Source organism: Haladaptatus pallidirubidus (genome assembly GCF_020700235.1).
GTDB lineage: Archaea > Halobacteriota > Halobacteria > Halobacteriales > Haladaptataceae > Haladaptatus > Haladaptatus pallidirubidus.
Genome location: NZ_CP085301.1, coordinates 106738 through 161211 on the forward strand (window position 1 = coordinate 106738; position 54474 = coordinate 161211).

General features: G+C 58.6%; 61 protein-coding genes, 1 tRNA gene and 1 pseudogene (1 of these 63 only partly in view). 42 read left to right on the forward strand and 21 right to left on the reverse strand.

Annotated elements, in window-relative coordinates:
- Nucleotides 1-10 precede the first annotated feature (10 nt).
- The gene (locus LIX15_RS00660) at nt 11-565 is read right to left on the reverse strand and encodes an NUDIX hydrolase (RefSeq protein ID WP_227775592.1); all 555 of its coding nucleotides are present in this window, start codon (nt 563-565) and stop codon (nt 11-13) included.
- A gap of 177 nt (nt 566-742) precedes the next feature.
- Between LIX15_RS00660 and LIX15_RS00665 the strand changes: the two genes are divergently transcribed.
- The 3 genes from LIX15_RS00665 (at nt 743) to LIX15_RS00675 (ending at nt 1686) form a co-directional block, all read left to right on the forward strand.
- Entirely contained in the window at nt 743-931 is a 189-nt protein-coding gene (locus LIX15_RS00665) for a DUF1918 domain-containing protein (RefSeq protein ID WP_227775593.1), read from the forward strand.
- Between the two features lie 29 nt (nt 932-960).
- Nucleotides 961-1380: an RNA-binding protein gene (locus LIX15_RS00670; protein WP_227775594.1), complete on the forward strand. Its 420-nt coding sequence runs from the start codon at nt 961-963 to the stop codon at nt 1378-1380.
- Between the two features lie 150 nt (nt 1381-1530).
- A complete protein-coding gene (locus tag LIX15_RS00675; RefSeq protein ID WP_227775595.1) occupies nt 1531-1686 on the forward strand; it encodes a hypothetical protein in 156 nt (51 codons plus the stop codon).
- 118 nt (nt 1687-1804) lie between these two features.
- On the opposite strand, the gene LIX15_RS00680 is transcribed toward LIX15_RS00675, so the two are convergent.
- Nucleotides 1805-1889 (reverse strand) — tRNA-Leu (locus tag LIX15_RS00680).
- An 86-nt stretch (nt 1890-1975) separates the two neighbouring features.
- Here LIX15_RS00680 and LIX15_RS00685 point away from each other — a divergent pair.
- Nucleotides 1976-2296 (forward strand): transcription initiation factor IIB family protein, encoded by a 321-nt coding sequence (locus tag LIX15_RS00685; protein ID WP_227775596.1) that lies wholly within the window; start codon nt 1976-1978, stop codon nt 2294-2296.
- A gap of 16 nt (nt 2297-2312) precedes the next feature.
- Here the strand turns inward: LIX15_RS00685 and LIX15_RS00690 are convergent, their stop codons facing one another.
- Both LIX15_RS00690 and LIX15_RS00695 read right to left on the reverse strand, forming a co-directional pair.
- Complete coding sequence (locus LIX15_RS00690) at nt 2313-2792, reverse strand: phosphopantetheine adenylyltransferase (protein WP_227775597.1); 480 nt, start codon at nt 2790-2792, stop codon at nt 2313-2315.
- A 50-nt stretch (nt 2793-2842) separates the two neighbouring features.
- Nucleotides 2843-3607, reverse strand: a complete 765-nt coding sequence (locus tag LIX15_RS00695) for a helix-turn-helix transcriptional regulator (protein WP_227775598.1) — start codon at nt 3605-3607, stop codon at nt 2843-2845.
- Nucleotides 3608-3712: 105 nt separating this feature from the next.
- Here LIX15_RS00695 and LIX15_RS00700 point away from each other — a divergent pair, with 105 nt between their 5' ends.
- Together LIX15_RS00700 and LIX15_RS00705 are read left to right on the forward strand one after the other, a co-directional pair.
- Nucleotides 3713-4627 carry an FKBP-type peptidyl-prolyl cis-trans isomerase gene (locus LIX15_RS00700; protein WP_227775599.1) on the forward strand — a complete coding sequence of 305 codons (915 nt, stop codon included), beginning with the start codon at nt 3713-3715 and terminating at the stop codon, nt 4625-4627.
- Between the two features lie 43 nt (nt 4628-4670).
- Nucleotides 4671-5315 (forward strand): hypothetical protein, encoded by a 645-nt coding sequence (locus tag LIX15_RS00705; protein ID WP_227775600.1) that lies wholly within the window; start codon nt 4671-4673, stop codon nt 5313-5315.
- Here the strand turns inward: LIX15_RS00705 and LIX15_RS00710 are convergent.
- The 3 genes from LIX15_RS00710 to pyrB form a co-directional block, all read right to left on the reverse strand.
- Complete coding sequence (locus LIX15_RS00710; protein ID WP_227775601.1) at nt 5312-6076, reverse strand: hypothetical protein; 765 nt, start codon at nt 6074-6076, stop codon at nt 5312-5314. The two genes, LIX15_RS00705 and LIX15_RS00710, sit on opposite strands and share 4 nt — an antisense overlap.
- Before the next feature lie 75 nt (nt 6077-6151).
- Nucleotides 6152-6622 carry an aspartate carbamoyltransferase regulatory subunit gene (pyrI, locus tag LIX15_RS00715; protein ID WP_227775602.1) on the reverse strand — a complete coding sequence of 157 codons (471 nt, stop codon included), beginning with the start codon at nt 6620-6622 and terminating at the stop codon, nt 6152-6154.
- Nucleotides 6619-7530, reverse strand: coding sequence for an aspartate carbamoyltransferase (pyrB, locus tag LIX15_RS00720; RefSeq protein WP_227775603.1), 912 nt, complete (start codon nt 7528-7530; stop codon nt 6619-6621). The genes pyrI and pyrB overlap by 4 nt, the downstream gene beginning before the upstream one ends.
- 81 nt (nt 7531-7611) lie before the next feature.
- Between pyrB and LIX15_RS00725 the strand changes: the two genes are divergently transcribed.
- Complete coding sequence (locus LIX15_RS00725; RefSeq protein ID WP_227775604.1) at nt 7612-8250, forward strand: MinD/ParA family ATP-binding protein; 639 nt, start codon at nt 7612-7614, stop codon at nt 8248-8250.
- Nucleotides 8251-8273: 23 nt separating this feature from the next.
- Nucleotides 8274-8897, forward strand: a complete 624-nt coding sequence (locus tag LIX15_RS00730) for an RAD55 family ATPase (protein WP_227775605.1) — start codon at nt 8274-8276, stop codon at nt 8895-8897.
- Between the two features lie 25 nt (nt 8898-8922).
- On the opposite strand, the gene aglJ is transcribed toward LIX15_RS00730, so the two are convergent.
- Nucleotides 8923-9837: an S-layer glycoprotein N-glycosyltransferase AglJ gene (gene aglJ / locus LIX15_RS00735; RefSeq protein ID WP_227775606.1), complete on the reverse strand. Its 915-nt coding sequence runs from the start codon at nt 9835-9837 to the stop codon at nt 8923-8925.
- Between the two features lie 105 nt (nt 9838-9942).
- On the opposite strand from aglJ, the gene LIX15_RS00740 reads away from it, so the two are divergent.
- From LIX15_RS00740 to LIX15_RS00785, 10 genes are all read left to right on the forward strand, one after another.
- Complete coding sequence (locus LIX15_RS00740) at nt 9943-11085, forward strand: glycosyltransferase (protein WP_227775607.1); 1143 nt, start codon at nt 9943-9945, stop codon at nt 11083-11085.
- Between the two features lie 93 nt (nt 11086-11178).
- Entirely contained in the window at nt 11179-12312 is a 1134-nt protein-coding gene (locus tag LIX15_RS00745) for a glycosyltransferase (RefSeq protein WP_227775608.1), read from the forward strand.
- Nucleotides 12303-12980, forward strand: coding sequence for a glycosyltransferase family 2 protein (locus LIX15_RS00750; protein ID WP_227775609.1), 678 nt, complete (start codon nt 12303-12305; stop codon nt 12978-12980). Before LIX15_RS00745 ends, LIX15_RS00750 begins: the two co-directional genes overlap by 10 nt.
- A 1-nt stretch (nt 12981) precedes the next feature.
- Nucleotides 12982-14310: a sulfatase-like hydrolase/transferase gene (locus LIX15_RS00755; protein WP_227775610.1), complete on the forward strand. Its 1329-nt coding sequence runs from the start codon at nt 12982-12984 to the stop codon at nt 14308-14310.
- Nucleotides 14303-15262 carry a glycosyltransferase family 2 protein gene (locus LIX15_RS00760; protein WP_227775611.1) on the forward strand — a complete coding sequence of 320 codons (960 nt, stop codon included), beginning with the start codon at nt 14303-14305 and terminating at the stop codon, nt 15260-15262. The genes LIX15_RS00755 and LIX15_RS00760 overlap by 8 nt, the downstream gene beginning before the upstream one ends.
- A gap of 31 nt (nt 15263-15293) precedes the next feature.
- Nucleotides 15294-16763 (forward strand): oligosaccharide flippase family protein, encoded by a 1470-nt coding sequence (locus tag LIX15_RS00765; protein ID WP_227775612.1) that lies wholly within the window; start codon nt 15294-15296, stop codon nt 16761-16763.
- Nucleotides 16764-16822: 59 nt separating this feature from the next.
- Entirely contained in the window at nt 16823-19882 is a 3060-nt protein-coding gene (locus LIX15_RS00770; RefSeq protein WP_227775613.1) for an oligosaccharyl transferase, archaeosortase A system-associated, read from the forward strand.
- Nucleotides 19883-20045: 163 nt separating this feature from the next.
- Entirely contained in the window at nt 20046-20978 is a 933-nt protein-coding gene (locus LIX15_RS00775; RefSeq protein ID WP_227776946.1) for a DUF368 domain-containing protein, read from the forward strand.
- Between the two features lie 96 nt (nt 20979-21074).
- Nucleotides 21075-21191, forward strand: a complete 117-nt coding sequence (locus LIX15_RS00780; protein ID WP_227775614.1) for a rubrerythrin-like domain-containing protein — start codon at nt 21075-21077, stop codon at nt 21189-21191.
- A complete protein-coding gene (locus LIX15_RS00785; RefSeq protein WP_227775615.1) occupies nt 21188-21376 on the forward strand; it encodes a hypothetical protein in 189 nt (62 codons plus the stop codon). The genes LIX15_RS00780 and LIX15_RS00785 overlap by 4 nt, the downstream gene beginning before the upstream one ends.
- Nucleotides 21377-21538: 162 nt before the next feature.
- Here the strand turns inward: LIX15_RS00785 and LIX15_RS00790 are convergent, their stop codons facing one another.
- From LIX15_RS00790 to glpA, 4 genes are read right to left on the reverse strand one after another with little or no spacing between them, the layout of a single operon-like run.
- On the reverse strand, nt 21539-22117 hold the full coding sequence (locus tag LIX15_RS00790) for a cupredoxin domain-containing protein (protein ID WP_227775616.1): 579 nt from the start codon (nt 22115-22117) through the stop codon (nt 21539-21541).
- A 52-nt stretch (nt 22118-22169) separates the two neighbouring features.
- Nucleotides 22170-23567, reverse strand: coding sequence for an anaerobic glycerol-3-phosphate dehydrogenase subunit C (locus LIX15_RS00795; RefSeq protein ID WP_345409806.1), 1398 nt, complete (start codon nt 23565-23567; stop codon nt 22170-22172).
- Nucleotides 23564-24868: a glycerol-3-phosphate dehydrogenase subunit GlpB gene (gene glpB / locus LIX15_RS00800; protein WP_227776948.1), complete on the reverse strand. Its 1305-nt coding sequence runs from the start codon at nt 24866-24868 to the stop codon at nt 23564-23566. Before glpB ends, LIX15_RS00795 begins: the two co-directional genes overlap by 4 nt.
- Nucleotides 24858-26570, reverse strand: a complete 1713-nt coding sequence (gene glpA, locus LIX15_RS00805; RefSeq protein ID WP_227775617.1) for an anaerobic glycerol-3-phosphate dehydrogenase subunit GlpA — start codon at nt 26568-26570, stop codon at nt 24858-24860. Before glpA ends, glpB begins: the two co-directional genes overlap by 11 nt.
- A gap of 197 nt (nt 26571-26767) precedes the next feature.
- Here glpA and LIX15_RS00810 point away from each other — a divergent pair, with 197 nt between their 5' ends.
- The 5 genes from LIX15_RS00810 (at nt 26768) to LIX15_RS00830 (ending at nt 32005) form a co-directional block, all read left to right on the forward strand.
- Nucleotides 26768-27910, forward strand: coding sequence for a Cdc6/Cdc18 family protein (locus LIX15_RS00810; RefSeq protein WP_227775618.1), 1143 nt, complete (start codon nt 26768-26770; stop codon nt 27908-27910).
- 192 nt (nt 27911-28102) lie between these two features.
- Nucleotides 28103-29653: a glycerol kinase GlpK gene (glpK, locus tag LIX15_RS00815; RefSeq protein WP_227775619.1), complete on the forward strand. Its 1551-nt coding sequence runs from the start codon at nt 28103-28105 to the stop codon at nt 29651-29653.
- A 1-nt stretch (nt 29654) separates the two neighbouring features.
- Complete coding sequence (locus tag LIX15_RS00820; protein ID WP_227775620.1) at nt 29655-30800, forward strand: DUF7973 family transport facilitator; 1146 nt, start codon at nt 29655-29657, stop codon at nt 30798-30800.
- 159 nt (nt 30801-30959) lie between these two features.
- Nucleotides 30960-31190: an arsenate reductase/protein-tyrosine-phosphatase family protein gene (locus LIX15_RS33595; RefSeq protein ID WP_390184487.1), complete on the forward strand. Its 231-nt coding sequence runs from the start codon at nt 30960-30962 to the stop codon at nt 31188-31190.
- Nucleotides 31191-31324: 134 nt separating this feature from the next.
- Complete coding sequence (locus tag LIX15_RS00830) at nt 31325-32005, forward strand: HAD hydrolase family protein (protein WP_227775621.1); 681 nt, start codon at nt 31325-31327, stop codon at nt 32003-32005.
- A 546-nt stretch (nt 32006-32551) separates the two neighbouring features.
- On the opposite strand, the gene LIX15_RS00835 is transcribed toward LIX15_RS00830, so the two are convergent.
- The 3 genes from LIX15_RS00835 to LIX15_RS00845 are packed head-to-tail and all read right to left on the reverse strand — an operon-like array spanning nt 32552 to nt 33163.
- Nucleotides 32552-32695 carry a hypothetical protein gene (locus LIX15_RS00835; RefSeq protein ID WP_227775622.1) on the reverse strand — a complete coding sequence of 48 codons (144 nt, stop codon included), beginning with the start codon at nt 32693-32695 and terminating at the stop codon, nt 32552-32554.
- Nucleotides 32695-32997 (reverse strand): divalent-cation tolerance protein CutA, encoded by a 303-nt coding sequence (gene cutA / locus LIX15_RS00840; protein WP_227775623.1) that lies wholly within the window; start codon nt 32995-32997, stop codon nt 32695-32697. Before cutA ends, LIX15_RS00835 begins: the two co-directional genes overlap by 1 nt.
- 1 nt (nt 32998) lies before the next feature.
- On the reverse strand, nt 32999-33163 hold the full coding sequence (locus LIX15_RS00845) for an HEWD family protein (RefSeq protein ID WP_227775624.1): 165 nt from the start codon (nt 33161-33163) through the stop codon (nt 32999-33001).
- Between the two features lie 78 nt (nt 33164-33241).
- Between LIX15_RS00845 and LIX15_RS00850 the strand changes: the two genes are divergently transcribed.
- From LIX15_RS00850 to LIX15_RS00865, 4 genes are all read left to right on the forward strand, one after another.
- The gene (locus LIX15_RS00850; protein WP_227775625.1) at nt 33242-33835 is read left to right on the forward strand and encodes a YbhB/YbcL family Raf kinase inhibitor-like protein; all 594 of its coding nucleotides are present in this window, start codon (nt 33242-33244) and stop codon (nt 33833-33835) included.
- A gap of 300 nt (nt 33836-34135) precedes the next feature.
- On the forward strand, nt 34136-34459 hold the full coding sequence (locus LIX15_RS00855) for an EthD family reductase (RefSeq protein ID WP_227775626.1): 324 nt from the start codon (nt 34136-34138) through the stop codon (nt 34457-34459).
- A gap of 63 nt (nt 34460-34522) precedes the next feature.
- On the forward strand, nt 34523-35008 hold the full coding sequence (locus LIX15_RS00860) for a TspO/MBR family protein (RefSeq protein WP_227775627.1): 486 nt from the start codon (nt 34523-34525) through the stop codon (nt 35006-35008).
- Nucleotides 35009-35094: 86 nt separating this feature from the next.
- A complete protein-coding gene (locus LIX15_RS00865) occupies nt 35095-36066 on the forward strand; it encodes a Gfo/Idh/MocA family protein (RefSeq protein WP_227775628.1) in 972 nt (323 codons plus the stop codon).
- 37 nt (nt 36067-36103) lie between these two features.
- On the opposite strand, the gene LIX15_RS00870 is transcribed toward LIX15_RS00865, so the two are convergent.
- Nucleotides 36104-36481, reverse strand: coding sequence for a YlbF/YmcA family competence regulator (locus tag LIX15_RS00870; protein ID WP_345410672.1), 378 nt, complete (start codon nt 36479-36481; stop codon nt 36104-36106).
- Nucleotides 36482-37280: 799 nt separating this feature from the next.
- On the opposite strand from LIX15_RS00870, the gene dph2 reads away from it, so the two are divergent.
- Both dph2 and LIX15_RS00880 read left to right on the forward strand, forming a co-directional pair.
- Nucleotides 37281-38318: a diphthamide biosynthesis enzyme Dph2 gene (gene dph2, locus LIX15_RS00875; RefSeq protein ID WP_227775630.1), complete on the forward strand. Its 1038-nt coding sequence runs from the start codon at nt 37281-37283 to the stop codon at nt 38316-38318.
- Nucleotides 38319-38428: 110 nt separating this feature from the next.
- Nucleotides 38429-38578 (forward strand): annotated as a pseudogene (locus LIX15_RS00880) (hypothetical protein); the annotation flags it as partial.
- A 156-nt stretch (nt 38579-38734) separates the two neighbouring features.
- On the opposite strand, the gene LIX15_RS00885 reads toward LIX15_RS00880, so the two are convergent.
- A complete protein-coding gene (locus LIX15_RS00885) occupies nt 38735-39679 on the reverse strand; it encodes a hypothetical protein (RefSeq protein WP_227775632.1) in 945 nt (314 codons plus the stop codon).
- Nucleotides 39680-39801: 122 nt separating this feature from the next.
- Between LIX15_RS00885 and LIX15_RS00890 the strand changes: the two genes are divergently transcribed.
- Both LIX15_RS00890 and LIX15_RS00895 read left to right on the forward strand, forming a co-directional pair.
- Nucleotides 39802-40200 (forward strand): DUF7961 family protein, encoded by a 399-nt coding sequence (locus LIX15_RS00890; protein ID WP_227775633.1) that lies wholly within the window; start codon nt 39802-39804, stop codon nt 40198-40200.
- 44 nt (nt 40201-40244) lie between these two features.
- Nucleotides 40245-40931 carry an METTL5 family protein gene (locus LIX15_RS00895; protein ID WP_227775634.1) on the forward strand — a complete coding sequence of 229 codons (687 nt, stop codon included), beginning with the start codon at nt 40245-40247 and terminating at the stop codon, nt 40929-40931.
- Here the strand turns inward: LIX15_RS00895 and LIX15_RS00900 are convergent.
- Nucleotides 40928-42565, reverse strand: coding sequence for a rhomboid family intramembrane serine protease (locus LIX15_RS00900; RefSeq protein ID WP_227775635.1), 1638 nt, complete (start codon nt 42563-42565; stop codon nt 40928-40930). The genes LIX15_RS00895 and LIX15_RS00900 overlap by 4 nt on opposite strands.
- A gap of 153 nt (nt 42566-42718) precedes the next feature.
- On the opposite strand from LIX15_RS00900, the gene LIX15_RS00905 reads away from it, so the two are divergent.
- Entirely contained in the window at nt 42719-43093 is a 375-nt protein-coding gene (locus tag LIX15_RS00905) for an FAS1-like dehydratase domain-containing protein (RefSeq protein ID WP_227775636.1), read from the forward strand.
- Here LIX15_RS00905 and LIX15_RS00910 read toward each other — a convergent pair whose 3' ends face one another.
- Nucleotides 43094-43561, reverse strand: a complete 468-nt coding sequence (locus tag LIX15_RS00910) for a DUF7992 family protein (protein ID WP_227775637.1) — start codon at nt 43559-43561, stop codon at nt 43094-43096. It abuts the gene before it with no gap.
- Nucleotides 43562-43749: 188 nt separating this feature from the next.
- Between LIX15_RS00910 and LIX15_RS00915 the strand changes: the two genes are divergently transcribed.
- On the forward strand, nt 43750-45186 hold the full coding sequence (locus LIX15_RS00915) for a DUF4397 domain-containing protein (protein WP_227775638.1): 1437 nt from the start codon (nt 43750-43752) through the stop codon (nt 45184-45186).
- 39 nt (nt 45187-45225) lie between these two features.
- Entirely contained in the window at nt 45226-45723 is a 498-nt protein-coding gene (locus tag LIX15_RS00920; RefSeq protein ID WP_227775639.1) for an NUDIX domain-containing protein, read from the forward strand.
- Between the two features lie 18 nt (nt 45724-45741).
- Here the strand turns inward: LIX15_RS00920 and LIX15_RS00925 are convergent, their stop codons facing one another.
- Nucleotides 45742-46221 (reverse strand): acyl-CoA thioesterase, encoded by a 480-nt coding sequence (locus LIX15_RS00925; RefSeq protein ID WP_227775640.1) that lies wholly within the window; start codon nt 46219-46221, stop codon nt 45742-45744.
- Nucleotides 46222-46304: 83 nt separating this feature from the next.
- Here LIX15_RS00925 and LIX15_RS00930 point away from each other — a divergent pair, with 83 nt between their 5' ends.
- From LIX15_RS00930 to LIX15_RS00965, 8 genes are all read left to right on the forward strand, one after another.
- Nucleotides 46305-47909, forward strand: a complete 1605-nt coding sequence (locus LIX15_RS00930) for a bacterio-opsin activator domain-containing protein (protein WP_227775641.1) — start codon at nt 46305-46307, stop codon at nt 47907-47909.
- Between the two features lie 46 nt (nt 47910-47955).
- On the forward strand, nt 47956-48297 hold the full coding sequence (locus tag LIX15_RS00935; protein ID WP_227775642.1) for a DUF7344 domain-containing protein: 342 nt from the start codon (nt 47956-47958) through the stop codon (nt 48295-48297).
- Nucleotides 48298-48389: 92 nt separating this feature from the next.
- A complete protein-coding gene (ddfA, locus tag LIX15_RS00940) occupies nt 48390-48689 on the forward strand; it encodes a DdfA family disk-determining factor (protein WP_227776949.1) in 300 nt (99 codons plus the stop codon).
- Nucleotides 48690-49140: 451 nt separating this feature from the next.
- Nucleotides 49141-50874 carry a TraB/GumN family protein gene (locus LIX15_RS00945; protein ID WP_227775643.1) on the forward strand — a complete coding sequence of 578 codons (1734 nt, stop codon included), beginning with the start codon at nt 49141-49143 and terminating at the stop codon, nt 50872-50874.
- Complete coding sequence (locus LIX15_RS00950) at nt 50871-51509, forward strand: zinc metalloprotease (RefSeq protein ID WP_227775644.1); 639 nt, start codon at nt 50871-50873, stop codon at nt 51507-51509. Before LIX15_RS00945 ends, LIX15_RS00950 begins: the two co-directional genes overlap by 4 nt.
- 62 nt (nt 51510-51571) lie before the next feature.
- On the forward strand, nt 51572-52561 hold the full coding sequence (gene purM / locus LIX15_RS00955) for a phosphoribosylformylglycinamidine cyclo-ligase (RefSeq protein WP_227775645.1): 990 nt from the start codon (nt 51572-51574) through the stop codon (nt 52559-52561).
- Nucleotides 52562-52683: 122 nt separating this feature from the next.
- Nucleotides 52684-52884, forward strand: a complete 201-nt coding sequence (locus LIX15_RS00960; RefSeq protein ID WP_227775646.1) for a hypothetical protein — start codon at nt 52684-52686, stop codon at nt 52882-52884.
- Nucleotides 52885-52924: 40 nt separating this feature from the next.
- Entirely contained in the window at nt 52925-53509 is a 585-nt protein-coding gene (locus LIX15_RS00965) for a hypothetical protein (protein WP_227775647.1), read from the forward strand.
- A gap of 22 nt (nt 53510-53531) precedes the next feature.
- Here the strand turns inward: LIX15_RS00965 and LIX15_RS00970 are convergent, their stop codons facing one another.
- Nucleotides 53532-54474 carry the 3' portion of a low temperature requirement protein A gene (locus LIX15_RS00970; RefSeq protein ID WP_227775648.1) on the reverse strand. Its footprint extends 224 nt past the window's final position, so only the last 943 of its 1167 coding nucleotides appear in the window; its start codon lies beyond the right edge, outside the window; its stop codon occupies nt 53532-53534.

The window sequence follows — 54474 nt, forward strand, 5'->3', positions numbered from 1 at the left end:
CTCTCCTTGTTCAGAATCGGTCGTCCTGCCACGCCAGCAACTGCTCGCGGTCGCGGGTGTTTTCGGGCAATTCCGTGAACCACTTCGCGTCGGTAATCTCGCCGTCCGGGTCTTCGACCGTCAGCGCGGTCGTTTCGGCTTTCGCCTCGAACACCGGGAGGACGCCCCACGTTGAATACTCGCCGCACCGAATCGCGGTTCGGGTCGCAATCCCCAACCCCTCGTATTCCGCGTCGATTCCCGCTTCTTCGCCGAGCTCCCGCTCCGCCGTCTCGTGGTAGGATTCCCCGTCGCGGACGCCGCCGCCGGGAAGCACCCACATATCCACGCCCTCGTGCCAGACGAGGAGCAGTTCGCCCGACGGTCGATAGACCGCAGTGTGCGCGCCGTAGGGCGCACCGCTTTCGGATACCCTCCGGGCGAGGGTTCGGAACCGTCTGCGGGAGACGTCGTAGGTACGCGAGAACTCCAGAAACTGCGCGTAGTCGTCCGTCAACCTGTGGTACGCCTGCTCGGCGCGCTGTTCCGCCTCGGTGGCGAGAAACCACAGATCATCGAGCGTCATTTTTGGTCGCGTGGAGTCGTGTCCGCGGTCTCGTTGTGGAGCGCGACCGACGAGATGAACGAAGCCCAGTAACGAGTGTAATCATGTGCCACGATATTCTGGCAGTCGGAATAAGCCTTCGGTCGCCGACATTCCTGAATCGGTCGCTTTTTACCATCGGGCGGGCTATTCGGCGGTATGAGCTTCGACGAAGACGACCGCGTCATCCTGCACGACCAGCACAGCGACTACGACGGCGAAGAGGGCAAAATCACGCAGGTCATGGAAAGCATGTTCGGCGACGCCACGTACACCATCAGCTTCGAGGACGGACAGGAAACGGGCATCCCCGAGGACTCGCTCGAAGCCGTCGAAGACGAAGCGTAACTTTTCTGCCCTCGATTCGTACATTCATCATGGCCAGCGTTCCCTTCCACTACATCGACCTACGGACGTTCTGCTACGCGACCGAGGACGACCAGCGCGTCGAAACCGCCCTCGAAACGTTCCTCCCCCAGGAGGTCGAAATCGAACGAATGCAGAGCGAAGGACACCACGGCGACAGAATCATCGTGCTCTCGGCGCGCGTGGAGAACGCCGACGAGATGCGCCATATCCTCGGCAAACTCCGCGAACTCGCCGATATCGACCGAGTGCGCGACGAACTAGACCAGCGCGTGGACGACAACTGTTCGTTTTTCGTCTCACTCGATAAGCAGTCGGCCTACCGCGATGCGGTCGAACTCGGCGAGGGAATCACCCTCCGCGCCAAAGTTGAAGCGTACCCCGCGAAAAAAGAGGCCGCGGTCGAAAACGCCCGCAACGCACTCGCCTGAGAAGTGTCTGCTCCCGAGTTTTCCACTGATTTTCAATCGAGCGCGGAATGTGTCCACAGATTCCGTTTGAGCGGTTTCGTCGACACAAAGTATATCACGGTACATCGTGTGTTGACGGATGTTACCGCGTATCGAACGTGAGTGAGTATCATGCAAGAGTGCCCATACTGTAGTTCTGAACTACTCGGCGGTAGTACCTCGAAGACGACTCGCAACGGAAACCCAACCGGACACAAAAGCACCGGCACCGAGCTCGTGTCGTGCCCGGACTGCGGCGGCGTCATCGACGGTTTCACCGCGCACTGAAGCTGCTGTTGTTGAGCGACTTGCGGCGATTTTTCATATTTTCCGTGGCTACTCCATGATTTGCGAGGTTCGAATCCGTTGAACGCACTCTCCTCTCACGAACGAAGTTCGAGGAGAATGTGCGGGACCGGATTCGAACCGGCGGACTCCTACGAGACAGCGTCCTAAGCGCTGCGCCGTTGGCCTAGCTTGGCTACCCGCACGCAATACCAAATTTCGAACTCTGCGATAAGAACCTGTCGCTCTCGTCGGACGAGCGTTTATATCCCATGCCGCGCTACCTCGTGTCGTGTATCGGGCACGTGACCAAGTCGAAAACGAAGCGTGGCTCGCTGAACTCCAACAGGCTGCCGACCGTCTCGAACTCGAAACCGGCGCTCGCTCCCGCGCGGCCGACCTCTTTCTCACGACGATTTCCGACGTAGACGACCCCGAAGATCGGTCGAAACGCGCGGTCGCGGCGGCCAGCCTTTACGCCGGGTCGCTCATCGAAGGCGACCAGCGCTCACAGCAGGCGGTGGCGGATGCGGTCGGCGTCGCTCGCCTGACGATTCAGCAACGCTGGAAGACGATTTTGGAAAAAGCGGGACTGCAACCCCCGTCGTGGTGAACGAAAGCAAAAACTCTCAATCGCGTCCGCTCCGAGCGGGGGTCAGATTACCGTGTTCGTCGATTTCGCCGTTGACGATTCGCGTACTCGAGATGATGTCGCCGTCCTCGGCTTCGACGTGCGGGACGACCACGATTTCGAGCGGGTCGAACCCGCGTTCTTCGCGGAGTTCGTTGATTCGCTCGCCGCCGTGTTTCGTTTCGGGGGAAACGATGAGCACGTCGAACTTCTCCTCGGTGGCGATACCGGTTGGTTCGGTGAGTTTTCGAACGTCGAACTCGCGGTCTTTCGCCTCGGCGAACGGTCGAAGTTCGGATTCGAGGTCGGCCTTTCGCTCCGTGAACGACCGAACGTTTCGGTCTTCGTTGCGCGTTTTCGGCGCGAGGTCGTCGCTCGTCAGTCCAACGGTCACGTCTCCGAGTTCGAACGCTCGCTCGAACAACGCCCGGTGGCCATCGTGCACCGGGTCAAACGTCCCACCCAACGCCACGTCCATACACCGGCGAATGGTTCCGCGTGGTTTATCACCTTCGGAACTCTCCGCCGTCACCGAATGGGGGACGAACGATTGTGATACCGACGGTACACCGTTTCGGCCCACTCGAAAAAATCGCAGTCGTCACATTCGAGCAATGCTCGAAGTTGGCCGTCATCGTCGTACGCACCCGCGAACGCCCAGTCGTCGCCGAGCGTCAGGCCGAACTCGACCGGGCCGTCGTGTTCGTAGATGTCGATGGTGCGACTGACGAGTCGAAATTCGAGTGGATTGCTCGACCGGGCGGTTTCGATTCGTTCCGGCGGCATGACGAGTTCCGTTTCGACGCCCGATAGAACGAGTTCCGCGTGCGCGTCGTGGTACAGTCGGCTAAGGACGGGAGCGAGCATTCGAATCGTCGTGGTTTCTCGCGCGCGCAGTCGCTTCACGTAGTGGCTCACCGGTGCCTGTGGCTGGTCGGGAGAGGCAGTAACGAGCGTTGCGTCAGTCACCCACAGAGGGTTCGGGGCGTGATTTGCATCCGGCAGGTGGCGGTAGAAGGAGTCGTATTCGGAAACCGCGTCGAGCGTCTCGACGTATTCCTCGTGGATTCGTGCGACGAGTTCTCCAGTGGTTGTGAGTTCGTAGACGCCGTCGCGCTTTTCGACCCAGCCGCGGTCGGCGAACTCCGAGAGATTTCGTTGGACGCTCCGGCGGGAAACGTCAGTTGCATCGGCCACGTCCCGCGGGGAACCGGACTGCTCGCGGAGATTGCCGAGCAAGCGAAGTCGCTCCGGCGACCCGGCGAGGAACGCGGCGGCCTCTGGCGCATCCATCGGGGAAAACTACGCGAAGGGGTGATGTAAACGTCCCTCTTCGGCGGTGCGTTCCCTCGCGGGCGAAACGTGATTCTTAAGGGGCGAACGGGTGTCGTTCTGTGTATGAGTGACGAACAAGAGGCAGAAGTGACCGAGGAAGAAGAAACCGAACAGCAGGACGGACTACAAGAGGGAGACTTCATCAGTCTGGATTACACCGCACGAACCGTCGAGGACGGCGATCTCGTAGACACGACCAGCGAGGAAGTCGCTGAAGAGGAAGGCGTCGAAGCTGAAGGACGAGAGTTCGGCCCGCGCACCATCGTTCTCGGTGCGGGTCACATCTTCGAGGACGTCGAAGATGACATCTACGGCAAAGAAGCGGGCGTGGAAGGCGACGTGACAGTCGATCTCGCGTTCGGCGAGTACGACAACGAAGAGGTTCGAACCGTCAGCGCCGACAAAATTCAGGAAGACGACCGCTACCCCGGTGCGCGCGTCAACGTCGACGGCCAGCAGGGCTTCGTCGAAACTATCATCGGCGGCCGCGCGCGCGTTGACTTCAATCACCCGCTCGCGGGCGAGGATATCGAGTACGAGTACGAAGTTCTCGAAGAAGTCGAGGACGAAGACGAGAAGGCAAAAGGCCTGTTCTCGATGTACATCGATGCCGACCTCGACATGTGGATTCAGACGGACGAAGTTGAGGTAGAAGTCGAAGACGATGATGGTGAAACGGAAACCGAAACGGTCGAAAAGGAGACGCTCTACATCGAGGCGACGCCACAGCTTTCGATGAACCAGCAGTGGATGTTCCAGAAACAGCAGATTGCGCAGGACGTTATCGACCGGCTCGACCTTGACCGTGTCATCGTGCAGGAGACCATCGACGGCGCCGGCGCTGGCATGATGGGCGGAATGGGAATGGGCGGCATGGGCGGTGCCGACCTCGAAGAAGCGCTCGAAGACGCGGACATCGACGAGGACGAAATCGTTGAGGAGCTCGAAGCCGACGAAGCGGAAGAAGTCGAAGAGTAAGCCGCAACCGAATCCTTTTTTCGGATGTGAACGACTGTCGGACATGCACACCCCGACGAGACTCTTTCATCTCCACTTCAACACGCCCGACGTGAGCGGCGCGGAAAACCGACTCGCAGTCCGCGGCCTGCCGCTGTATCGGCGGTTCGGCCGCGTCGATGGCGAGTTTCGCGCGTTGGAAGCGGACGACCCCGTTCCGGACGAGTTTCGGCTCCGGCTTCAGGACGCGGAGCGAGGCTACGCGAACGTCACACTCGCACCCGGACGGCGACCGCATTTCGACCACCTGGGACTCTGTACGAGCGAGTTCGACGCGATTTGCGACCGAGCAGAGGACGCGGGGTGGTCGGTGCGCGACCGCGACGGGAGACGAACGTTCGTCATGACGCCGTGGGAGTTCCGCGTCGAACTACATCCGGACGGAAGCGAGGTTGAAATCGACCTCGGGTCGTGGGATGACGCGCATTTCGGGACGGTCGAACTCGTGATTCCGAACGATAACGAGGACGAAAATAACGAAGACGAAACCGCGGCGCACGAATTTGCGGCTGTTTTCGGAGACGTTCCGGGACTCGAAATTCGAGCAGGAGAAGACGTTTGGGTACCGCGATTCCGACTGGTTGGCAGTGCATTTTCGGATGAAATACAGATCGACGAAGTACGAATCGAAACGAAAAACCTGCTCTAATCGTCGGAGCCGTTTTCGGATGAATTCGTGGCATTTTCCTGCCCTTCGGTTCCTCTATCGACTTCATCCGCCGACCACTCCCCGGCAGTCGCGTTTCTAACGACCGCCGATTCCGCGGTTCCGTTCCGGATGACGACGTCAGGTCGCGGCGCTGACGAGGGATCCGTTACTGCGGGTGGAACAAGCGACTGGTCGGAGCGCTCCGGTACCTCGGCGTTTCGGACGGTCATGTTCTCCACAATCAGCGTGTCCAGGTTCGCACCTTCGACGACTACGTTGGCGAGGACGGTGCGCTCGATGACGCGGTCTCTAACGCCCGGGTCGAAGACGCTGCCACCCGGGACGTCGAGAATTGAGCGATTTCTGACGACGATTCTCTGTGTGGTCACGTTGTTAAGCTCCCCTTCTTCGATTTCGAGTTCGGAAACATCGACGTTGCGCAGCGTGACGTTCCGGCGAACTTCATCGTCCGTTTGCAGTCTTTGAACGCGGACGGTATCTACCGTCGCGTTCCGCACCGTGGCGTTTCGCAGTGCCCACGTTCGAATCGTCGCGTTGTCGATGGAAACTCTGTACTGGCCGAGTTGACTGAACTGCCCGAACTGGCCACCGTTCGCTCCTGAACTGCCGCTGACGATCGGCTTTACATTCGGACCCGACCCGACGCCTCCAGCGAGCGCCGTGACTCCCGAAAGTGCGAGGAGAAACGACAGAACGACAGCAGACACGACCGTCGTCCGCTGGCCAATTGGGATTCTCATACTGCCATGAGTTCGAGAGACGGCATAAACCGAACTGACCGTTTTCTTCAGTTTGGAGGGTTAAGCCGCCGTTTCTCACTTGACGCTGATATGTGCGGCGAGGTCCGTTCGGATGATGGTGTCGCAGTATTCGCATCGAACGCCGTCTTCCAACACCTCGAATTTCGATTCGACGGGTTCGTCTTTCGTCGTGATGCAGTTGCTGTTCGGACAGGAAAGGATACCGACGACTTCCGTGGGACGCTCCAATCGGTGCTTTTCTGCTACTTCGTACTCGCGTATGATGTTGATGCTCGCGTCGGGAGCGATGAGAGAGAGCACGTCCACCTCGTTCTGGCTCAGCTCTCTGCCCTCGACTTTCACGATGTCCTTCCGTCCCATTCGGTCGCTTGGGACGTTCATCCCGACGCTCACGGCTTCGCCGTCACTGCCGTCACTGCCGTCAATGCCGAGAATGGCGAGGACGTTGAGCGCCTGTCCAGCGCGAATGTGGTCGATTACGGTGCCGTTTCGAATCTTACTGACGCGAAGTTCGTGGTCGCTCATTGTTCCTCCAGCAGTGAATCGAGAATCGCCATCCGCACCGGAACGCCATTGTGCGCCTGTTCGAAGTAGGTCGCGTGCTCCGTGCTGTCCACCTCAGGCGCGATTTCATCGACGCGGGGTAGCGGGTGCATGATGGTTAACTCGTCCGTCGCGTTTTCTAGCGTCTCCATATCGATACGGTATTCGCCGGCAATTTCCCGATATTCGTTTTCGTCGGGGAAACGTTCGCGCTGGATGCGCGTCACGTAGAGAACGTCCAAATTCGGAAGTACGTCCTCGATGTCGGTGTGCTCGCGGACGCTCGCACCCGCCTCGTGGAGGTCGTATCGGACGCTCCGCGGAAGTTGCAAACTTCCGGGGCTGATGAAATGCTGGCGAACGTCGAAGTTCGTCAGCGCGTGCGCGAGCGAGTGAACCGTCCGCCCGTACTTCAAATCGCCCATGATGCCGATGGTGATGTCGTCCAATCCGGCATTCTCCCGAATCGTGTAGAGGTCAAGCAAGGTCTGGGTCGGATGGTGGCCCGCCCCGTCGCCCGCGTTGAGCAGGGGTACGTCCACGAAATCGCTCACCATCTTCGCTGCGCCCTGACTCGGGTGACGAAGCACGAGCGCGTCGGCATAACCTTCGATAACCCGAGTCGTGTCGGCGAGGCTTTCTCCTTTCTTCACGCTAGACGATTCGACGGAACCCATATCGACGATGTCTCCGCCAAGGCGCTTGATGGCGGTTTCGAAGCTCATTTTCGTTCGAGTACTCGGTTCGTAAAACAGCAACCCGAGCAGTTTTCCTGCGTGTCGGTCGACGAACGCCGACGGATCGGCGTCGATTTCGGCGGCGCGGTCGAGGACGGCCTCGATGTCCTCGTGCGCGAGTTGTTTCGTATCTATGAGGTGGTCGTCCCGCATCGTTTGAACAGGCGTCACCGCCAGTCTTGAAAGCCACGGGTCGCCCCCAACGTTAAATCGGATGACGAAACCAACCCCGGTATGATCGCCATCGCAGGGGGAAAGGGAGGCTGTGGAAAAACGACGACGACGCTCGGTCTCGCGGGTTCCCTCGGCAGAACTCGCCGGTCGGTGTTCGCGGTGGACGCCGACCTCGATATGCCGAACCTCCACCTGCTCGCCGATGTGGACAACACACCCGGACTCGCGGCGGTCGCAAACGGAGCCAGAATCGAGGACGTTGCACACCTGCCACCCGATCTTTCCGGCGTCAAAGTCGTCCCCGCCCCGCAATCCCCGGGAAGAGGGGTGCGCCTTGACTCCGCACTCGCCCGACTCGCAAACTGCGCAGACCACGTCCTCGTGGACTGCCCTGCCGGGGCAGGGCCAGACGCCGTCACGCCGCTTCGCGCCACAGACCACATCCTATTGGTAACGACGTCGAACCGCGCCTGTCTCCGCGACACTGCTAAAACCGCAGCGATGGCGCGCGCACTGGATACTCCCGTCGTGGGGTGTGTCGTGACAAGAACGAACCGTTCACCTCGCGGCGTCGAACGACTGCTCGACTGCCCCATCTTGGCGACGATTCCCGTCGCTGGCTCACCCGTACTTTCGGACGAATCGGTCGCTCGGGGGTACGACACCCTCGCGTCGGCTATCCTGTCCAAACACTTATGAAAGAGTATATAGTTGTCGAATTTATGGAAGAGCGACTTTCGACCGGCGTTCCGGTGCTCGACCGGAAACTTGACGGAGGATTGCCACCGGGGAGCACCGTTGCCCTCTGTGCACCTCCCGCCAGTCAAGCCGAACTCCTCCTATCGGAGTTTACGTCGAGTCGCCCCACGCTGTACCTCACGACCGACCGCACCGAGGAGTCCGTGAGCGCGGAATTCCGCCACAACTCCGGTCGGAGAATCCCGGAAGTACGCTACATTCCCGGCGATGCCCCGCTCGACCACGCCCGGCGACTGTTTCAGCGGTTGCCGGGTGATTCGACGCTCGTCGTAGACCCGGTTGATCTGCTCGAACGCGAAGATCCGACCCGATACCGGAACTTCCTGCACGACCTACAGAGCCACGTTCGCGGAACCGACAGCCTCGCCGTCCTCCACTGTCTCGACGGTCGGAGCGTCCCCGACCAGCGCGATATCACGGAACACGCCGTCGACGTGGTGTTCCAACTGCGCACCGATATTTCGGGCGACCGAGTCGAAAATCGGTTGGCGGTTCCGAAGTTCCGCGGCGGGAGCGCACTGCCGGAAACCATCAAGCTCGAATTCACCGAGTCGGTCGCTATCGATACGAGTCGGGACATCGCGTGAAAATCGTCGTCGGAATCCGCCGACGCTATCTGCGTTCGTCTATCCGTCGCATCTGCTCTCGGTGAAGCGTAACGATCATGTCCGAGAGCACGCCGAACATGAGCAACTGGACGCCGAAGATGATGGAGACGCCCGCGACGACGGCGAGGACTTCGTGGCTCTCGCGAGGCGTGGCGAGGAACCACTCGAACCCGACGTAGCTGCCGACGAGCAGGCCGACGAATATGGAGAAGAAACCGACGCTCCCGAAGTAAAAGAGCGGGTTGTTCGTCTTGGCCAGCTGATAGAGGGTCATGATGATGTCCCCGCCATCCCAGATGGGGTGGAGGTTCGTCTCCGATTCGTCGGGACGCTCTTCGTAGGTAATCGGCACCACGGTCGTCGGAACGCTGTGTTTTACGCATTCGACCGCCAGTTCGGTTTCGACGCCGAATCCGTCGGACGTGAGATATGCGCGCTCCGCGGATTTTCGGGAGAACGCATGGTAGCCACTGAGGATGTCGCGGAAGTCCTGTCCGTGAATGATTGAAAAGGCTCGATTGATGATGCGGTTGCCGAACCGGTTCAGCCGTGTCATCGACCCGTTTTCCAGGTTCGCGAATCGATTCCCGATGACGTGTTCGTAGCCGTCGTCGAGCGGTTCCAGCATCACGTCGGCGTCTTCCGGTTTGTACGTTCCGTCGCCGTCGAGCATCAGGATGTACTCGGATTCGGCGCTCTCGATTCCTTCGCGAACCGCCTGTCCTTTTCCGACCCCGGACTGTTCGATGACGCGGGCGTCGTGGCTCCGTGCGATTTCCTGCGTCTTGTCGTTGGAACTGCCATCCACGACAAGAACGTTCGAAAAGCCCCGCTCCTGAAAGCCGCCGATAACCTCACCGATGGTTTCGGCTTCGTTTAGCGTTGGAATGAGTACGCAGACGTCCTCGGAGTCGGGCATTGTCGGGGAGATAGACACCGGGGGCTAAAAGCCCAACCTTTTCCTCTCGGATTTCCGACCGGGACAATCCATAGATGTTTAAAACAAACCGCCCAACCACGGGATATGAACCGGCTTGCGAAGGTGTCCGCGGTCGTCGTCGCGGTCGCCGCAATCCCTTATTTCGTCTTCCTCGCGCTGTACGGGTTGATTCGCCCGGACGGCTCACCCGCAAAAAAACGAGACGTAGAACCGAGCGTGAGCATCGTCCTGCCGACGTACAACGAAGCGGATATCATCGAGAAGAAACTGGACGACCTCCTCGAACAAGACTATCCAATGGAAAAAGTCGAACTCGTCGTCGTGGATTCGAGCGACGACGAGACCCCCGACCTGATTCGGAAGTATCTCGCCGACCACGAATATCCCGAACTGACCCTCATCGAAGAAGAAGAGCGCCGGGGCCTCGCTCCCGCGCTCAACGACGCCTACGCCGCCGCGAAAAACGAGATGGTCGTGAAGACGGACTGCGATTCGTTCGTCGCAGACGACGCCCTTCGCGTTGCGGCGGCGAATCTCGCCGACCCCGGAATTTCGGCGGTCACCGGGCAGAATGCGGACGTTCTCGGGGGAAGCGAAGTCGAAGCGGGATATCGCGGCGTGCAGGCGCACGTCCAAACGCTCGAATCCCACCTCGATTCGACGCTCATCTTCCACGGTCCGTTTTCGGCGTTCGAAAACGACGCTATCGTCCCCCTCGACCCGAACTCGCTCGCGGACGACACCGAACTCGCGTTGAAGATCCGCCGAAACGGGAAGCGCGTTGTCTTCGACCCGGACATCCGGTACAGCGAGGCGTCCCACTCTGATTTCAAAAAGCGTAGATTACAGAAAGACCGGAGGGGGATGGGATTGATTCGACTTCTCTTCCAGCACCGCGACGCGCTCGGCAAGTACGGCAGCTACGGCGGGTTCGTGCTTCCGTTCAACTGGTGGTTCATGATTATCTCCCCGTGGTTGGTTGCGTTGGGCGTTGGATTGATGACCGGTGCCGCACTGCTTACAGCGGGGCCGTTCGGGTTGGTCGTACCCGGCGCGCTTGCCGTCTTTGTTCGGTTGGGTGGAAGCGATCGGTTGGGTTCGCTGCAACCGCTGTACGCTATCTTCGATACGCAGGTGTCGCTGTTTCGGGCTAGTCTAGAACTGTTACGTGGTGAGGGCGACGGGATGTGGGAGATAGATGAGGAACTGCGGGAGGCATTCGAATGAAACAAATGTCTTCCGAAGAGTACTCTCGGTACTACTTGAATAAAATGAGTGAGAAAGCTTATGTATTCTAAGGGATCTGGAAGACGATAAGGTATGTCGGACAACCTCTCTTCGGTTGCTATTCTTCACGACCGTTTTCCGCAGATAGGTGGTGGTGAGAAGTTTGCCATCGAAGCGGCTCGAACCCTGGACGCGCCGATTTACACGATGTACGTGTATCCCGGGACGGAGATTCCAAACGACGTGCGCGTCATTCCGATCAAGCAAGAGAAATACGCCCGTGGACCGTCGAAGCACCTGCTCGCGTGGAAAAACGAAGGTTCGAACCCGTTCGAAACGCTCTCCGTGGCGATGGATATGACCGACGCACACCCGGATCTGACGGAGTATGACGTAATTTTGGGAAGTGCACCTTTATCCAAACACTATGTTCCGACCGTTGACCAGACGATTATTCACTATCCACACAGTCCGCCACGGTGGCTGTACGACCTCTACCGGGACCGAATGGCCTCGTTTGATTACCCGGGTATCCGGTTCGCACTGAAAGCATATGCGAAGTGGTGGCGAGCGTTAGACAAGGAAGCGAATGATTACGTCGATACGTTCATCGCCAACAGCGAACTCATCCGCGATCGGATTCGCCGGTACTACCAGCGTGATGCCGAAGTCGTCTATCCGCCCGTTACCGGCGATTGGCGTAATGAAAGTGACGAGGGCTACTTCGTTACCTGGTCACGACTCGCGCCTGAAAAACGAATGCCCCTCCTTGCAGAGGCGTTTACGGAACTGAACGAGCGACTCATTGTTGCCGGGGATGGGGCGGATAGAGAACAGCTCGAACGGATCGCACGAGGCCACGACAATATCGAAGTACGGGGCTTTGTCGAAGATATCGAATCACTCGTCGCTTGTTCAACGGCGGTGGTTTATGCTCCCGTGCAAGAGGACTTTGGACTCGTCGGCGCTGAGGCGTTGATGGCCGGAAAACCGCTTCTTGGAGTGAACGAGGGCTTCACCAAGTATCAAGTTGAAGAAGGCGTTACCGGCGAGTTATTCGAGCCGACCGTGGAGTCGATTCGGAAGGCGGTTCGGTCGTTCGACTCCGAGGAGTACGACGAGAAAACCATCCAGAACCACGCCGAGCAATACAGCTACGAATCGTTCCAATCGGGGCTCCGAAACACCGTGGAACGGACTGCCGGGGAGAACGAGCGATGTCGATAGAACGAACGATCACCGCGCCAAACCCGACAATCTCTGTCGTCATCCCGACAATACCTACGAACAGCCACGAAGAAGTCGTCGCCCATCTCAAATCACAAACCATTGACAATTTTGAGGTTATCGTCGTAAATAACGCTAATCTTGACATTTGCGAAGCGAGAAATGCTGGGATAGAGGCTGCAGATTCCAATATCGTGGCATTGACCGATGACGATTGCCGGCCCGAAACAGATTGGCTCTCGAATGTCGTAACCGAGTTCAACTCGGATCCGAACCTCGTCTGTCTCGAAGGAAGAGTCGAGGGAGGTCGGACATACGAGGGAACTCGAAAGTACGTTGGCTGTAACCTCGCGTTTAACCGGAGCGCAGCGCTCGCCGTTGGCGGATTCAGTAGCAGGTACGCTGGCTGGCGTGACGATACCGAATTTGGTTGGCGAATGGAACGGGAAGCAAATGGCATGTGTCTTTACAGCGATAGTGTCCGGATGCATCATCCTGATTTACCGCGGGCGAATATCAATACGGAATTGGAAGCGCAGCTGAAAGCTGAATATCCCAACCGATACGAAAACGTTATTGCGCCGGACACTACGATAGGTCAAATAAACGATTGGCTGTGGCGGAAGGGGTTTTGGGACCTAGCCGACGCCATTCGTTACAGAAATTAAAATGACAAATATTGCACTAATTGTGTTGGATACCTTGCGCAAAGATGCGTTCGATAAACATTTTGATTGGCTTCCTGGGACCCGATTCGAGAATGCTTGGAGTACAAGCCACTGGACAGTACCGGCGCATGGCTCACTGTTTACGGGAAAATACGCAAGCGAAGTAGGAATTTTTGCCAGCCACCAGCAATTCAATTGTGACGATGAACTCCTCGCGGAAACACTTTCCGATGCAGGGTTTAGGACTCGGATGTTTAGCGCAAATCCAAACATCTCGCCGACTTTCAGCGCAGACAGGGGTTTCGATATGTTTCGTGGAAGTTGGCGACTAGAAGGGATAGAGCAGAACATACTCAATTGGGACAAGTTCATCGCTAAAACGCGGAGTATGGGACCAGAACGGTTCCTTCTTGCACTTAAAGAAGTCCTATTTGGTGATTATGATACGATACCCTCTCTCAAGCAAGGTGCCAAATTAAAACTTAGGAATAAAAAAATCGGTGAAAATGCTGTTGACGACGGTGCGTTGACTGCGCACAACTTAGTGAAAAACACGGCATTTGATGAAAACGAATTTCTATTCATGAACTTGATGGAGGCACATACGCCATATTATCCGCCTGACGGCTACGGCACTGGAGATAGTGTTGAACTACAAGGACTCAATGCAACCTTTGATGAGCCAGAAGATGATCCGGATGAGATTCGCCGAGCATACGACGATTGCGTTCGGTATCTCTCAGATATGTATGCAAACATATTTAACGAGCTGAAAAGTGACTTCGATGTTATCATCACAATGTCTGATCATGGAGAACTCCTAGGTGAGCACGATGCATGGGAGCACATGTATGGACTCTATCCCGAGCTGACGAATGTTCCGCTATCGGTATATTTTGGCGAAAACGAGCAAACGACTGTTCAGCAATCAGTGAGTATTCTTGATATTTATCAAACTATTCTTGGAGCTGCTGATATCGACCCACCGGAGGGAACACGCGGTCGAGATCTCACAGAAGATCTTGACGATCGTGAGTATCTTGTTGAGTATCACGGATTACACGACCGAAATTACATCGCGCTTGAAAACCGTGGTTACGAGGATATCGAGTTCCTACAGACAAAACTTAATGGAATTGCCACAGATAGTTACTATGGCTTTGAGACGTTCGACGGATTCGAAGAACATGGCACATCCCCATACAGTTCACCGCATGACCGACTCAGCGAGCTTACCGGGGAGCTTGATTACGCTGAAGTTTCGGATTCCAGAACTGACGATCTCAGTGAAGAAGTTATAGAACAACTTGAGGACTTGGGTTATGCTTGAGTCTCCACTTGTCAGCGTAATAATTCCTACGCTCAACCGTCCTCGTCTGGTTGAGAGTGCCGTTAAAAGTGTTTCTGATCAGACGTACGAGAAAATTGAAATTATTGTCGTAGATGATTCGGACTATTCGAGTACGTCTCCACCTTCATTCGAAGAAACGAACATCGATATCACCGTTCTCCAAGGTGAAACGTCAGAGGGATTACCACACGCACGCAATCGAGGAATTGAGGCCGCCTCGGGTGAACTAGTGGCTTTTCTTGACGATGACGATGAGTGGAAAACGAAGAAAACCGAAAAACAAGTTCGACGGTTCAAAACTCGCGATATCGGACTCTGTACGTCGTGGCGCTACATGGTTGGTTCAGACAACAAAGTAGAAAATGTCGCAAAAACCGACATAGAGGGAGATCTTGTTCGAAAGCTACTGTGTCAAAACGTTATCGGCCCCCCATCTGGCGTGATGGTACGACAGGACGTTATCGACTCAGTCGGAGCATTTGACGAGGAGTTCCTTCTCTGGGAAGACCGTGAATGGTATCTTCGGGTGGCACAAGTGTATGATGTCGATTGCGTTGAGGAACCACTCGTTCGGTATGCTCTTGATTCACCCGAAAAAATGAGCGGGAATCTCACGATGGCGCGAAACACAGCATATCCACAACTACTTGACAAACACGATCAGTTGATAAAAGAATATGAGAGGCGGTTCGTTCAAGGGTGGAAGTTCCGCAAGTTCGGGAAGATGGCGTATGATACCGGCTCACGTGTGACTGCTCTTCGTTATGCTGTTCAAGCGATCGCTACATATCCCAGAGCGTGGCCATTTTATCGTTTATTCATCCGTTCTCTGATAGGAGATAAAATATACGCCTTGTTGGATAAGACAACGATGCAAATCAGAAATGCGGTAAAACGATGGAAAATACGTTCAGAAGCACAAGGAAGTTAGATAGTGTATAATTAATGAATATACAATAGAAATGGTTGAAGCGACAGATGTGAGTCTCGGAGGAGAAACAGCAAAAGCCTTAGTAGCGAAGTTTACGTTAGCTGCAAGTGGATTCGTTGCAACCATACTATTTGCTCGTGAGCTTGGACCAACAGCCTTCGGTGGATATTATCTTCTGTTTGCTTTGACAAAAATAGCCGATCGCCCGCTCAATGGTTGGGCATCCGCTAGTAAAAAACGGTTCTCTGAAACGACAAAACAACGGAAAGAAGTGGTTGGTGCTCAGTGGGGTTTTACCGTCATATGGCTTTTATTCATGACAAGTGTGTCATTTTTATTCCACGAGCATTTGATCACATATACTGGTCTCGCCACAGCACCTGTACTATTTCTCCTTTTGCTCGCTACAGAGTCTAACTATGAAGCGTTCGATCGGGTGCTAAAAGCTCGAGGTCTTATTAGTGTTGCAACATGGACAGATGCTATTCGTTCATATTTGACATTACCGCTCCAGCTTCTTTTAGTTATAGCAGGATTCGGTGCCGCAGGATTGGCATATGGTCTTGCAGGTGCGACTGTCCTTACTTTTCCAATTCTTCTCTTCTATCTTAAAGTACGCCCGACGCTCCCATCATCTCGGACTGTTCGTAGCCTCTGGGAATACGCCAAGTACAGTATTCCAACTGAGTTTTTTGCAACATTGTATTCTCGGTTTGATGTGATGCTGCTCGGGTTACTGCTCACTCCTAGCGCAGCGGGCCAATACGAAGTTGCAGCAATGTTGACGCTTCCGGCGACGTTCATCGCCACACTAGCTGCGAGTGGACTCATGCCGAGAGTTAGCAAGTTAACTAGCGAGAGTAAACCAGTGGCGCAAGAGATATCGAATACACTCTCGTTTGCAAGTATCCTCGCAGTCCCAATTTTTTTCGGTGCACTGGCATTTCCAACAGCATTGGTCATAACCGTCTACGGCGGTGAATTTGAGGCGGCCGCTCCCTTACTTGTCGTGTTGGCAATCTATCGGATCATTTCAACGCAAACAACTGTGTTGAGAAAATCGATAAATGGACTTGATCATCCTAGTGTGAATATGCGAATCTCGGCCATTGCACTGTCATTCAACATTATATTAGGAATTATACTGACAATTCGATTTGGGGCAGTTGGAGTCATTATTGCAACCATTTTCGCAGAATGTCTAATATATGTAAGTACTTCTTATTTTATCAAACAAAAAATACACGGCGTTACCCTCGTATCCCGGCCTCTTCTCGAACAAATTGGTGCAGGATTGATAATGTTCGTTACCGTCTCAGGTATTCACGGATTCATCCCGGTCCAGTCGTGGGTTGACCTCTCGCTTCTGTTAACGATAGGAGCAGGAACGTACGGATTCGTCCTCCTCCTCATCAGCGACAGGCTCAGATACACTATCGGGAGCATTCTACGCGGTTCCCGACTTGAGCAGTTCGTCCCAAAGCCTGTTTTAAGGTGGTAAACCTATCACTCGTTGTGCTATCATAAGGCTTATCCCCACTTTGCCAGACCTTTCACTCGATGAGCCAAGGCACAGAACAGGTCGAGGAGTCCTCCAATCTCGCTGACTCCGTCCTCGACCAGATAGAAGACTGGTACCACATTCCTGCGCTCGCGCTCCTGCTGGGATTCATGTTGTGGGTTCGCCTGCAGTCCTACGACAGGTTCACTCTCGATGGCGAGGTGTTTTTCGCCGGTAACGACGCGTGGTACCACCTCCGACAAGTACAGTACACAGTCAACAATTGGCCCGCGACGATGCCGTTCGACCCGTGGACGTTCTACCCTCAAGGGACGAGCGTCGGCCAGTTCGGGACGCTGTACGACCAGCTCGTCGCGACCGCCGCGCTGGTCGTCGGTCTCGGCGATCCATCCCAGAAGACGGTCGCGCTGACGCTACTGGTCGCTCCCGCGGTGTTCGGAACCCTCGTCGCGGTTCCGACCTACTACATCGGGAAACGAATTGGCGGTCGTCTCGGCGGCGTGTTCGGCGTCCTCATACTCGCGTTGATTCCCGGGGAGTTCCTCCGGCGCGGATTAGTCGGGTTCGCCGACCACAACGTCGTGGAGCCGTTATTCCAGGCGTTCGCCGTGCTGGCGATGATGGTCGCCGTCTCGATTGCAGAACGGGAACGACCCGTCTTCGAGCTGCTTGCCGACCGGGACTTCGCGGCGGTTCGCCGTCCACTCGGCTACAGCGTTCTCGCGGGTGTTGCGACCGCGCTCTACCTCTGGACGTGGCCGCCGGGGATTCTCCTCATCGGTATCTTCGGCATTTTCTTCATGCTGAAACTGACCGCGGACTACGTCCGCGGCATCAGCCCAGACCACCTCGCCTTCGTCGCGTCGGTCAGCATGGGCGTGACGGGGCTGCTGCTGCTTGTTCCGCTCGGAACGATTTCGTTCAGCGCGACGAAGTTCTCCATCCTCCAACCGCTCATGGCGTTCGCAATTTCGATTGGCGCTGGATTCATGACGTGGTTGGCGCGCGAGTGGGACGACCGCGACGTGTCGCCGACGCTGTATCCGGTCGCCATCTTCGGCATTCTCGCCGTCGGTACCCTTCTCGTGTATGTCGCACTCCCGAACCTGTTCAACCTGATTCAGACCAACCTCGTCAGGTTCGTCGGTTTCAACGCTGGTGCGGCACAGCGAACCATCGGTGAAGCACAGCCGTTCCTGCAAGGGTCGCAGTCGCTTTCGTCGGCGGTTATCCCGCAGTACGGGCTGATGTTCTTCACCGCCATTCTCGGCGCACTGGTGATGGTATGGCGCTCGGTGTCGGCCGACGAACACGAGGCCGAAAAATTGCTCGTCCTCGTCTGGGCAGCCTTCATCACCGCCGCCGCGTTCACGCAGGTTCGATTTAACTATTACCTCGCAGTTCCGGTCGCGGTGCTGAACGCCTACCTCCTCGGATGGATTCTCGGGGCGGTCGGGTTCGACAGCGCGACGCGAGATACGATTCGGAACGTCGAGATGTACCAAGTGTTGGCGGTCGTCTTCGTCATCATGCTCGTCATCCCCGGACTGGTCATGCCGGTGCAGGTCGGCAACGGCCAGACGGCCACCGCGGCCCAGACGGGCAACAGCACCGCTCCCGGTGCCGTCACCCAGTGGGATGGCACGCTAGAGTGGATGCAGACGAACACGCCACAGGAAGGCAACTACGGCGGTGCCGGAAACGAAATGGAGTACTACGGCACCTACACCGAAGGTGACGGCGATTACGACTATCCGAAGGGAACCTACGGCGTGATGTCCTGGTGGGACTACGGTCACTGGATTACGGTCGAAGGTGAGCGAATCCCGAACGCCAATCCGTTCCAAGAGGGCGCGAACACGGCCGCGAACTACCTGCTCGCCGAGAACGAATCCGAGGCCAATCGAGTTCTCGACAACCTCGGTGACGAAAACGAGCAGACGCGCTACGTGATGGTCGATTGGAAGATGGTCGAAACGAACGGCCAGCAAGGGAACGTGAAATTCTTCGCGCCGACGGTGTTCAAAGACGACGCCTCGGCGGGCGACTACTACGACTCCATCTACACGCAAAACAGCCGAATCGCCCAACACAAACAGCCGTACTACGACAGCCAGATGGTTCGACTGTACCGCTATCACGGGAGCGCGGTCGAGCCGAAACCGATCGTTCTGGACTGGGAGACCACGACGCAGGGCGGCCAACAGTTCAAGGTCGCTCCGGGTGTCTCGCAGAACTCGAACGACACGGTCGTCAAGCGATTCAACAGTATGCAGGAAGCCCGTGAATACGTCAAGGAAGACGGAACCGCGCAAATCGGCGGCATCGGGCCGTACCCGAGCGAGCGCATCCCCGCGCTCGAACACTACCGCGTCGTGAAGGAGAGCAGGTCGCAATCGACGCAGGTTCCGTCACACTATCAGGTACTCAGTCAGCGACTGGGTCTGCTCCAGCAGGCGGGCGTCTCCGGACAGGACTACTTCCGCACCTCGCCATCGTGGGTGAAGGCGTTCGAGCGAGTTGACGGTGCGACGGTAGAGGGAACCGGTCCAGCGAACACCACCATCACCGCCTCGGTTCGGATGCAGACGGACACCGGAAGCACGTTTACCTACACGCAGAAGGCTCAAACCGATCAGAACGGCGAGTTCACGATGACCCTACCTTACTCCACGACCGGCTACGACCAGTGGGGAACTGACGAAGGGTACACGAACGTCAGCGTTCGCGCAGCCGGCCCGTACGAATTCCGGACGCCGCAGACCGCTGGCGAGGACGGCTTCGAGTTCATGAATGCCACGGCACAGGTCTCGGAAGGGCAAGTGCTCGGTGAGGACGACAGTCCCGTTACGGTGTCTGTGGATCAACAGCAGACGATTCCGGTGGAAGGCGCGAACAATTCGACCGGTAACAACTCTGCCGGCCCGAACGCGCCCGGCAATCAGACCGACGGTAACTCGTCCGCCGAAAACGGTTCGGTCGGAAACAATTCGACCGGAAACGAGTCGAATTCGCTTCCCGACCCCGCGTCGCCGCTGACGCGGGCCGGACTCGTCGGTGCCTACGCGGCAACGCTGGTCGTCGCCCGGCGCGACTGAACCGACTTCGTTTTCGTTCCGTTTTTCCGAGTTCGATCTCCGGCCCCTATTCTCATATTCTCGCCGCTCGTAGCGAAGACCAGTGACGAGAGACGAACGAGAATCGAGTACCGTCGAACGCGGATGGGAATCGTTTTTTGATTGGCCCGGAAACCCCGGAGCGATGCGCGCCCTCTTGACAATCTACCTGAAGGGAATATGCATGGGTGCCGCCGACGCGGTGCCCGGCGTCTCCGGCGGGACAATTGCCCTCATCACTGGAATTTACGAGCGACTCATCTCGGCAGTCGCGTCGTTCGACCCCAGAATCGTGACAAGTGTCCTCCGAATTCACGACCCGGTCGAACGGGCGAAAGTTCGAGAGATGCTCGCGGAGATGGATCTTCCGTTTCTATTAGCACTGGGTGCCGGAATCGCAACCGCAATTATGACGGTGACCGGATTGGTAACGCTCGCGAGCGAACGGATTCCGGTTCTCCTCTTCGCTTTTTTCTTCGGCCTCATTGCAGCGTCCGCCATCGTCCTCTACGACGAAGTGTCGGTCGAGACGCCGGGACAAATCGGCGCGGCCATCGCCGGATTCGTCCTCGCGTTCCTCGTGGCTGGTGCGGTCGAGAAAACGGGGGGTTCGACGCCCCTCCCGTTCGTCTTTTTCACCGGGATGATCGCCATCAGTGCGATGGTGCTTCCGGGCATTTCAGGTGCGCTCATCCTTTATCTCCTCGGACAGTACGAGTACCTATCGAACAACCTGCACGGGTTCAAAGACGCAGGCGTCGGACTTCTCAACGGCGGTTCCGTCGACGCCCTCGTCGCACCGGGAGCGGTCGTCGTCACGTTCGTTCTCGGTGCCGGAATCGGCGTGCTAACGATTTCAAAGGTCGTCGCGTGGGCGCTCGACCATTATCGAGCGGCCACGCTCACCTTCCTCGTCAGTCTGATGGTCGGCGCGCTCCGGTTCCCCGTCGAGAAAATATTCGAGGCGGAGACGTTCGCGTGGACACCGACCGTTCTCGGCGGCGCAGTCCTCGCGGCGCTCGTCGGTGGCGGTGCAGTTCTCCTCCTAGACCACTACACAGACGACCTCGACTACTGAGCCGATTCGACCGTCGGCGATACGGTGTTTTTCGATGCGAACCGGATTTCCGATGTGAAGCAGAGTTAACTAACTTCCCGACGTATCTCTGACGGGATGACTGCAACCTACGAGTGCGAACAGTGTGGCAACCGCGTGAGCGCGCTCAAGCACCCCGGAGAGTGCCCAGACTGTGGCAGCGAGATGCGAAACGTCAGCGTTTCGCGCGAGTGAGTTCGGCTGATTGGGCGAGGGTGTGGGGAGCGCCTCAGGTCGCTCCGAAACTCGTCCAACTCGGGAGAAACATCTCTGCGTTTTCGGTCGGAACTGCATTCGGGCGTTGTCTCGATGAATCCCTCGTCTTCTATTACCCCGAGAACGGTGCGCGTTTCGTGGTGTTCGCGGTCGAACTGTCGTGACGGGCGACGATTGCTAATTGGTTCGTTCTCCCGAACGAGTCCGAGCAGTTGCACTGCGCGTTCGAACAACGCGAATTCGCGGTGAAAGGTATCGAATGCGAAAGCGTGCAGTATCCGGCTTAAAATTACTTCGAAGTGATGTTTAGTGATATTGCTGACTCCCTATCGAACCCGACGTGTGCGATCGCCTGTTCCGATGACGAACAACAAGAGTGCGAACAGGATGGGCGAAATCACGGCCAGTACGACGGCGGCGGCGAAAAGGTACGTAATCGGTGAAATTCGGAGTCCGACACCTCCGTCCTCTCCCATCTCGCCTCCATCCGCACCGCCCGAAATCTGAATTTCCCCGACCATCGTCGTTGGATGAACTTCGCAAATGTACTGCGCCATCTCCGGTGTCGCGGTGAACGTCACCGTTTGTGTCGCACCCTGCTCTTGGATGATTTCGGTTTTCGATAGCGTGTTGTCGTTCGCGTCCAAAATCACGAAATTGTGCGGTTGCCCGTCCACGTTCTCCCACACGACCCGATACTGCTGACCCGCTTCGACCTGCAACGTCGGATTGTCCTGTTCGGCGATGCTCTGCGGTGCGCGACCTCGCCACGCGGCGACCTCGCCGCCGAGTCGAAACGTTTCGGCCTGTGCTGTCGTGGATGAACTCATTCCGGAAACCGACCCAACTGTGAGCGTCGTACAGAACGCTCGTCGCGTCAGGTTCCCCGACTGTCGTTGTGACATCGTACTCCCCCATTCGCGTCACGACGCGAATCGATAAGAAGGTGTTCGCAGGTTAGACGTCCACGAGCGCCGCATCCAGCACTTCCAGTGGGTGTCGAATGTCGTACCCGGTTCCGTGGTTCATCTGCATCGCGCAGGTAGGACACTCGGTCATGCCCGTTTCGCTTTCTACGTCCTCCATGTGCTCGAACATCTCGTCGCCGATTTTCATCGACGTGTCGTATTTCTCCGATTTCCAGCCGTAGGTGCCGCTGATGCCCGAACAGGAGTCACCAACGTCCACCGGATCGGTGCCGTCGAGTGCCGATAGTAGTTCGACGGCTTGCCCGTCGAGCCCCTGATTTCTGGCGTGACACGGCGCGTGGTAGGCCAGTTCTCCGAACTCGGATTCCGGAACCGAGGAATCGGCGAGTTCTCCCTCTAAATCCTCGTGAACGCGGAGGTATTCGAGCGCCTCGAAGGTGTTCGCGGCGACTTTTGCGGTTCCGTCGAACGAGTAGAGTTCGGGGTACTCCTGCCGGAGCGCCATGGAACAGGACGTACACGAACAGATCACGTCGTAGCCCTGCTCGACCAGCGCAGCGAACGTCTCGATGTTGAACTTCGCGGCGCGGCGCGCGTCGTCCATCATGCCGTTGGCGAACATCGGCGTGCCGGAACAGCGCTGGTCAGGGACGACGACTTCGTAGCCGAACTGCTCGAACACGCGAACCATGGCTTTCGCCACCTCCGGCGTGTTGTAGTTCGAGTAGTCGCCGTGGAAGTAGGCGACCCGTTTGTCGTTTGCTGCGCTTTCACCACTTCCCATTTCTCGCGGGTCGTCCCTCCCCGCTCGCGTTTCCGAAGTGGTATCACTCCGTTTTTCTCGAGCCTCCTGTGCTCGCTTTTTCGAAGTGGCTGCACCACCTCGTTTATCCCACCAGTCCGTGAACGTCTCCGTCGCAAATTCTGGGAAGTCGCGCTGACTCGCGATTCCCATCACTTTCTCGTTCACGAACTTCGTCACCGACAACCCCATGACGAAATTCGTGAGACGCGGGAATCGCGCGCCGAGCGGCGCGAGTTTGCCGTAGTTCGATAGAATCCGGTTTCGAATGTACTCCCGCGAAAACTTCGACATCTGTGACTCGACGTAGTCGCCGCGCGCCGTGTTGTGCATCTGCGAGAGCGGCACCTCGGACGGGCAGGCGTCATCACAGCGCATGCAGTTCGAACAGGACATCACCGAATCGTCGATGTCGTGGTCGCCCTTGCGCTTGAGTCGCCACTGCTCCGGCCCTTGGAACTTCGGCCCGGGAAAGTCGTCGTCAACCTCCGCGACCGGACACTCCGTATCGCAGGTGGAGCATTTGTAACAGTCGTCCGACCCCGGTCTGAGGTCCATCGGTTCGCCGCTGAATACGTCCTGTAGCTCGGATGGGTCTCGTGATTCTGCTTCTTTCTCACTCATGGATTCACCTCGTCGCTCGCGTTTCGTCCCGCGACGACGCCGGTCGCCAGCGAGATACCGCTCCCTGATTTTTCCGACGCGAAATCACAGTTGCCGAGAACGCCGCCGACGGCGCGGAGATTCTCGAACTCCGGTTCGCCCGCCGAATCCAGCGGACGCAGTTCGTCGTCCACCTGCACGCCGAATCGGGCGAACTGGTGGTCGTCGAACGCTTCGCGCTCCGACCAATCGTATCGGTCGTCGGAGGCAGGAACGTAACAGTCGAAAATCGGTTCGCGGACGCCGTCGCGGTCGGAGTCGATTCCCTTCCCAACCAGTCCGCCCGTTGCCAGCACGAACTGCTCGCCGTGGAACGGAATCCGCGCACCGTTTCGCTCCACGACGACCGCTTCAATCTCGTCGTCGCCCTCGAAATCCACGACCGGGTTTCCGGTCGTCACTCGAACGCCTGCGTCTTTCAGCGCGGTTTCGAACTGCGTTTCGAGTCGCATACCGGGGAGACTCGGCGGCCCCATCGGAATTTCGAACACCTCCACGCCCAATTTTCGTTCGAGGGTTACGCGGACGTCCTCGGGGTGTTCTTCGCCCAACATCGCGGGGAAGCCGACTCGTTCCGCGTCGCCGAGATGCGGTTTGATTCGCTCGGCGAGCGCGATTCGAATCGGTTCGGATTGCGATACGCCGCTCTGCACGTTCCCGTTTCCTCGTCCGTTCCCTCCGATCTCGACGCGCTCGTTCGTATCCAGCGCGTGAGCGAGTCTGGTGATTCGGGCGTCGGTTCGGAAATCTCCCGGGAACGAGAGCGTGACGCCGCGAACGTCGAACGGAACCGTTTCCGCGAGGTGTTCTGCGGCTAACGGCGCGTCGAAATCTACGACGGTTTCGAACCCGACGAGCAGGGTGTCCTGCTCGACGCTTGCTAATCCCGGCGCAGTGTGTTTCGGGTAGCGCGCGGTCGGTTTCACGTTTCCGCCGAACGTCGGAACGAGGGCGTTTGTATCGGTGTGGTCGCCCGCGTAGTCGGTCACGGAATCGAACAGGTCGAGTCCGTCTCGAACGCCATTCTCGCCGACTTTTCGATATGGGTGTTCGTCCGGTAGTTCCGAAATCGTCTCGAACGGATTCGAGACGATTTCGTCCCCGACGTAACCTAGCACGTCGATAAGCCCGCTCGCAAATCGGAGGGTGCTCTCTTTGTGCGAAAGCAACCTGACCCGCGAGCCGTCGCGGGCCGCGGACAGTGCCGTTGTCATTCCTGCCAGCCCGCCACCGATGACGACGACGTCGTCCTCAATCGCCATCGACGCCTCCGTTGCCAGGTCGACCATCATCGAACGCCGCGAAATCGATGGTGTCGATTTCGGCGTCGGTATCCCCGTTCGCATCCGGAGCGTCTCGATTCATCGTCGTCGCGTGGAGCGCGTAGTTCAGCGCGCCCTGCGAGAGCTGTTCGCCCCACAAGGCGTGGCGCTCGCCCTTCCAGCGCTCCTGAAACAGTTCGTTCAGGGCTTCGCGGGCGGCCGGTTCGTCGTGCTGGGGATGGAGCTCGTTCGCCATCCGGTGACAGCAGATGCCGCCCTGACAGTTGCCCATCGAGGCGCGGGTTCGAATTCGAACCGCGTTGAGATCGGTTCCCGATCCGTCGATTGCGTCCCGAATTTCGGCTCGCGTGACGGCCTCGCACTCGCAGAGGACGGGATTCGGCTCGTCCGTTTTCAGAACTTCGTCGGCCCGACTGCCGAGTCGCTGGACGCTCCGGCGACCGATCGGCGAGCGAAGCCCGAAGTCGTCCATATAATCGCGGAGGACGGTAAAATCGTCGCTTCCGGGGAGCGATTCTTCGGCGGTTCGACACCGGCCGCGGACGCCGAGTTGGTCGCAGACGTGATCCGAAATTTTTTCCGCCATCATCCGGTAGGTGGTGAATTTCCCGCCGACGATGCTGGTTAGGCCGGTGAGGTCGTCGCGCTCCTCGTGGTCGAGGAGGAAGAAATCCCGCGTGATGTCGGTCGGGTCGGTCGTCCCGGTTCCCGGCGGTTCGTACAGCGGGCGAACACCCCAGAACGACCGAACCGTCCGGGAATCGCGGAGGATGGGCACGAGTTTCGACAACTGGTCTATCATCATATCCACCTCCCAGCCCTCCTCGGGATAGCTCTCCGGGTCGGCGACTTCCTCGTCAGTCGTTCCGAGAATCGCCGTCACCTCGTGTGGGACGATGATGTCGGCGTCACCTTTGGGTCGGCAGTGGTTGATGACCGTGTCAACCTGTCGGCAATTCATCACGACCATCACGCCTTTCGAAGGGCGAACTTCGATATCCACGCCCGCCATCTCACCGAGCTGTCCGGCCCACGCTCCGGTCGCGTTGACGACGTAGTCGGCGCGGATTTCCTCTTTTGTGCCGGGTCTGGCGTGGTTACGCTTGCCCGGCCCGCTCTCGTGGCGGACTTCGACGCCGACCACGTCGTTTTCCTCCACTAGCACGTCGATCACCTCCGCGTGGGTTTCGATTCGCGCGCCGTGCATCTCCGCGTCCGCGGCGTTGGCGACGCAGAGCCGAAACGGATCGATGGCCCCGTCGGGGACGGAAATTGCGCGTTTCACGTCCTTCGTCAGATAGGGTTCCTGTTCCCGTGCTTCCTTTGCGGTGAGAACTTCGGCAGGGATGCCACACTCCCGACAGCCCCGGAGTTTTTCCTCGAAGTAGTCGTCCGAATCGCCCTCCAACTGGACGAACTGACCACCCGTCATCTCGACGCAGTGGTTCGCGATGTCCCGCAGGACGCGGTTTTCTTCGATGCACTCCGTCGCGCTGGCTTGGTCGGAGACGGCGTACCGGCCGCCGCTGTGGAGCAGGCCGTGCATCCGGCCCGTCGTTCCGTGGGTGAGGTTGCCCTTCTCTACCAGCGTCACGTCAACTCCCCTCAGTGCGAGGTCTCGGGCGATGCCCGTGCCCGTCGAGCCGCCCCCCACGACGAGCACTTCGGCGTCGGTTGCCATATTCCGACAGTTGGGTGGAATCCACTTGAGTTTACCGACAATAGGGGTAGTATAGATAAAATATTAGCCGACTGCCGATGGTCGTTCGTGTAGAGATGCTCCGTCCCCAATCTCCTTTTACCGGCGTCCGTACGTGAACCGCTACGCTCCGACAGAGAGACAACTATTATCTACACGCGACTTATTAGACGGCGATAATGGACATTGGAGCGCGCATCGAGCGCCGCCGGGCCACGACACCTGTCACGAATCTCGTCGTCGAGTGGAACGCACTCAGTCCGGTCGTCCACGTCCCGAATCCGGTCGGCCGTGGATCCACCCTCGAACGACTGCTCGATGCGCTTGACCCGCTATTTGACGATCGCCTTCCGCCGACTATTCACCTCCACGGTCCACCTGGGGCGGGAAAATCGGCGCTCGTTTCCGCGTTGTTCAGCCAACTTTCCGAACGCCTCTCACCCACGCACGGAACGATACAGACCACCACGCGGGGCAGTAACGAAGGGAATTTCAACTTCGTGTACATCGACGCCCGTCGGTCGAACACCGTGTTTCGCCTATATCGTTCGATACTTGACGCACTGACCGAAAAGCACGTCCCGGAACGCGGCATCGGTACCGGCGTCTTGCGGCGACAACTCGCCGCGACCGTGGCGCAATCGAACCCGGACGTGGTCGTCGCTGTCGACCACGTCGACGAGTGCGAAACGCTCGCCAGCGAGGAGATAGTGGAACTGTTCGACGGGATGAGCGAATCGCTGTCCGTCCTGACGGTCGGACGCGAACGTTCGTCCGGAGAGCGAACGCTCGAAATCCCGGCGTACAGCACGCACGAACTCGCCGATATCGTCACCGAACGGGCGTCACAAGGGCTGCAACAGGGCGTCCTCGAACACGCACAGGTAAAGACCCTCGCGGAGTGGGCCGACGGTGACGCCCACGACGCCCTCGCGGCGTTGTTCGGTGCCGTCACCTTGGCGGTAAAAGAAGACTCCAATCGAATCAACGACCGGTATCTGACGGCCGCGATGGATGCGGTACCGCGGAACGCCGTTCCGCTCGGAATCGTGCTCTCGCTCCCGGAAAAACGCCGCTCCGTGCTCGGCAAACTGCTCGAACTCGACGACTGTGCGTGCGCTTCCGTCGAAACCAGTGCGGCGGCGATCGCCGCCGAAACAAACCTTTCGGTGGGTACCGTCACTCGCTACCTTTACGAACTCGCCGAAGCAGGCGTGCTCGAACGTATCGCTGCCACCGACTCGAAACGGAGTGGTCGGCGACCCAGCAAACTCGAACCGCGATTTCCGACGCTCGTGTTTCGGGCGCTCCACGACGAGTGATCGGCCGTCTGCTTATATTCTTAAATAAATGTTGGAGGATTTTTCGTTCTAGCGGCACGACGTCCCTCATCGGAGAGGAAATTTTATAATGAAAGTGTTTGATGTTTACAGATGGTGGCCCAAAACCAGTAAAAGTTGAGGGTCAATCTGGATGGAGCGACCGTTCAGCGTCAGATGCAGGAGATTACTCGAATGAAACAGAACGAAACCTACGTTGGCTCTATCGATCAGGGAACGACCGGCACCCGATTCATGGTGTTCGACCACGGCGGGGCGGTCGTGGCGAACGCCTACGAAAAGCACGAGCAGATATATCCCGAACCGGGGTGGGTCGAACACGACCCGACCGAAATCTGGGAGAACACGAAGTCGGTCATCCAGTCCGCGCTCGCGGAGGCGGGCATCCAGGCCGACCAACTCGCAGCCATCGGCGTCACCAACCAGCGCGAGACGACCCTGCTTTGGGACGCCGATACCGGCAAACCGATTCACAACGCAATCGTCTGGCAGGACAGACGGACGACCAACCGAATCGAACGACTGGAGAAAGACGGACGTACCGACGACGTTCGCGCCAAGACGGGCCTCGAACCGGACGCCTACTTCTCGGCGACGAAAGCCGAGTGGTTGCTGGATAACTCCGAGCCAATCAAAACGCAGCGCGCTCGTCCCGCGGACTTGCGCGACCGGGCCGAAACCGGCGAAATCCTGTTCGGCACCATCGATTCGTGGCTGATTTATAACCTGACGGGAGAACACATCACGGACGTGACGAACGCTTCGCGGACGATGCTGTTCGACATTCACGAGATGGAGTGGGACGACGAGCTCTGCGAGGAATTTCGTGTCCCGCGGGAGATGCTTCCGGAAGTTCGGCCATCCAGCGACGACGATACCTACGGTTCGACCGACTCGGACGGCTTCCTCGGCGCAGAAGTGCCCGTTGCTGGCGCGCTCGGCGACCAGCAGGCCGCCCTGTTCGGGCAGACCTGCTTCGACGCGGGAGACGCGAAAAACACCTACGGGACAGGCAGTTTCTTCCTGCTCAACACGGGCGAGGAAGCGGTCACAAGCGAGCACGGTCTGCTCACGACAGTTGGCTTCCAGCGGTCGGGCGAACCGGTGCAGTACGCCCTCGAAGGCGCGATTTTCGTCACGGGCGCGGCAATCGAGTGGCTCGTCGATATGGATTTGATCGACGACGCAATCGAGACGGAAAACCTCGCCAGAAGCGTCGATTCGACGGACGGCGTCTTCATGGTTCCTGCGTTTACCGGACTCGGCGCACCGCACTGGAACCAGCGCGCTCGCGGAACGCTCGTGGGGATGACCCGCGGCACGCGAAAGGAACACGTCGTCCGGGCTACGCTCGAATCCATCGCGTTCCAAACCCGCGACGTGGCCGAGGCGATGGAGGCCGACAGCGGCATCGAAGTCGAATCGCTGCGCGTGGACGGCGGCGCGGTGAAGAACAACTTCCTCTGTCAACTGCAAGCCGACATTTTAGGCACCGATATCGTCCGCCCGGTCGTAGACGAGACGACGGCGCTCGGGTCGGCCTACGCCGCCGGACTCGCGGTCGACTACTGGGAAACCGTGGACGAACTCAGGAACAACTGGCAGGTGGACCGCGAGTTCGACGCGGGAACGGAGTTAGGAACCGCCGACGTCGACGAGAAGTACGGCCGCTGGCAGGACGCGGTTTCGCGCTCGCTCGACTGGGCGCAGGAAGGGAGCGACTGAGATGGCGGATTTATCTCCCCTCTTCGCCGTCGAGATGCTCATCGCGGCGTTCGCAGGTGGAGCCTTCGGCGCGGCGCTCGGCGCGCTCCCGGCGTTCATTTTTACCGGCTTCATGGTCATCGCGGGCGAGTCCGCGAACATCATCGGGAAAGCCGTCGCCGGAGCGTCCCAGTCGGGACCTGCAGGCGAGCTCGCGGCGGTCGGCATCACCGGATCCATCGCGTTCGGCGCGCCGTTCTCGCCTGCCATCAGTTTCGCGGGCGGGGCGGCCGCGGCCGCCTACGCCGCGAAACGTGGCTACATGGAGTCCGGATTCGACTACCACAACGCGAAAGACATCGCCTTTGCACAGGGTACCAAACCCGACGTGCTCGCGGTCGGCGGCCTGTTCGGGATTATCGGCTACTGGCTCACTGAGTTGTCGGCCGCCTTCGCCATGCCCTACGACCCGATTGCGATGGGTGTCGTGCTCTCGGCCATCATCCACAGGCTCGTCTTCGGCTACGACATCATCGGCGACACTGGCAAAGGTCTCCTTAACATGAAACCGTTCGAGGACGGCAGCCGGCGTATCATCGGCGAAGCCGCGACCGAGGACGGAGAGACGACACCCGACGAACCGGTTGCCGACGGCGGAGCGACCGCACAGGGGCGATTCGTCGTCGAGCCGTGGCTTCCCCACCAGTACAAGTGGGCGAACGTGGCGACTATCGGTCTCGTGGTCGGTATCCTCGCGGCGTTCATCGCCTACGAGACGGGAAGTCCGTTCCTCGCGTTCGGTATCAGCGCGGCGAGCCTCGTATTCCTGAACTGCGGCGTCGAGAAGATTCCGGTCACGCACCACATGAGTCTTCCAGCAAGTACCGCGGCGCTCGCGCTCGCCCCGGCGAGCGCGTCGGTGTCGCAGATACCGCCCTCAGAAGTTGCGGCGGCGGTTCCGCTGCTGCCCGCGTTAGTCGTCGGCGGAATCTTCGGTGTTGTCTGCGCGCTGGCCGGAGAGGTCGTCCAGCGGGTGTTCTACGCGCATGCTGACACGCACCTCGACCCGCCCGCGGCGGCCATCGTCGTCGGTACCCTCCTCATCGCGGTACTCACGATCCTCGGTGTCTTCCCGCAAGCCGTCTGGGTGCCGACGTTCGGTCTCTGACGAACGACTTGGATTCCCCATTTTTTCGGAACGTACATCCTGCTAGGCGAGAATCGTCGCTCGATGAACGACGCCTCCCTGCTTTTCCCCGAATCGCCATCATCTGCGTCCGGAATGCCGGACGAGATCAGATGACGACCGCATTCGTCAAACGAGAACGTGAGTCGCACGTTCAATGTGAAAACCCTGACGGGCGGAACCGGCCCCGCAGACGAGGTTCACGAGGAAGTCGTGACGGCGATGGCCGAAGTCGGAATCAACCTTGCAGGGCGCGAACCACGAGAAATCAAGTTTGAGGAGCTACGAGACAATCAATGCGTCGTGACATTGGGCTGTTCGACCGAGAACGTATGTCCGGCGACGTGGTCGGGCGAGAACCGCGATTGGTGACTGGGCAACCTCGCGGAAAATCCCCGAACGAGGTGCGCGAGATTCGCGACGAAATCCACGAGAGCGTCCGCGACCTGTTCGACGAAATCGAATCGGAACAGCGGGACTAAGTGCGAGACGAGCGAAGGTCCGGCATGGTTCCGCCGCTCGTCCTCGACATCGACGGCACGATGACCCGGCCAGACGACTCCATCGACCCGCGATTTTTCGACCTGCTTCCGGACTGGGAAGCCCCCATCGTGGTCGCCACCGGAAAGGCGTTTCCGTACCCCGTCGCGCTCTGTCACTTCCTGCAGATCCCACAGAACGTCATCGCCGAAAACGGCGGCATCGTCCTCGTAGACGACGAAATCACGCGAAACGGCGACGGCGAGTCCGCCTTCCACGTCGCCGAGGAGTACGAGGCGGACGGCTACGAACTCGGCTGGGGCGATATCGACCTGACGAATCGCTGGCGCGAGACGGAAATCGCGGTACAGCGCGACCAACCGCTCGGCCCGCTTTCCGAACTCGCCAGCGAGCACGGGTTGGAAGTCGTGGACACCGGCTTCGCCTACCATGTCAAATCCTCCGGCGTGAGCAAGGGACAAGGATTGAAGGCGGTCGCAAAACTCCTCGACCGCGACCCCGAGGAGTTCGTCGCCGTCGGCGATTCGGAAAACGACGTTTCGACCTTCGGTGTCGTCCGCGAGAGCTACGCCGTGGCGAACGCAGACGAGAAGGCAAAACGGGCCGCCGGAACAGTGGTCGATGAGTCCTATTCGGAAGGTACGATTTCGGTACTCGAAGAGCTTCAACGTGGATTCGATGGGTGAGTTGGGACTTGCATACTAACGTGAGATACGGCTTTCTACCACCTTCAGATTTACTGAGATGTTGATGCAGTCAGCGAGCTATCAGGGGATGCATAGACGTGTTATTCGGCAGTGCCGACTCCAATCAAAGCACCACCGCAACGGCCACACCCTCCCCATCCGACTTCCTCACTCGCTGTCGCTCGTTTCGGACATCCCTCGCACGACTTCGGTGCGGGACCGAGGACTTCACGTCCGAGGTTCCGCACCTGCGCGCGCCAACTGGTTGGCTTCGACGTTCGTGAACTGACGCACCTACTTCTGCGCGTGCGCCAACAACTCCGAGGACTCACCGTCCGAGGGGTTGTCCGGGTTCGCTCGAGGGATGAGTATCGGAACGAACGAAGTGAGTGAGAAACGCAGTCGGTTGGGGAGGAATGTGGGCCGTTGCGGAAGGCGGTTTTCGTTGCAATCGTGAATTGCTACTAAGAGGAGTCGAAAATCTGACCGAATGCCATCCTGATTTCGGTGAACGAGAGGCGAAGTTGTCGTTATCGAGCGAAATTTCTACGAATCTTCGGTCACCGTTTTCTCCCGATTTCGCCGCAGTTCGCGAGCGAGCGCAACCGTCCCGACCGCCAAGACGCCGAGCGCCAGTACCCACGGCCCGGTTTGTCTCGCCTGCTGTCGACCCTCGTCGTCTCGACCCATTACTCCACCTCCTCGTAAATCCACGCGCCAAACTCCTCCAGCATCTCATCTTCGTCGAACCGCTCGATACAGGGTACGTCGTAGGGGTGTTCCGCTTCGACTCGTTCGACCAACTCCCCCCACGCCGAATCGGTCGTCTTCGCCAGCAGGACGATCTCCTCGTCGTGGACGACTTCGTCCTCCCACCGGTAGACGGAGGTGCAGGGGAACCGGTTCACGCAGGCCGCGAGTCGCTCCGCGACCAGCAGTTCCGCGAGTTCCGCCGCCGCGTCCGTCGGCGCGGTGATGTACGCGGTGGGCATCTCAATCGGTAATCGGATTGTGGGTTCCGTTGATGTTCCACTCGTGGAGGCAGAAGGGCCGTCCCTCGCTTCCGGCAATCGTCCAGTTGTGATTCAATTCGTTCCACTCGTCTTCGCGCCCGCACCGCGTGCACCGCCGTCGGTCGGGCCGGTTGAGTTCCGCCATCGAGACGAGATGAGGACGTGAGGGGACTTAAGCGAACGGCAACAGGGCATTTTACCTCCCGTGTCGAATCGTCTCGGGATGCTCAGGAGACGCGCGTTTCTCCGGGCGATGGGTGGAATCGGCGTCGTCGTGTCGGGGATTCGAGGGACGAACAAAGCGACGGGTAAAGGACGGTCGAAACCAGCACAGATGGGGGAACAAATGGTGCAGTTCAGCACACCAGCGTTCGAGGACGGGAACCGAATTCCGCAGGAGTTCACCTGCGAGGGACAGAACATCTCGCCGCCGCTCGACATCGAGTCGGTGCCGGACGAGGTGAACTCGCTGGCGATTATCGTGGACGACCCGGACGCGCCGAGCGGGACGTTCACCCACTGGGCCATCTGGGATATTCCGCCGGACACGAAGCGGATTCCGCGGGGCGTTCCGGGGATGGAAATCGTCGCCGACCTCGGCGGGGCAAAACACGGCGAAAACGACGCCGGAGAACTCGGCTACCTCGGCCCGTGTCCACCGATGGGTGATAGCTCGCACACCTACCGATTCACGCTGTATCTGCTCGAACGGCAACCGCGTCTCGGAGCGGGTGCGACGAAGTCGGCCCTGTTGGATGCCATGGGTGGAATTCGATTAGGACAAACGAGATTTACGGGAGAGTTCGAGCGAGGATAAGCCGGAGGTGATTCGGAACCGGAACATTCATCCCTAAATATTTTCAGAAATATATGTATAAAACAAAGACGCCGACTGTTCGGCATTGCGGTTATCCTCGCTGGCAGTTTTATGTTGCTAACCGAGGCGATTGGCGGGCTTCTTTATCTGTTCGAATCCGCCGGTTCGTGGGGAATTTTACTGGGATTGGAAATCTGTCTCGTCGCCCTTTTCCGTGAACAATCATCGTGAAAATTACAATCGGGTTATCACTCGACAGTCGATACAACAAAGTCGGCCCGGGACGCGGATTCAGGTGCTATGATAAAGATGGTCGATTTGCTGGTTCGGAAGGACGGCATGACCCACGAGGAGTTCGAAGACTACTGGCTCAACGAGCATTCTGACATCGCAAAAGAACTCCCCGGCCTGCGCAAGTACGTCACCTCCGTCTCGAAAGACCCCGAAAAGGCGGGCTACGACGGCGTCCTCGAACTGTACTTCGACTCCATCGACGATATGAAAGCCGCGTTCGGTTCCGAGCAGGGCGAGAAGGTGATGGCCGACGCCGCCGAGTTCCTCGAAATGGAGGCGGGGCCGACCCTCGTTCTGGACGAAACGGTACAGGTAGACGACATAGAGTAGCTGAAACAAGTCACCCAACAGAATAGCCGAAAGGAAAACGGTTTTTCGCGCCGTAACTGATCTATGGAAGCAGTTCGTCGCTCTTCGTTCTCGTGGCGGAACCTCCCTGCTCTTCTGGTCTGTATCGTTGTGTGCGAACTCGCGGGCATCATCCCGTCGATTCTCACCGCAAACGATGTCGCAACGTGGTACACGACGCTTCAGAAACCGGCGTTTACGCCGCCGAGTTGGGTGTTCGCCCCGGTTTGGACGACGCTCTATCTGCTGATGGGTGTCGCGCTGTACCTCGTCTGGCGGCGAGGGGATAAAATCGCGCTCGCCATCTTCGTCGTGCAACTCATCCTCAACGCGGCGTGGACGCTGGTCTTCTTCGGCATGCGCTGGCCCGCAGGCGGACTCGCGGTTATCGTCGCCCTGCTGGTTGCCATCGGCGCGACGATGGTCGCCTTTTGGCGCGTCGATCGCCGCGCTAGCCTGCTGCTCGTTCCCTACGCGTTGTGGGTGGGGTTCGCAACCATTCTGAACTACGAACTATGGCGGTTAAACTGAGGGAGAAGTGAATTCGAGTCCGGAGCGATTCGACCTCGGCTACCTGTACACCTATACTTTTGCACGACCCCGACGTTACCTGATTCATGAATTTGGGGGTGCTGGGAACGGCAGGAATCGCACATCATTCGTTCGTTCCCGCAGTCGCAAAGACAGACCACGAAGTGACAGCAATCGCGTCCCGAAGCGAGGAACGGGCCGAAAACTTCGCCGAAACGCACGGAATTCCGCGATCGTTCGGATCGTACGGCGAACTGCTCGAATCCGACGTGGACGCGGTGTACATCCCGCTTCCGAACGCGCTCCACGCCGAGTGGACGAAACGCGCGGCAGACCACGGTCTCCACGTCCTCTGTGAAAAGCCATTGGCGGTGAACGCCGAGGAAGCCCGCGAGATGGGCGACTACTGCGACCAGCAAGGCGTCACGCTGATGGAGGCGATGATGTTCCGGTACTATCCGCGAACCGAGCGAATGGAGGACGTCGCAAAGGAACTCGGCGTCGTTCGCTCCGTCGATGCCGGATTTCATTCGTCGCTCCGCCACTGGCCCGCGGGGACGCGATTCGACCCCGAGCTCGGTGGAGGATGCCTCCTCGACGTGGGCGTCTACGCAATCGAGGTTGCACGACTGTTTTTAGGCGAACCGGAGCGCGTCGTCGCCCGCGTCGCCGACCCCGAAGAAACAGGAGTCGAGACGCACGTCTCCGGCATTCTCGCGTTCTCCGGCGGCCGAACCGCACAGCTCGACTGTTCGTTCCGACTGCAAGATGTGCAGTACTGTCGAGTCGAAGGAACCGACGGACGACTGCACGCGGACAGGGCGTTTTCGGTCGGAACCGACCCGAACGAGTTCGAACTTCGACTGCCGGGGCGACACGTGACGGAGTCGTTCGAATCGACAGACCCCTACGCCCTCGAACTGGAACGATTCGCGGAGTACGTCGAAACCGGCCAGCGTCCGCGAACCGACGCCCGCGAGGCGGCGCGGACGCTCGCCGTGGTGGATGGACTTCGAGAAAGTGAGGAAATCGGAGGGTGGGTGGATATTCCGGAGTGAGCATTCAGAGATTGCTCACTCCGGAGGTGATCTCGGATTATTCGTCCTGACAGCATCCGCCAGCCTGCTGGCCGAAATCGACCGCAATCGGGGCGGAAATCGCGCGGTTCAGATCTTCGAGTCGGGCCGAGAGTTCGTCCTGTGCCGCGAGGTAGTCGGACATCACGGGAAGCGAGTGGAGGTCTTCTTGCGCTTCCTGCACCTTCGTCACGTCCTCTTGGGTCGCCTCGCCGGTTTGGCGTGCGAGCATGAACTCCTGTCGGAGGCGCTCGAACTTCTTGATTTTCTCCTGTGCCTCCTCGTTCGCCTCGACTTCAGCTTTCGTCTCCTCGAACTGCTGGTACTCCGGCGTGTCCGCGATTGCCTCGCCGAGTTCGGTCGCCATCTCCTCGACACTCGTTTCCTCGTCGCTCACGTCGGCTTTCGTGTCTACGCTCATGGCTACTGGTTCGGACTGGAGCGGTTTAGACTTGCCGAATGTGGTAGTCGTCGTCGGTGGCTCTGTTGAAATACTCAGGTGATGATGTGATTCGATGTCCGTGGTGAATAGAAGGCGCGTATCGGTTAACCGCCAGCGGTAGTACCGTTGTTATGGGTGTTTGAGCTAGTGTAGAGAAGGTATCCCATCGTAACTAGAGAAACAGCGAGTAATTCGACGAACGGAAGCCCTCCGGGGAGTTCTCGGTTTTTCAGACCGACAGCGTAGAGCAGTGTCCATGTCCCCGAGAAACCGAGTAATGGAACCCCAACGAAGCGGATGGATCCGTCCTTCCAGAAGAAAGCCAGCATGAAAGACCCTGCCCCCGCTATGTACGGCAGCGGGCTGAGAAATAGGAGATTCCGCAATTCGGGTAGCGGACGAATGAGCATGGTTAGGAGACCGGATGTGACGTCGACAGCGACACGGCGTTACCGCTTAGCAGCCGACGGATCGTACGACAACCGCGCTGACGACAAACGGGATAACGACGACGACGAAGAAGATTCGCAGGCTGCTGTTCTATCTTTGCTTCATAATTGTCGCACAAGCAGTCCGGTGAATCTCTTTCTGGAATGCGATTCCCAGCGAGAGGTATGTACTCTTCTTTTGAGCGGATAAACACACGCTCTACATTGAGTACGCTGACGCATCAATTCCGAAGATTCCAACAAGCCGTGTCCAGCGAAAACCGGGAACGCCGAGGTTAAAAGTTCTCGGGCGCAATGGAGGGACAATGAGCAACAAGAGCGAGTACAGCGAGGGGGACTTGCGAAAGACCGGCATGGCCCTCAAACACGACCGGGAGTGGGATTACGAACTCGACCGTATCATCGAAGCGGTCGAGGAGCGGGACGCCGAAAAAGTCGGCTTGCAGTTCCCCGAGGGACTCAAACGCAGAGGCCCGAGCGTAGCCGACGACCTGCGGGAACTGCTCCCCGACGACGTAACGATTCTTCTTTCGGGTCAGCCCTGCTACGGAGCCTGTGACTTGGACACCTACCTAATGAAACGAACGGACGTGTTCGTCCACTTCGGCCACTCGCCGATGAAGAACACGGACAAGGTCATTTACGTTCCGCTGTTCTCCAACGTCGATGTCTTCCCAATCATGGAAGAGTCGTTGGAGGAACTCGAAGTCGGCGACGTGGGGCTGGTCACGACGGCCCAGCACATGAACCGATTCGAGGAGATGAAAGAGTGGTTGGAAGACCGCGGTTTCACGGTTCACACGCGCAAGGGCGACGACCGACTGACCCACGAGGGGCAAGTGCTCGGCTGTAACTACGCCTCGGCGGACATCGACGCAGACCAGGTGCTGTACGTCGGCGGCGGGAAGTTCCACCCGCTCGGCTTGGCGATGGAACATCCCGACAAGAACGTCGTCATCGGCGACCCCGTAAACAACGTCGTCACCGTTGCGGACACGGACAAGTTCCTGAAACAGCGATACGGCGCGGTTCACCGCGCGATGGACGCCGAGAAGTGGGGCGTCATCTTCTGTACGAAAATCGGGCAGGGTCGCTGGGAAATCGCACAGGACATCATCGACGAAAACGACGATGCCTACCTCATCACGATGGACGAGGTGACCCCCGGCCGCCTGCGGAATTTCAACATGGACGCCTTCGTCAACACGGGATGCCCGCGCATCACCACCGACGACGGCCCGCAGTTCCACAAACCGATGCTCACGCCCGGCGAGTACGAAATCGCAATCGGCAACGAACCCCTCGATTCACTCGAGTTCGACACCTTCCACGGCACGTGGTAGGAGAATTTCTCGTCGTCTTTTCTCATTTATATTATGCATCGCCCTCCGGACAGAACCTCACTAGCCTCCTCTCCCACAGGCAATTTCTCGCGTGACACGACGCGAAAAATCGGGTGGAAGTTCCCGAAGACGCGGAGCGGATCAACGCAAAACTCGTGTTTCGCGCCAAACGCGATGCGGTAAAGGAATTTCGAGACGCGACTGACGGGTCGGAAGACGGTTCCTTCACCCGCAAACTGCTCGAAACGACGGGAGATTGAATCGACCCCGGCGATAGCACGCTCGGCAGTTCGAAGCGTCTACGCGCCGAGGTCTACGGGCACTCCCTCCTCGTTCGAATCTGCATCACTATTGGCATCCTCTACTATGACTGTGACGAACAATCGTACAGATTTAATTCCACCGGGGAAAAGGATTCAGTTTTCGACGGTTTCGATTTTGTAGACCGCTCCCTTGTAATCGATGTGTTGTGGCGTCTCCCTGAGGTACACGTTCCGTCCGTCGAGTCGAACCTGAGAAATACCGTCCTCGAACGACGCGAGCAGGTTTCGAATCGGCGCGATTCGAATCGCCTGTTCCGGAATCTTTCGAACCGTCCCGCCGTCCGGTTTTTCGACGCGCGTGGCGAGATACGTTGCGTTCGTCTCGTCGGCGCGAACGTGTTTTTCCTCGCTGTCACGACCGACTTCCCGAAGGTCGTCCGTCGGCGTGAGCGAAAGCGAATCGCCGACCAGCTCGAACCGGGTGGCGACGCCGGTTCCGTTGTCGTACTCTTGTCCTTCGAACCAACCGGAAATTCCGAAAGCGTAGGTCCCTCCGCCGACCCCGGGAAGGGTGATGTCTTCCGTACCCTGTGCCCCATCGATCCTTCCGCCGAGAGTCGCGTTGTCGATGGTCAGGTTCCAGGTGTGCGAGCCTCCCGATTGTAACATCATGGCCGGTTCCGGAACCACCCGCGGGGCAATGTAGAACCATTCGCCGTCAACCAGTTTCCACACTCTCCAGTGATAGTAGTTGGTCGTGAATCTCGTTCCCGTCTCGTTCGACAGGGTGAACGAAATGGCGTCGTTCGGCAGTTCGGCCCGCTCTTTCGACGGCGTCATCAGCAGATTCGTTTCCGAATCGGCATCCTCGTAGCAGACGACTCGTTTCACGTCGTCGTCAAACGGCGGACAGTGATTTTCGTCTGGAATCCGGAGGTCGGGTGTCGGCGCGTCGGTCGTCACACGAGTCGTCGTCCGCGTCGTCCCTGACGTTGAGGTGTTCGGTTCGTTCGTCCCGGAATTCCCCGGCGACGATTCGGTCAGACAACCAGCAAACAGGACGGAACTAACCGAAGCGAGGACTGTACGGCGGTTCATACGTCTGCCATCGTATCTTCTCCGTATATGCTTTCAGATGACTGAAACACCTCTTTCACCTATTCGGATTACTACTGAGCATACACAAACCTTTTTGTATTCCCGGTAGGTATGGTATTCGTATGAGCGCGACTCGTCCCACGACCGTCGAAACCGCGATTGAATGCTGCCGACCGACCGACAAAACGCCAGTGACGCTCGATGCGGCCGCGCTTCCGAGTGCTCGAACCGACCTGCGCGAACTCCAACGGGAACTCGATGCGAACGACTTCGTTCCCGCCGGCGTGACGGTTGACGCCTGTTTCGACGCGGACTGTTCGTTCGCCACGCAGGACGAAGCGGATCGAATCCGCGAATGCGTCCGAAGCGCGGCCTTCCTCGGCGCGGGCACCGTCACCGTCGAGTTCGCCGCGGTCGAAGACGAATCGAAGGTTCGGCCCTCCCTCGCCGCCCTCAAGGAACGTGCGCGCCGCGAAGGCGTCACGCTCGAACTCGACGGCCCGCTGTCGCTCGATTCCTAATCGAAATCCTCGTTCTTACGTCTCCCCACTTCGTCTGCCAACATATGGGGAAACGCGCGCTGGAACGTCGGCTTTCCGCGGTCTCTGACTTCGCCGACCCGCAGGTCGAACTGGAACAGTACCCGACACCCGCAGACCTCGCGGCCCATCTCGTTCATCTCGCGGACGTGAACCACGACATCGCCGAGAAGACGGTGTTTGACCTCGGCACCGGAACCGGGATGCTCGCGCTCGGGGCCGCGACCCGCGACCCCGAGCGCGTCGTCGGAATCGACCGGGACGCCGGTGCAATCGAACAGGCCCGCGACAACGAACGCCGCGTCGGGCCGGAAACGCCCGTCGGGTGGTTCGTTGGAGATGCGATGCGCGCGCCGTTTTGTCCATCGAAATCTGGAAGTAGATCGGCTGATTCGGTTGATTCAGCTGACGCAGCCGAATCTCCTGCACCAGCACCGTCGGTGACGGTGCTGATGAATCCGCCGTTCGGCGCACAAACGGGCAACGAACACGCAGACCGCGCGTTTCTTGAAACGACCGCGGGCATCGCGGACGTGTCCTACTCGATTCACAACGAGGGAAGCGTGGACTTCGTGGAGGCCTTCGCCGAAGATTTCGACGGGGAGGTGACACACGCGTTTCGGGCGGAACTGCCGCTCTCCCGCCGGTTCGAGTTCCAGCGCAGGCGGAGAAAAGTCCTCGACGCCGAAGTGTTTAGAATCGAGTGGCGTTAGTTGCCGTACTGTTCCTTTTTCGCCACCTGGACGCGAGTGTCACCGACGACGGCGACGAGTCGATCGTCCGTTCGCTCGAAGGTTACGCCCGACAGCGTGACGGAGGAGTTTGGAACCGGGAGCGAACCGCTCGCCACCGTCGAGTTGTTCGCAGACAGTTCGAGACTGAACCGACCGTTCTGCGGAACGATGGAAACCTCTTTCCCGTCGATGACGGGCGTTGCGGTCACGGAGTCGGATGCGAACTCGTGCTGCCAGCGTCCGGTTTCCGGCCGCAACCAGACTTGATAGGCGGTTCCGCCGCCGGTCGCACTCCAGCCTTCGCGGTTCACGTAGACCGCTTTTTCCCATCCGATTCCGCCGACCCTGACTGTCGTTTGCCCGGAATGCGCGAGTTGCCCCTGCGACACTTCGCGCGACCAAATTTCCCGGTTTTCGTTGACGACGATGACGCCACTGGTGTTCACTTGCGTCGTCTCGCCGCCGAGCGAAACGTCGATGACGGACACTTTCCGGTTCGGCACATTTTCCGCGTACATCACGGTGTAGCCATCGACTTCGATGCCGGAATCGTCGGTTCCGATGCCACCCTCATCGACGGTCGTGAGGTTGACCGGAACGGCGACTCCGGCCATCACAATCAGCGGAATCAACAGGAGGACGGTTCCGGCCTGTCTGACGTTCGGGGCGAACGATTTCCGATCGGTCGTGCGAACCGCGACCGTAACGAGTACCGAAAGCACGAGGACGAACAGCACGCCGAGGCCGCGAAATAGCACGTAGGTTTCCAAGCCGCGGTACCACCAGAGCGCCCACAGCGACAGGGACATCAGGAGGACAAAACTTCCCGCCCAGACCCGGAGGGCGCTCAACTGTACGTTTCGACGCCTGAGAAGGTAGACGCCCGCAACCGCGCCGAGGAAAAATCCCAATGTGTGTCCCTGTACGGCGATTCCGAACCACCACGGGCGCGAAAAGGAGGTCGACGCTTCGCCGATTATCTGTGGCTCACGGAGCGCCAGATACACCGTGTTGATGAGTCCCTGCGCGGAGAGTGCGACGACGGTACCGAGCGGATACCGAACTAGCGCGAACCCGACGAACGCGAAGAGAACGCCGGAAAAGCCGATAACCGGTCCCCACGCGAAAATGCTGGTTCCGAGCGCGATGACGAAGACGCCGAGCGGGAACAGCACGAACGCCCGAATCCACGGATTCGTTCGCCACGACGAACCCGACGTTTCTCCGCGCGTCGTCGGATAGTGGCTGAAGAAGTACTCCGCCAGCGGTGCGACGGCGAGCGTACTCGTCATGTTGCCGATGAGATGACCCGGTCCGGCGTGCGAAAACGACCCGAGAAACATGCCCAACGGGTAGAGGTACGACCACGACGCGAACGCGACCGTGACGGGATTTTGCCAGTGGTTCCACCCGTCCTGCACGAAGAGATAGACGGCGGTTACGCCGACGATTGAAATCAGCGTCCCCCACGGAACGCCGAAGAGGAACCGTTTCCGAAGCGTGCTCCCCCACGCCCCCCGAGGGCGGTCTAAACGTCGGACGATGAGAATCGAGAGCAACAGGCCGAGCGGGATTGCGACACGAACCGGCCACCCGCCGAACGGCGACACCATAGGCGGAGTGTGTGACCAAGACGATATAAAGGAATCCGTCCCGTTCTGCGAGTGAGACGAGCGAAGCGAGTCGAACGAAAACGAACGGTATCGTGCGAACGCACCGACCACGGTTCGGGTAACAGATTAATCCCGTCGGCATGAAATCCGTGTATGACCGACGTTCCAGCGGAAGGTGAGACGAAGTCGTACTCTCGGACGTTCACGAACGAAGACGTTGCGCAGTTTGCCGACCTCTCGGGCGACCGGGGAAGCCACCACGAGGCGAGCGACAATCCCATGGTTCACGGACTGTTGACCGCGACGCTTCCGACGAAAATCGGTGGCGACATGGATTACATCGCCCGATCGATGTCGTTCGAATTTCACAGGCCAGTGTACGTCGGCGAGGAAATCACCTGCGAATCGACGGTCGAATCGTTCGAATCGCGCGAAACGCGGCACGAAATGGTCGCGTCATTCGTCTGCCGAAACGAGGAGGGCGAGGTCGTTCTCGACGGGCAGACAGAGGGCGTTATTTTCCGATAATCAGTCGTCGCCGAAGTCCGGCAAATCGTCGGGCGCTTCGAACTCGGCTTCCCAATCGACGTACTCCGCTTCCAGCACGTCGCAGATGATCTGACCGAGTTCGGTCAGCGAGGCGTTGATGGACGACACCGCGTTCCACGAATCGATATCGGGGTGGATTTCTCGCTCCTTCCAATCCTCCGGAATCCCCGGGGCGTGATAACCGACGCGGTCTGCGAAGTCGTCCCAGAAGAAATCGAACTCGTCGAAGAGATCTAAATCGAGTGCGGTCTCGAACTCGCGTTTCTCCAACTCGGTGTGTTCGACCCACTGATCGAACGATTCTTCCCACGCTCCTTCGTGGAGAAAGGTCTCCAGTTCCTCCCGCCGGTAGTTCGTCTCACCCTGCACCGACACATCGTCGTATTCCTGCATATCCGCCTCGGGACGCAGTGTCGGCGCGTCCGGGGCTTGCACATCGAGTCCCATGAACCGGGCTACGAGCGGTGTTCTGATAAGGGTTCTCACGGACGACACGTCACCGCGGTACTCGGTGATTTCGACGGTAGTACGAGGTGAAAATCAGCTCGAAATCGATGTTACTGAGGTGACAAAGAGCGTTACGCGCTGAACCGTCTGAGCCATTTATACCGACAGTGGCCGACGATACGCAAGGAATGAGGGGGATAAAAACACCACGAACAGTTGCGGTTGGATTAGTAACGTTGATGCTCGCGGTCAGTGTCGCCGTCGCCGGAATGGGGGCGATGGCGGGACAGGATACGACGGACGAATCGGAGGGGGACGCGCAGGTTCGCGTCGCGCACATGTCGCCGGATGCGCCGCCGGTTGACGTTCTTATCGACGGAGAGACGGCGATTTCGAACCTTTCGTACAGTAACGTCACCGACTACGCCAGTTTTCCCGCAGGTGACCACAACGTCACGGTGACCGCCGCGGGCGACCCGAGCACGGTCGTTTTCTCGGAGAACGTGACGTTCGAAGCAGACACTAACTACACCGCCGCCGCGGTGGGTGAAATTTCGGAACACGCGGAGAACCCGTTCGAAGTCGTCATTCTCGAAGATGACTTTACGGCGCCGGAACCGGGCAACGCTTCGGTGCGACTCGTTCACGCGTCGCCCGACGCGCCGCCGGTTGACGTGACGGTTGCGGAGAGCGGCACGACGCTCTTCGATAACGTTTCGTTCGGCAACGCCACGGAGTACGCGGAGGTTCCGGCGGGTGAGTACACGCTAGAAGTTCGCCCCGCCACCGCCGACGATTCCGGCGAAGTCGTGGCGACGTTCAACGTGACGCTCGACGAGAACACGGCCAACTCCGCATTCGCGACCGGCTACACCAACCCCGCGGAGGCACCAGAAACCGGACAGGAGAACCTGTTCGAACTCATCCTCGTCACGGATTTCGAATTTGCGGGACAGACGACTGAAACCGCGACAGCGACCGAAACCACAACGGCGACAAAAACTACGACCACCACGGCGAAACCGACGAAGACGACCGAGAAAACGACTCCGAAAGCAACCGAAACGACGATGAAGCAGACGACAGCGAAGCAAACGACGCCGGCAAAAACGACGGTGAAGCAAACAACGCCAGCAAAAATGACTCCGGCGGAAACCACTGTCGAGAAAACGAGGGTGAAAGAGACGCCGGCGAAGCGGACGACTGCAAAGAAGACTACCGCAAAACCGACGGCGGAAATGACGAAGACGGCCGCGCCGAGGCCGACGACTGCCAAGCAGACGACCGCAAAAGAAACAGTGAAGAAAACGGCGGCTAAGGAGACAACTCCTAAACCAACAACCACGGTAGAGAAGACGACGCCGAAAGAAACGACCGTGAAGAAAACGACGGCTAAGGAGACAACTCCCAAACCGACAACCACGGTAGAGAAAACGACGCCGAAAAAGACGACCCCGAAAGAACCTACGGCGAAAAAGACGACGGTCAAAAAGACGAGTCCGGAGAAACCCAAAATCACGAGTCCAACGGAACCTGAAAAGCCAGAAGTGACGAGTCCGGCAGCCTCGGATGAGGCGGTACCGAAGGACGATTCCGACGAACGAACCGTTTCTGACAAGAGCTAAAACACCACACCTTTTTCTTTCCCGACACGAATTGCAGACGTGAGCCGACTAGCCGACATTCGACGACGGGACGACGTTCGAGAGGGAAAACGTACGTTTTCCCTCCCGGCGGAGAATTTCGCCACCGTGACCGAAACCATCGAGTCGGGGTACGACCGATGGGTCGGCGGAGTCGTCATCGACGACGACGAGCGCGTTCTGCTGGTCGAAAACGGCTGGAGCGATGGGTGGATAGTTCCGGGGGGAACTGTCGAGATGGACGAGACACCCGCCGAGGCTGTCGTCAGGGAAATCAAGGAGGAAACCGGGGTTCCGGTCGAACTCGCCCGGCCACTTCTGGTTGAACGTCAGACGTTTTCCAACGGCGACGGGGAACTCTCCGGCCAGTTCGTTCTGTTCGGCGCGACCGCGAGCGAGACGGAAATCGGCGACAACCTCGGGGTGGAAAACGAGACGATTCACGATGCGCGGTGGTTCACCGACGTTCCGGAAATGGAAATCGACTACAGTACGGAAATCGAATCGTTTCGAGGGTAGCAAAAAATCCGTACTCGCTCAGTCGATTCGCTCGGCCACGGCGCGCAGTTGTTCTATTCGCTCGGTTCGGGCCGAATCGCAGAGCGCTTGCTGGGTATCATCCGGGCAATCCAATTTGGGGACGGGCGTCGGTGTGCCTGCCTCATCCAGCGCGACGAAGGTGAAAAACGAGGTGGTCGTCTCGCGCTCCTCTCCTTTCTTCGGGTCTTCGGCGCGGACGTTCACCTTCACGTCGATGCTGGTTCGACCCGTGTCGAAGACGAACGCCTCCACGACGGCGACTTCGCCGAGGTCGATGGGAGAGATAAAATCGACGTGATCCATCGACGCCGTCACGCACTGATTGCCGCAAAATCGCATCGCCGCAATCGCACCGCAGATGTCCATCCAGTGCAGTACTGCGCCTCCGAGCGCCCGTCCGAGGTTGTTTGTGTCGTTCGGCAGGAGCAATTCGGTCATCTCGGTGTACGAATCCATCAGCGTCGCGGTGTTTGCCATGTCCGGTGATTGTGGGCAGGCCTATTTAGTTGGTCACAGTTCCGGCGCGTCAGCGTTATCACCGTTGCTAACAGTTTATCCGTATGGGTCGGGAGGGGGGAAACAGATTGCTATCCGACGAGACCGTCGTCTCGACCGTCGGGGACGGAGTGTATCAACTCGATGCGGATGGCGATTTTCTGTCGGCCAACGACGCCATGGTCGAGATGACTGGGTACGACCGCGACGAACTCCTCGGTTCTCCGTTTTCGCTGTTGCTCGGCGACGAGGACGCGGCGCGACTTGACGCCGAAATCAAAAAATTGCGAAATAACGCTCCTGCGGTTCGAACTATCGAACTCCCAACTCGAACCGCAGGCGAGGAGTTCGTTCCTTGCGAACTCCGGTTTTCGGTCGTGCAATCCGAGGACGGTACGGTCATCGGAACCGTCGGCGTCGCGCATGACGTATCGCATAGAAATCGACACGACGCGGAACTGAAGGCACAACACGACGAACTGGAACAACTGCGCCGTATCAATGCGGTTATCCGAAGCATCGACCGCGCCGTCGCTCGGGCCGAAACCGCCGACGAAATCGAACAGTCGGTGTGCGACCATCTCGCCGACGCGGATCCGTACCTATTCGCTCTCGTCGTCCGTCTTGACCCACAGTTCGAGGAACTGACTCCCCAAACGTGGGCAGGAGAGCACGATGAGTACGTGGAGTACCTTCGAGAGGCGAACATCGACGTTTCCGAAGGGCCGGGTGCGAAGGCGGTCAAAACGCGAACCGTGCAGGCGATACAGGACATCGAGGCGGACGAGTACGATTGGGGCGAATCGGCGTTGGAGTGTGGTTTTCGGTCGCTCGCGGCGGTTCCGCTGGCGCACGAGGAAACCGTCTACGGGGTGCTTGCGGTCTACTCGGACAGACCGTACGCGTTTGACGAACCCGAACGCGAACTGCTCTCGGACCTCGCCGAACTCGTCGGCTACGCGCTTTTCGCGGTCAAAACACAGCAGGCGCTCGTCGGTGAACGGGTCATCGAACTGGAGTTCCGACTCGCAGACGAAGAATACATTTTCACCGCACTCTCCGTAGCAGAAGAGTGTACCGTTCGGTTGGAGGACGCAGTGTTGCATCCGGACGGTTCGCTGTTGCTGTACGTCTCGGTACAGGGTGGCGACCCGGCGCGAGTGGTCGAATTCTGTCGGGAGTTCGAGAAGGTGTCACATCTCCGGGTTCTTAGCACGCGGGAGGACGAATGTTCGCTCGAAATCCGATACGGAGAACCGATGGTTCTCCGGTCGCTCTCACACTACGGCGGCGTCGTCAAATCCGCCGTCGCGGAAGACGGCGTCGCTCGCGTTCAAATCGACCTGCCAGAGACGGGGGAAGTTCGACAAATCGTCGATATGCTCGGGAACGTGCTCGACACCGCGGAACTCGTCTCCCGGCGAACCGTCGAACGGCGGGTCGAAACCCGCGCGGAGTTCCGTGATACGCTCGACGGGGGGTTGACGGATCGTCAGCGAACCGTCCTCGTGGCGGCCTATCGCAGTGGCTACTTCGACTGGCCCCGCGAGAGTACCGGCGAACAACTGGCCGAGTCGCTCGACATCGCCGCGCCGACTCTGCACAAACACCTCCGCCTCGCGGAGCGGAAGCTTCTCTCGACGATTTTCGACGACGACCGGCGAGGCTAATCGTTTAGCCCTATCGCTCAATGCCGTCCGGTGGATGATGTCGAACGTGCCATCCGACACATTCCCTGAAACCGACGCTGACGCGAACCGGTTGAAACCGACCGCTTCGACCTCCCTGAACAGGATTTTTAGGGCCTGTTCCGACCGAGCACGCCGAGAAACGCTGATCGTCCTACGAACGAAAGACGGCCCCGTCTCGCTGTCCGAACTCGCGAGCACGATAGACGGCGACACCGAACGGGCGCGTCTGTCGCTCGTTCACGTCCATCTGCCGATGTTGGATGCACTCGGGCTGGTTCGCTGGAATCGAGCGCGCGAATGCGTGGAAATCGCCACCGCTCCGCAGGAGTTTCGCGGACTGCTCGACGCCATCGAATGTGAGCGATAACGCCATTTTTCACAATAATTCCGGTTCCTACTTAAAGACTCAACTATTGAACGCATAGTTGAATAGCGGTTGGTGGAGTATTCCCGTTGAGCGTGAACGAAACCGTGTTACGAGAAGAACCAGAACCACTCGCCTCCGCCCAGTATTCGTGGGGTGGAGAAATGACACTTGTCCACACCATCGTCGAAACACTCGCGTCGGCGACCGGACAGTCCCCCGAAAACCTTCCACCACTCCACAACGCCGTCGATGTAGACGCCCTCGAATCGATTTTCGGTCCTCGAGGAAACGGCCAGCACCGTCCCGTCACGGGCGAAATATCGTTCCTCGTCGAGGAACACGAAATCGTCGTGAAGAGTCACGGACGCGTCCTCGTCCGCCCTGCTGAGTAGTTTGGAGAGTTTATTAGTACGGAGGATGCGATATTTGACTAGTGTCGATTTGAAATGTGAGAACGGTTTGTGATCCGACCAGTCTCTTGAGGGTCGGGTGCTCCACACTCGACCCTCTGCTGTCCTGGCGGCAACGGGCGAGCGAAGAATGAGCGACTGCAAGGAGCGTAACGAGGGAGGGCGTCGCCCACAGTCGGCGTCTGAAACCGACACTCCCTCACAGACGACTGCATTTCGTAGACGCTCATCAAATCGACCGCTGAACTCGGAGTCACAACTCTCAATAGCGTAGTGACTGTCGCCTGTATGTAGCAACAGTAGTCACAGAGACCACGACCAGTTCCGTAAACCGAATCCATACGTACTTATGAAATATCATGTCCGATTATTCTCGTGAAAAAATTGCCGCGTCACCGATAACGGTAAAAACGGAGGGTGAGTAGCGTCACTGATGACCGAACAGGACCCACCGCCGTCCCTTGATGGCGAGGGGAGCGTGCGAGTCGTCGGGACTGCTCACGTTTCTGCGAAGAGCGTCGAACGAGTCGAAGAGGCCGTCGAAGAGGAACAGCCGGACACGGTCGCCGTCGAACTCGACGAGGGTCGCTACCGGCAGATGCAGGGGGAGATGGCCGACGACTTAGACCCGTCCGATTTGCTCCACGGTAACACCGTTTTTCAGTTTCTCGCGTATTGGATGCTCTCGTATGTGCAGGCTCGGATGGGCGAAGAGTTCGACATTCAACCCGGCGCGGACATGAAAGCCGCCATCGAGGTGGCCGAACGAACCGGGAGCGATGTCGCGCTGGTAGACCGCGACATTCAGATGACCATCCAGCGATTCTGGGCGCGAATGACGTTCCGCGAAAAGATGCGGATGGTCGGCAGTCTCGCTCTCGGCGTCACCGACCCGATTACGCTTGGCGTGGTCGGCGGGGCGATGGCCGGCGTCTTCTTCGCCATGATTTTCGGCCTGTTCGTCGCGCCGCTTCTCGGCTTAAGCGAGGTGCTGACCCTTGGTGCGGGTGCGGGTGCGTTCCAACTCGTCGGTTCTCTTACGAGCGGAATCGTCGCGGGTCTCGTCCTCGGTTCTCTCGTCCTCTCGTTTGGCGTGACGAGGCGGTACGACATCGCCCTCGGCGGCGGCCTCCTTCTCGGCGTCATCGGCGGAATTGAGCTCGGAACGGGACTCGTCGCTCCAAGCGCGGTACCCGTACTCGGAGTAGGGACGCTCGAAACCATCGGTTCGGTTTCGATTCGGCTGTTCTCGTCCCTCGTCGTCGGCGTCGGAGGCGGAGTCATCCTCGGACTCGCGGGCGGTGTCGTCGTCGGAAGCGGTACGGTAGCGGAAGACGAGTTGGACGAGGAGTTCGACATCGAAGACCTCACCGACGGGGACGTGGTGACCGCAATGATGGAGGAGTTTCGACGCTTCTCGCCCGGCGGGGCGGAAGCCCTCATCGACGAACGCGACGCCTTCATCGCACACCGGCTCGTCGCGCTTCGAGAGGCGGGCCATCACGTCGTCGCCGTCGTCGGCGCGGGCCACCAAGCCGGAATCGAAGGCTATCTCCGAAATCCGAGTACCCTCCCGCCGATGGAGTCGCTGGTCGGAACCGAATCGGGACGCCGGTTTTCCTTCTTCAAGCTGTTCGGCTACCTCGTTACCGTCGTCTTCCTCGCCTTCTTCATCCTGCTGGCGATGGCGGGCGTTCGAAACGAGTTCCTCATCAAGGTGTTCGCCGCGTGGTTCCTGTTCAACGGCATCTTCTCGTTCTCGTTGGCGAAACTCGCCGGGGCGCACTGGATGAGCGCCCTCGTCGGCGGGGCAATCGCGTGGCTGACGAGCATCAACCCGCTACTCGCACCGGGCTGGTTCGCGGGCTACATGGAGCTCAAATACACCACGGTGAACGTCGCCGACATCGGCCAACTGAACGAAATCATGAGCGACGAGGAAAGCCCGCTTTCGGACATCATGTCCCGAATGCTCGATGTTCCCCTGTTCCGGCTCATCGCCGTCGTCGCCATGACGAACGTCGGAAGCATGATTGCGACGTTCCTCTTCCCGTTCGTCGTCCTCCCGATTCTCGGGCCCGAAATCGGTGGTGTAGAGGAAATCACCCGACTCATGATACAGGGCGCACAGAACAGCGCTGACATTATCTGGAAGACGATAGCATGAACGTCCGATTCAGTACACACGAGATACGTGACCTGCTTATTGCATGGATCGCCCTCGGCATCGCATTTACCCTGTTCCTCCAACCGGAACTGGTACAGTCGCTGATTCAACCCGGTGGCGGCGCTTCGCCCGGAACGTTCGTCAGGGCGCTCGGCATCTCGCTTCTTACGGCGGGTGTCGGATTCCTCCTGCACGAACTCGCGCACAAGGTGATGGCGATTCGGTTCGGCCAAGTCGCGGAGTTCCGAGCCGATTACGGCATGCTGTTTCTCGCTATCGCCAGCGCGCTCGCCGGGTTCCTATTCGCCGCGCCCGGTGCGGTGTACCACCGCGGCATGGCGACGGAGCGAGAAAACGGACTCATCGCGCTGGCCGGCCCGGTGACGAACGTCGTGCTCGGCGCGATGTTCGTCCCGATTTGGTTGGTCGGCTCCGACACCTCGTTCGTCGGCCTCGTCGGCCACCTCGGCGTGCAGATTAACTTCCTGCTCGCGGGGTTCAACATGCTCCCGTGGGGGCCGCTCGACGGAAAGAAGGTGCAAAGTTGGAGTACAATCGTGTTCGTCGGCACGTTCGTTCCGCTCCTCCTCCTTGCCGTGTACGCGCTGTTGTTCATGCCGTTCCCGCGGTTCTGAATCCGCTCGGATTGCTATTTTAGAACGGCAAACCTTTACTCACCCGGTACGCGGATTCGACCATGAGCGAGGAGGAACGCGAGGAAGAAGAGGAACTGACCTACGCGGATGCGGGTGTAAACATCGATGCCAGCGAAGCGGCGACGGCGGCCCTCGTCGGCGCAGTCTCGGGCATCGACAATACGACCGACTACGCCGGACTGCTCGATATCGGCGACCAGTATCTCGCGCTGGCGACCGACGGCGTCGGGACGAAACTGCTCGTCGCGGAAGCGTTGGGCGACTACTCGACCGTCGGCATCGACTGCATCGCTATGAACGCGAACGACCTCGTGGCAAGCGGCGTCGAACCCATCGCCTTCGTGGATTATCTCGCCGTGGACGAACCGAACGAGGAGTTCTCGAAACAGGTCGGCGAAGGACTCTCGGCGGGCGCCGACGAGGCGAACATGGCTCTCGTCGGCGGGGAAACCGCCGTCATGCCCGACGTTATTTCGGGGCTCGACCTCGCGGGTGCCTGTGCCGGACTCGCGCCGAAAGACGCCATCTTCCCCGGCGAAGCCGAAGTCGGCGACGTGCTGGTCGGCTTCGAATCCAGCGGCGTCCACTCGAACGGCCTGACGCTGGCGCGAAAAGCGGCGACGAAAAACTACGAGTACGCGGACGACTTCCCGCTCGGCGAGGACACCGTCGGCGAACGACTGCTCGAACCGACGCGCCTCTACACCTACCTCCTTCCCGAACTACGAGCGCGCGAAGTTCACGCCGCGGCCCACGTCACCGGCGGAGGGTGGACGAACCTTCTCCGTATGGGCGAGTATCGCTACGAAATCACCGACCCGTTCCCGGCACAACCTGTTTTTGAGTTCATACAATCCGAAGGGAACGTCTCGGACGAGGAGATGCACCGAACTTTCAACATGGGAACCGGATTCGTCGTTTCCCTGCCGGAATCGGACGCCGAATCGTTGGTCTCCAAAACTGACGGGAGAATCATCGGCTCCGTTTCGGAGGGGAAAACCGTCGAAATACGTGGCCTGAGTCTGGAGTAAGCAATCCGATTTTTGCGGTGAGCAGACGATTCGGCTCCGCTGGAGCCGAAATCGTTATACAAATTTCATTATCGTTTCGAGTCTACAATAAAGTTATAGTATTCCAACTTGTCTCGACTCACATGGCCCTCCAGGAAGTGCATATTTCGAGAGGTCGGTGCCCAAAGGCGGACGGGACAGGGAAAAACCACACGCTACGGACCGGTTCGGCGGTACGAGTCGAAGACGAGCAGGCGCGGCAGATAATCTGGGCGAAGTGCGAGTGTGGTTGGTGTGATATCCGCCGCGTGCAGGCGGAGTCAATCGATTATATGAGCGACTGAGGCGGAGAAAACTTATTACGGATGACACGACATTCGGGATATGTCCGATAGAACTCGTCGTTCTCTTCTCTCGGTGTTCGGGAGTGTCGTCGTGACTGCCGGGTGTATCGGCGGTTTCAACGACAAATCCGCTGCCGATCCGAACGCCAGTACCCCGGAAACGACAATCACTACCGAAAAGGCGTTCTGGAATGCGTCGGACGAGCCTGATTCAGACCATTCCGTATTCCTATTGAACGAAAGCGATGAGGAACAGACCGTTCACGTCTGGGTCGTCAGGCGAGAATCTGGCGAAACAATCTTCGAGGAGACACGAACCCTAAACGCGGGAAGCGGTGGAACACTGTACAATCTAAAAAAGGCAGAATCAGAAGGTATCGAAGCGTTCGAAATCTGTGGCGAACTCGTTGACGTACCGGAAACGAAGACGGGAATTCAAACCACGACCGCAGACGAATCGAACACGACGACTGACAACGCTGATGCGATGTTTTCCGATGAAACGACCGAAACGGAATCAAACTCCCGAAGGTGTATCACAATTCGAACGAGCAAATGCTACGGCAACGCCGAACTTACCGTTCGTTCCGACGAGTCGCTCGACATCGTCTATTCCATTTGTTGATGGTATCGTTCGTCCTTCTGTCTCATCCTAACCGAAACTCGCGTCGGTATTCGGAACGCACCGTTTCGAACACCGCGAGCGCGACGAACAGCACCGTCAAACTGGCGAGGGCGACGAGCGAGGGAACGACGACCGCCAGCGGAATCAACAAGCTCGAACCCATCGCCGCAATCGCACGAGGAACGCTGATGGTGCCGTGGTCGCGAAATCGGTAGGCGTTGTGACCGCAGAGATAGAGCGTTCCGCCGCCACAGAGGGCGACGGCGGGGATGAGACCGAGCGGTTCGTTCACGTGGACGAGCGTCTGCTCGATGCCGAGGGCGGTAAAGATGATGCCGCCAATCATCAGCAGATGGATGTAGCTGTACGAATCTCGCGCCAACACCGCGCGCTCGTGGCCGTGCGTCGCGGTGAGACGATGTTCTGCGGCGAGCGTGATGTAGTCGAAATACAGCCACCACAGCGATGCGATGAGGACGAATCCCGAAAAGACGGCGAGAACGCCGTCCGCGTCGAGGGTGAGATTCGTCGCGCCGACCCCGATTGCCACGATGGACTCCCCGAGCGCGACGATGACGACGAGCCGATGGCGTTCGACGAAATGATTCGCGCGGACGTAAAATCCCTCGACGCCACGGAAGCGTGCGACGCCGAAATCGACCGTGATTGCGAGAATCCACAACACGCCTTCCAGTGGATTCCCGACGAAGCCAGCTAGAATGAGTAGCAGGGGTGCACCCAGAAATCCCGGTGCGAGTCGAAGCACTGCGTTTCGCGTTTCCGGCGGCGTGATGAGACCGTAGAGAACGACGTGAAGTGCACGAACGACGAAGTAGGCGGCACCGAACAGCACCGCATCGTCGCTGAACGCTCGCGGAATCGACAACGCGACGACGAGCATGGCGGCCATCGCCAACAGGATCACCAGTCGTGCAAAGAGGACTTCTTCGGCAGGAATCGTGTTC

What these genes read in the sequence shown, in the direction of transcription:
- LIX15_RS00660 (WP_227775592.1), bottom strand. Translation starts at nt 565, where the DNA reads ATGACGCTCGATGATCTGTGGTTTCTCGCCACCGAGGCGGAACAGCGC.
- LIX15_RS00665 (WP_227775593.1), top strand. Translation starts at nt 743, where the DNA reads ATGAGCTTCGACGAAGACGACCGCGTCATCCTGCACGACCAGCACAGC.
- LIX15_RS00670 (WP_227775594.1), top strand. Translation starts at nt 961, where the DNA reads ATGGCCAGCGTTCCCTTCCACTACATCGACCTACGGACGTTCTGCTAC.
- LIX15_RS00675 (WP_227775595.1), top strand. Translation starts at nt 1,531, where the DNA reads ATGCAAGAGTGCCCATACTGTAGTTCTGAACTACTCGGCGGTAGTACC.
- LIX15_RS00690 (WP_227775597.1), bottom strand. Translation starts at nt 2,792, where the DNA reads ATGGACGTGGCGTTGGGTGGGACGTTTGACCCGGTGCACGATGGCCAC.
- LIX15_RS00695 (WP_227775598.1), bottom strand. Translation starts at nt 3,607, where the DNA reads ATGGATGCGCCAGAGGCCGCCGCGTTCCTCGCCGGGTCGCCGGAGCGA.
- LIX15_RS00700 (WP_227775599.1), top strand. Translation starts at nt 3,713, where the DNA reads ATGAGTGACGAACAAGAGGCAGAAGTGACCGAGGAAGAAGAAACCGAA.
- LIX15_RS00705 (WP_227775600.1), top strand. Translation starts at nt 4,671, where the DNA reads ATGCACACCCCGACGAGACTCTTTCATCTCCACTTCAACACGCCCGAC.
- LIX15_RS00710 (WP_227775601.1), bottom strand. Translation starts at nt 6,076, where the DNA reads ATGAGAATCCCAATTGGCCAGCGGACGACGGTCGTGTCTGCTGTCGTT.
- pyrI (WP_227775602.1), bottom strand. Translation starts at nt 6,622, where the DNA reads ATGAGCGACCACGAACTTCGCGTCAGTAAGATTCGAAACGGCACCGTA.
- pyrB (WP_227775603.1), bottom strand. Translation starts at nt 7,530, where the DNA reads ATGCGGGACGACCACCTCATAGATACGAAACAACTCGCGCACGAGGAC.
- LIX15_RS00725 (WP_227775604.1), top strand. Translation starts at nt 7,612, where the DNA reads ATGATCGCCATCGCAGGGGGAAAGGGAGGCTGTGGAAAAACGACGACG.
- LIX15_RS00730 (WP_227775605.1), top strand. Translation starts at nt 8,274, where the DNA reads ATGGAAGAGCGACTTTCGACCGGCGTTCCGGTGCTCGACCGGAAACTT.
- aglJ (WP_227775606.1), bottom strand. Translation starts at nt 9,837, where the DNA reads ATGCCCGACTCCGAGGACGTCTGCGTACTCATTCCAACGCTAAACGAA.
- LIX15_RS00740 (WP_227775607.1), top strand. Translation starts at nt 9,943, where the DNA reads ATGAACCGGCTTGCGAAGGTGTCCGCGGTCGTCGTCGCGGTCGCCGCA.
- LIX15_RS00745 (WP_227775608.1), top strand. Translation starts at nt 11,179, where the DNA reads ATGTCGGACAACCTCTCTTCGGTTGCTATTCTTCACGACCGTTTTCCG.
- LIX15_RS00750 (WP_227775609.1), top strand. Translation starts at nt 12,303, where the DNA reads ATGTCGATAGAACGAACGATCACCGCGCCAAACCCGACAATCTCTGTC.
- LIX15_RS00755 (WP_227775610.1), top strand. Translation starts at nt 12,982, where the DNA reads ATGACAAATATTGCACTAATTGTGTTGGATACCTTGCGCAAAGATGCG.
- LIX15_RS00760 (WP_227775611.1), top strand. Translation starts at nt 14,303, where the DNA reads ATGCTTGAGTCTCCACTTGTCAGCGTAATAATTCCTACGCTCAACCGT.
- LIX15_RS00765 (WP_227775612.1), top strand. Translation starts at nt 15,294, where the DNA reads ATGGTTGAAGCGACAGATGTGAGTCTCGGAGGAGAAACAGCAAAAGCC.
- LIX15_RS00770 (WP_227775613.1), top strand. Translation starts at nt 16,823, where the DNA reads ATGAGCCAAGGCACAGAACAGGTCGAGGAGTCCTCCAATCTCGCTGAC.
- LIX15_RS00775 (WP_227776946.1), top strand. Translation starts at nt 20,046, where the DNA reads ATGCGCGCCCTCTTGACAATCTACCTGAAGGGAATATGCATGGGTGCC.
- LIX15_RS00780 (WP_227775614.1), top strand. Translation starts at nt 21,075, where the DNA reads ATGACTGCAACCTACGAGTGCGAACAGTGTGGCAACCGCGTGAGCGCG.
- LIX15_RS00790 (WP_227775616.1), bottom strand. Translation starts at nt 22,117, where the DNA reads ATGTCACAACGACAGTCGGGGAACCTGACGCGACGAGCGTTCTGTACG.
- LIX15_RS00795 (WP_345409806.1), bottom strand. Translation starts at nt 23,567, where the DNA reads ATGAGTGAGAAAGAAGCAGAATCACGAGACCCATCCGAGCTACAGGAC.
- glpB (WP_227776948.1), bottom strand. Translation starts at nt 24,868, where the DNA reads ATGGCGATTGAGGACGACGTCGTCGTCATCGGTGGCGGGCTGGCAGGA.
- glpA (WP_227775617.1), bottom strand. Translation starts at nt 26,570, where the DNA reads ATGGCAACCGACGCCGAAGTGCTCGTCGTGGGGGGCGGCTCGACGGGC.
- LIX15_RS00810 (WP_227775618.1), top strand. Translation starts at nt 26,768, where the DNA reads ATGGACATTGGAGCGCGCATCGAGCGCCGCCGGGCCACGACACCTGTC.
- glpK (WP_227775619.1), top strand. Translation starts at nt 28,103, where the DNA reads ATGAAACAGAACGAAACCTACGTTGGCTCTATCGATCAGGGAACGACC.
- LIX15_RS00820 (WP_227775620.1), top strand. Translation starts at nt 29,655, where the DNA reads ATGGCGGATTTATCTCCCCTCTTCGCCGTCGAGATGCTCATCGCGGCG.
- LIX15_RS00830 (WP_227775621.1), top strand. Translation starts at nt 31,325, where the DNA reads ATGGTTCCGCCGCTCGTCCTCGACATCGACGGCACGATGACCCGGCCA.
- LIX15_RS00835 (WP_227775622.1), bottom strand. Translation starts at nt 32,695, where the DNA reads ATGGGTCGAGACGACGAGGGTCGACAGCAGGCGAGACAAACCGGGCCG.
- cutA (WP_227775623.1), bottom strand. Translation starts at nt 32,997, where the DNA reads ATGCCCACCGCGTACATCACCGCGCCGACGGACGCGGCGGCGGAACTC.
- LIX15_RS00845 (WP_227775624.1), bottom strand. Translation starts at nt 33,163, where the DNA reads ATGGCGGAACTCAACCGGCCCGACCGACGGCGGTGCACGCGGTGCGGG.
- LIX15_RS00850 (WP_227775625.1), top strand. Translation starts at nt 33,242, where the DNA reads ATGCTCAGGAGACGCGCGTTTCTCCGGGCGATGGGTGGAATCGGCGTC.
- LIX15_RS00855 (WP_227775626.1), top strand. Translation starts at nt 34,136, where the DNA reads ATGATAAAGATGGTCGATTTGCTGGTTCGGAAGGACGGCATGACCCAC.
- LIX15_RS00860 (WP_227775627.1), top strand. Translation starts at nt 34,523, where the DNA reads ATGGAAGCAGTTCGTCGCTCTTCGTTCTCGTGGCGGAACCTCCCTGCT.
- LIX15_RS00865 (WP_227775628.1), top strand. Translation starts at nt 35,095, where the DNA reads ATGAATTTGGGGGTGCTGGGAACGGCAGGAATCGCACATCATTCGTTC.
- dph2 (WP_227775630.1), top strand. Translation starts at nt 37,281, where the DNA reads ATGAGCAACAAGAGCGAGTACAGCGAGGGGGACTTGCGAAAGACCGGC.
- LIX15_RS00885 (WP_227775632.1), bottom strand. Translation starts at nt 39,679, where the DNA reads ATGAACCGCCGTACAGTCCTCGCTTCGGTTAGTTCCGTCCTGTTTGCT.
- LIX15_RS00890 (WP_227775633.1), top strand. Translation starts at nt 39,802, where the DNA reads ATGAGCGCGACTCGTCCCACGACCGTCGAAACCGCGATTGAATGCTGC.
- LIX15_RS00895 (WP_227775634.1), top strand. Translation starts at nt 40,245, where the DNA reads ATGGGGAAACGCGCGCTGGAACGTCGGCTTTCCGCGGTCTCTGACTTC.
- LIX15_RS00900 (WP_227775635.1), bottom strand. Translation starts at nt 42,565, where the DNA reads ATGGTGTCGCCGTTCGGCGGGTGGCCGGTTCGTGTCGCAATCCCGCTC.
- LIX15_RS00905 (WP_227775636.1), top strand. Translation starts at nt 42,719, where the DNA reads ATGACCGACGTTCCAGCGGAAGGTGAGACGAAGTCGTACTCTCGGACG.
- LIX15_RS00910 (WP_227775637.1), bottom strand. Translation starts at nt 43,561, where the DNA reads ATGGGACTCGATGTGCAAGCCCCGGACGCGCCGACACTGCGTCCCGAG.
- LIX15_RS00915 (WP_227775638.1), top strand. Translation starts at nt 43,750, where the DNA reads ATGAGGGGGATAAAAACACCACGAACAGTTGCGGTTGGATTAGTAACG.
- LIX15_RS00925 (WP_227775640.1), bottom strand. Translation starts at nt 46,221, where the DNA reads ATGGCAAACACCGCGACGCTGATGGATTCGTACACCGAGATGACCGAA.
- LIX15_RS00930 (WP_227775641.1), top strand. Translation starts at nt 46,305, where the DNA reads ATGGGTCGGGAGGGGGGAAACAGATTGCTATCCGACGAGACCGTCGTC.
- LIX15_RS00945 (WP_227775643.1), top strand. Translation starts at nt 49,141, where the DNA reads ATGACCGAACAGGACCCACCGCCGTCCCTTGATGGCGAGGGGAGCGTG.
- LIX15_RS00950 (WP_227775644.1), top strand. Translation starts at nt 50,871, where the DNA reads ATGAACGTCCGATTCAGTACACACGAGATACGTGACCTGCTTATTGCA.
- purM (WP_227775645.1), top strand. Translation starts at nt 51,572, where the DNA reads ATGAGCGAGGAGGAACGCGAGGAAGAAGAGGAACTGACCTACGCGGAT.
- LIX15_RS00960 (WP_227775646.1), top strand. Translation starts at nt 52,684, where the DNA reads ATGGCCCTCCAGGAAGTGCATATTTCGAGAGGTCGGTGCCCAAAGGCG.
- LIX15_RS00965 (WP_227775647.1), top strand. Translation starts at nt 52,925, where the DNA reads ATGTCCGATAGAACTCGTCGTTCTCTTCTCTCGGTGTTCGGGAGTGTC.